The 57671-nt window shown below is 69.7% G+C and carries 42 protein-coding genes; 21 read left to right on the forward strand and 21 right to left on the reverse strand.

Annotated elements, in window-relative coordinates; genetic code table 11:
• The first annotated feature begins 221 nt into the window (after positions 1 to 221).
• The 5 genes from LXT23_RS17880 to LXT23_RS17900 all read left to right on the forward strand — a co-directional run bounded on the left by LXT23_RS17880 (position 222) and on the right by LXT23_RS17900 (position 9295).
• Complete coding sequence (locus LXT23_RS17880; protein ID WP_253981407.1) at positions 222 to 545, forward strand: hypothetical protein; 324 nt, start codon at positions 222 to 224, stop codon at positions 543 to 545.
• 205 nt (positions 546 to 750) lie between these two features.
• Positions 751 to 1937 (forward strand): IS3 family transposase gene (locus LXT23_RS17885; RefSeq protein ID WP_253981408.1). Its coding sequence is split into 2 segments (ribosomal slippage): positions 751 to 1033 and positions 1033 to 1937, totalling 1188 coding nucleotides; the frame shifts between segments, so codons are not numbered across the junction.
• Between the two features lie 98 nt (positions 1938 to 2035).
• Positions 2036 to 7858: an RHS repeat-associated core domain-containing protein gene (locus tag LXT23_RS17890; RefSeq protein WP_253981409.1), complete on the forward strand. Its 5823-nt coding sequence runs from the start codon at positions 2036 to 2038 to the stop codon at positions 7856 to 7858.
• A gap of 22 nt (positions 7859 to 7880) precedes the next feature.
• Complete coding sequence (locus tag LXT23_RS17895; RefSeq protein WP_253981410.1) at positions 7881 to 8180, forward strand: hypothetical protein; 300 nt, start codon at positions 7881 to 7883, stop codon at positions 8178 to 8180.
• A gap of 716 nt (positions 8181 to 8896) precedes the next feature.
• Positions 8897 to 9295: a DUF4259 domain-containing protein gene (locus tag LXT23_RS17900; protein ID WP_253981411.1), complete on the forward strand. Its 399-nt coding sequence runs from the start codon at positions 8897 to 8899 to the stop codon at positions 9293 to 9295.
• 749 nt (positions 9296 to 10044) lie between these two features.
• Here the strand turns inward: LXT23_RS17900 and LXT23_RS17905 are convergent.
• Genes LXT23_RS17905 through LXT23_RS17920 form a run of 4 tightly spaced genes read right to left on the reverse strand, consistent with a single transcriptional unit; the run spans position 10045 to position 12645 of the window.
• A complete protein-coding gene (locus LXT23_RS17905; protein ID WP_253981412.1) occupies positions 10045 to 11106 on the reverse strand; it encodes a radical SAM protein in 1062 nt (353 codons plus the stop codon).
• Entirely contained in the window at positions 11103 to 11414 is a 312-nt protein-coding gene (locus tag LXT23_RS17910) for an anti-sigma factor family protein (RefSeq protein ID WP_253981413.1), read from the reverse strand. Before LXT23_RS17910 ends, LXT23_RS17905 begins: the two co-directional genes overlap by 4 nt.
• On the reverse strand, positions 11411 to 12025 hold the full coding sequence (locus LXT23_RS17915) for an RNA polymerase sigma factor (protein WP_253981414.1): 615 nt from the start codon (positions 12023 to 12025) through the stop codon (positions 11411 to 11413). Before LXT23_RS17915 ends, LXT23_RS17910 begins: the two co-directional genes overlap by 4 nt.
• Positions 12026 to 12060: 35 nt before the next feature.
• On the reverse strand, positions 12061 to 12645 hold the full coding sequence (locus tag LXT23_RS17920; RefSeq protein WP_253981415.1) for a DNA-3-methyladenine glycosylase: 585 nt from the start codon (positions 12643 to 12645) through the stop codon (positions 12061 to 12063).
• A 131-nt stretch (positions 12646 to 12776) separates the two neighbouring features.
• Here LXT23_RS17920 and LXT23_RS17925 point away from each other — a divergent pair, with 131 nt between their 5' ends.
• Positions 12777 to 14327 (forward strand): 4-alpha-glucanotransferase, encoded by a 1551-nt coding sequence (locus LXT23_RS17925; RefSeq protein WP_253981416.1) that lies wholly within the window; start codon positions 12777 to 12779, stop codon positions 14325 to 14327.
• Positions 14328 to 14408: 81 nt separating this feature from the next.
• Here LXT23_RS17925 and LXT23_RS17930 read toward each other — a convergent pair whose 3' ends face one another.
• A complete protein-coding gene (locus tag LXT23_RS17930; protein ID WP_253981417.1) occupies positions 14409 to 14699 on the reverse strand; it encodes a hypothetical protein in 291 nt (96 codons plus the stop codon).
• A gap of 195 nt (positions 14700 to 14894) precedes the next feature.
• Between LXT23_RS17930 and LXT23_RS17935 the strand changes: the two genes are divergently transcribed.
• Positions 14895 to 17042, forward strand: a complete 2148-nt coding sequence (locus LXT23_RS17935; protein ID WP_253981418.1) for a BamA/OMP85 family outer membrane protein — start codon at positions 14895 to 14897, stop codon at positions 17040 to 17042.
• Positions 17039 to 21772, forward strand: coding sequence for a translocation/assembly module TamB (locus tag LXT23_RS17940; RefSeq protein WP_253981419.1), 4734 nt, complete (start codon positions 17039 to 17041; stop codon positions 21770 to 21772). Before LXT23_RS17935 ends, LXT23_RS17940 begins: the two co-directional genes overlap by 4 nt.
• Before the next feature lie 45 nt (positions 21773 to 21817).
• Here the strand turns inward: LXT23_RS17940 and LXT23_RS17945 are convergent, their stop codons facing one another.
• Positions 21818 to 22867: a hypothetical protein gene (locus tag LXT23_RS17945; protein ID WP_253981420.1), complete on the reverse strand. Its 1050-nt coding sequence runs from the start codon at positions 22865 to 22867 to the stop codon at positions 21818 to 21820.
• A 184-nt stretch (positions 22868 to 23051) separates the two neighbouring features.
• Here LXT23_RS17945 and LXT23_RS17950 point away from each other — a divergent pair, with 184 nt between their 5' ends.
• The gene (locus LXT23_RS17950; protein WP_253981421.1) at positions 23052 to 24422 is read left to right on the forward strand and encodes a hypothetical protein; all 1371 of its coding nucleotides are present in this window, start codon (positions 23052 to 23054) and stop codon (positions 24420 to 24422) included.
• Positions 24423 to 24735: 313 nt separating this feature from the next.
• Here LXT23_RS17950 and LXT23_RS17955 read toward each other — a convergent pair whose 3' ends face one another.
• Complete coding sequence (locus LXT23_RS17955) at positions 24736 to 25989, reverse strand: DNA alkylation repair protein (protein WP_253981422.1); 1254 nt, start codon at positions 25987 to 25989, stop codon at positions 24736 to 24738.
• Positions 25990 to 26093: 104 nt separating this feature from the next.
• On the opposite strand from LXT23_RS17955, the gene LXT23_RS17960 reads away from it, so the two are divergent.
• Positions 26094 to 26546, forward strand: a complete 453-nt coding sequence (locus tag LXT23_RS17960) for an NHL repeat-containing protein (RefSeq protein WP_253981423.1) — start codon at positions 26094 to 26096, stop codon at positions 26544 to 26546.
• A gap of 23 nt (positions 26547 to 26569) precedes the next feature.
• Positions 26570 to 27160, forward strand: coding sequence for a peptidyl-alpha-hydroxyglycine alpha-amidating lyase family protein (locus LXT23_RS17965; protein WP_253981424.1), 591 nt, complete (start codon positions 26570 to 26572; stop codon positions 27158 to 27160).
• Positions 27161 to 27168: 8 nt separating this feature from the next.
• On the opposite strand, the gene LXT23_RS17970 is transcribed toward LXT23_RS17965, so the two are convergent.
• The 13 genes from LXT23_RS17970 to LXT23_RS18030 all read right to left on the reverse strand — a co-directional run bounded on the left by LXT23_RS17970 (position 27169) and on the right by LXT23_RS18030 (position 45771).
• A complete protein-coding gene (locus LXT23_RS17970) occupies positions 27169 to 28869 on the reverse strand; it encodes a hypothetical protein (protein ID WP_253981425.1) in 1701 nt (566 codons plus the stop codon).
• 530 nt (positions 28870 to 29399) lie between these two features.
• Positions 29400 to 32156: a VWA domain-containing protein gene (locus LXT23_RS17975; RefSeq protein WP_253981426.1), complete on the reverse strand. Its 2757-nt coding sequence runs from the start codon at positions 32154 to 32156 to the stop codon at positions 29400 to 29402.
• Between the two features lie 12 nt (positions 32157 to 32168).
• The gene (locus LXT23_RS17980) at positions 32169 to 33500 is read right to left on the reverse strand and encodes a hypothetical protein (protein WP_253981427.1); all 1332 of its coding nucleotides are present in this window, start codon (positions 33498 to 33500) and stop codon (positions 32169 to 32171) included.
• Positions 33501 to 33575: 75 nt separating this feature from the next.
• Complete coding sequence (locus LXT23_RS17985; RefSeq protein ID WP_253981428.1) at positions 33576 to 35303, reverse strand: BatA domain-containing protein; 1728 nt, start codon at positions 35301 to 35303, stop codon at positions 33576 to 33578.
• A 103-nt stretch (positions 35304 to 35406) separates the two neighbouring features.
• Entirely contained in the window at positions 35407 to 36255 is an 849-nt protein-coding gene (locus LXT23_RS17990; protein ID WP_253982321.1) for a DUF58 domain-containing protein, read from the reverse strand.
• An 8-nt stretch (positions 36256 to 36263) separates the two neighbouring features.
• The gene (locus tag LXT23_RS17995) at positions 36264 to 37787 is read right to left on the reverse strand and encodes an ABC transporter permease (RefSeq protein WP_253981429.1); all 1524 of its coding nucleotides are present in this window, start codon (positions 37785 to 37787) and stop codon (positions 36264 to 36266) included.
• Positions 37784 to 38767 (reverse strand): ABC transporter ATP-binding protein, encoded by a 984-nt coding sequence (locus LXT23_RS18000; RefSeq protein WP_253981430.1) that lies wholly within the window; start codon positions 38765 to 38767, stop codon positions 37784 to 37786. Before LXT23_RS18000 ends, LXT23_RS17995 begins: the two co-directional genes overlap by 4 nt.
• Positions 38764 to 40509 (reverse strand): hypothetical protein, encoded by a 1746-nt coding sequence (locus tag LXT23_RS18005; RefSeq protein WP_253981431.1) that lies wholly within the window; start codon positions 40507 to 40509, stop codon positions 38764 to 38766. The genes LXT23_RS18000 and LXT23_RS18005 overlap by 4 nt, the downstream gene beginning before the upstream one ends.
• Complete coding sequence (locus tag LXT23_RS18010; RefSeq protein ID WP_253981432.1) at positions 40502 to 41500, reverse strand: AAA family ATPase; 999 nt, start codon at positions 41498 to 41500, stop codon at positions 40502 to 40504. The genes LXT23_RS18005 and LXT23_RS18010 overlap by 8 nt, the downstream gene beginning before the upstream one ends.
• A gap of 33 nt (positions 41501 to 41533) precedes the next feature.
• Entirely contained in the window at positions 41534 to 43078 is a 1545-nt protein-coding gene (locus LXT23_RS18015) for a hypothetical protein (protein ID WP_253981433.1), read from the reverse strand.
• Between the two features lie 107 nt (positions 43079 to 43185).
• Positions 43186 to 43755, reverse strand: coding sequence for an imm11 family protein (locus LXT23_RS18020; RefSeq protein WP_253981434.1), 570 nt, complete (start codon positions 43753 to 43755; stop codon positions 43186 to 43188).
• A 9-nt stretch (positions 43756 to 43764) separates the two neighbouring features.
• The gene (locus tag LXT23_RS18025) at positions 43765 to 45120 is read right to left on the reverse strand and encodes an AHH domain-containing protein (protein WP_253981435.1); all 1356 of its coding nucleotides are present in this window, start codon (positions 45118 to 45120) and stop codon (positions 43765 to 43767) included.
• A gap of 195 nt (positions 45121 to 45315) precedes the next feature.
• On the reverse strand, positions 45316 to 45771 hold the full coding sequence (locus LXT23_RS18030) for a VOC family protein (protein ID WP_253981436.1): 456 nt from the start codon (positions 45769 to 45771) through the stop codon (positions 45316 to 45318).
• 233 nt (positions 45772 to 46004) lie between these two features.
• On the opposite strand from LXT23_RS18030, the gene LXT23_RS18035 reads away from it, so the two are divergent.
• The 9 genes from LXT23_RS18035 to LXT23_RS18075 all read left to right on the forward strand — a co-directional run bounded on the left by LXT23_RS18035 (position 46005) and on the right by LXT23_RS18075 (position 55385).
• The gene (locus LXT23_RS18035) at positions 46005 to 46481 is read left to right on the forward strand and encodes a GNAT family N-acetyltransferase (protein WP_253981437.1); all 477 of its coding nucleotides are present in this window, start codon (positions 46005 to 46007) and stop codon (positions 46479 to 46481) included.
• 1825 nt (positions 46482 to 48306) lie between these two features.
• Entirely contained in the window at positions 48307 to 50274 is a 1968-nt protein-coding gene (locus LXT23_RS18040; protein WP_253981438.1) for an alpha-amylase family glycosyl hydrolase, read from the forward strand.
• A gap of 9 nt (positions 50275 to 50283) precedes the next feature.
• Positions 50284 to 50772, forward strand: coding sequence for a cytochrome c (locus tag LXT23_RS18045; RefSeq protein ID WP_253981439.1), 489 nt, complete (start codon positions 50284 to 50286; stop codon positions 50770 to 50772).
• An 11-nt stretch (positions 50773 to 50783) separates the two neighbouring features.
• The gene (locus LXT23_RS18050; RefSeq protein ID WP_253981440.1) at positions 50784 to 51608 is read left to right on the forward strand and encodes a helix-turn-helix domain-containing protein; all 825 of its coding nucleotides are present in this window, start codon (positions 50784 to 50786) and stop codon (positions 51606 to 51608) included.
• 51 nt (positions 51609 to 51659) lie between these two features.
• A complete protein-coding gene (locus LXT23_RS18055) occupies positions 51660 to 52142 on the forward strand; it encodes a DoxX family protein (protein WP_253981441.1) in 483 nt (160 codons plus the stop codon).
• Between the two features lie 12 nt (positions 52143 to 52154).
• Positions 52155 to 53150 (forward strand): aldo/keto reductase family protein, encoded by a 996-nt coding sequence (locus LXT23_RS18060; protein WP_253981442.1) that lies wholly within the window; start codon positions 52155 to 52157, stop codon positions 53148 to 53150.
• A 263-nt stretch (positions 53151 to 53413) separates the two neighbouring features.
• Positions 53414 to 54124 (forward strand): MotA/TolQ/ExbB proton channel family protein, encoded by a 711-nt coding sequence (locus tag LXT23_RS18065; protein WP_253981443.1) that lies wholly within the window; start codon positions 53414 to 53416, stop codon positions 54122 to 54124.
• Between the two features lie 3 nt (positions 54125 to 54127).
• Positions 54128 to 54565, forward strand: a complete 438-nt coding sequence (locus tag LXT23_RS18070; protein ID WP_253981444.1) for an ExbD/TolR family protein — start codon at positions 54128 to 54130, stop codon at positions 54563 to 54565.
• A gap of 16 nt (positions 54566 to 54581) precedes the next feature.
• Complete coding sequence (locus LXT23_RS18075) at positions 54582 to 55385, forward strand: energy transducer TonB (protein WP_253981445.1); 804 nt, start codon at positions 54582 to 54584, stop codon at positions 55383 to 55385.
• Positions 55386 to 55427: 42 nt separating this feature from the next.
• On the opposite strand, the gene LXT23_RS18080 is transcribed toward LXT23_RS18075, so the two are convergent.
• Positions 55428 to 55919: a MarR family winged helix-turn-helix transcriptional regulator gene (locus LXT23_RS18080; protein WP_253981446.1), complete on the reverse strand. Its 492-nt coding sequence runs from the start codon at positions 55917 to 55919 to the stop codon at positions 55428 to 55430.
• 281 nt (positions 55920 to 56200) lie between these two features.
• On the opposite strand from LXT23_RS18080, the gene LXT23_RS18085 reads away from it, so the two are divergent.
• Complete coding sequence (locus LXT23_RS18085) at positions 56201 to 57628, forward strand: TolC family protein (RefSeq protein ID WP_253981447.1); 1428 nt, start codon at positions 56201 to 56203, stop codon at positions 57626 to 57628.
• The last annotated feature ends 43 nt before the right edge of the window (positions 57629 to 57671 follow it).

The raw sequence follows: 57671 nt of genomic DNA on the forward strand, positions 1-57671 counted from the left end.
GCGGACTCCTCATCCGCTACCTGTTCACTCTCCGCTTCTTCTACGCCGAATCCCCATGCGCTCCTCAGCCGGGGATACGCGTGCCACTCGCTCCACCCTTGCCCCAGGCCGATAAATCGACGGTCTGACTGTCCGACAGGTTTGCGCCATGTTTCGCCGGCAGGGGCCACAGCCTGGTGCTCATCCGCTCAGGATGAGAGCCACACCGTTTCTGAGGAGGGATGATGTCGATCTTCGATTTGCTTGAAGAGGTTCGAAGGCGGCCCGGCATGTATGTCGCGGGCGATGAGTCTCAGGGCGCGTTGCGTCTGCGCAGCCTTGAGCAGCTCATTCATGGGTATTCTCTTGCGCTGCGACAGCACGGCATTCAGGAGTCGGTGGTCGAATTTGCGCGGGACTTTGGTGAATTTCTTTGGGAGACGAGGGGGTGGAGTACGTCATCCGGGTTTGCTGCCGCTGTTCTTGAGGCCGCGGGCAGCGATGGGGCTGCGTGGGAGTTGTTCTGGCGTTTGGTTGAGGAATTCCGTAGAGCACGCGACGGCTGATGGCTGTCCTTCGAGTGGTTGTGCTGGGCGGGGCTCGGGGCAATGTGCTCCCTGCTTGCGCCCTTCAGTTGGCGCGCGGATTCATGGAATGCCGTCACCGGCCAAGGTCTTGTTCCAGTACCCAGGCGCGCGTCAGCGTGCGCCTGGGCACATTGAGGCTGCCCCAGTTCCGTGGACACCCGAGATGTGATGAAGGGGTCCAAGGATGTCCACGGATACAAAGCAGAGAAGGAAGCGCCGCAGCTTCACCGCCGAGTTCAAAGCGGAGGCTGTCCGGCTGGTTCTGGAGGAGGGCAAGACAGTGGGCCAGGTGGCACGAGACCTGGACCTCACCGAGACGGCTCTGCGCACCTGGGTGGAGCGGGCCCGGACGGACCGGGGCCAGGGCAAGCCGGGAGCACTGACGACAGCCGAGCGGGAGGAACTGGCGAGGCTGCGCAAGGAGAACCGCCAGCTGCAGATGGAGCGCGACTTCCTAAAAAAAGCAGCGGCCTTCTTCGCGAAGGAGGGCTCGAAGTGAAGTTCGAGTTCATCGAAGCGCAGAAGGCCCACTTCCCCGTCGAGCTGATGTGTCGGCAGCTGGGCGTCGCCCGCTCGGGATACTACGCGTGGCAGAGCCGACCGGAGTCCGCGCGGCAGAAGGCAGACCGAGCTCTGGCCGTGGAGGTGGCGGCCGTGCACCAGAAGAGCCGCGGCACCTACGGCAGCCCGCGGGTGCACGCGGAGCTGCGAGCTGGGGGCCGGCGCGTCAGCCGCAAGCGCGTCGGGCGCCTCATGGGCCAGCAGGGCCTGGCCGCGCGCAAGAAGCGTCGCTTCGTGCGAACCACGGACTCACGCCACAGTCAGCCGGTGGCGTCCAACGTGCTCGCAAGGGACTTCTCCCCCGACCAGCCCAACTGCACCTGGGTGACGGATATCACCTACGTCTGGACGAGGCAGGGCTGGCTCTACCTGGCCGTGGTGCTCGACCTCTTCTCGCGTCTGGTCGTCGGCTGGGGCATGAGCGAGTTCATCGACCGCCACCTGGTGCTGGGCGCGCTCGACATGGCGCTCAAGGGCCGCCAGCCTCCGCGAGGGCTGCTGCACCACTCGGACAGGGGCAGCCAGTACGCCAGCGAGGACTACCAGCGAGCCCTGGCCTCCCGTGGCATCGAGTGCAGCATGAGCCGCAAGGGCAACTGCTGGGACAACGCAGTGGCTGAGAGCTTCTTCAGCACCTTGAAGATGGAACTCGTCCACGACGCGGACTTCGCCACGCGCGAGCAGGCCCGCTCCGCGCTCTTCGAGTACATCGAGGTCTTCTACAACCGCCAGCGCCGCCACTCCTCGCTGGGCTACGTGAGTCCGGTAGAGTATGAGCGGGCCGCCTTACCGGTGGCGCAGGCAGCATAACCACGCTGTCCACGGAGCCGGGGCAAGCTCACATTGCCCATCAGCCGGATGCCCTGGGACCCACTTGGTTTGAGGTGAGGCTCAAGGACGGGCGTGTGATGTCCTACGGGACGCTGGAGGACGCCACCCAATCGCGACTCGAGGGCCGACGCGTCAACGTGGAGCCGTACGACTGGAACGACCCGAGCGCCAACAACAACTACGACGGCCATGCGCGCCTCGCGTGGGGGCTCTCCGAGGTGGCGGACCGATCTGGCAACCGGATGGTCGTCTACTATGGCGTCTCCGAAGACGTGGCGGATGGCTACGCCTACGAGCAGTGGCCCTTGCAGATTCGCTACACCTTCGGGCCGAAGGGCTCGGCCCTGGCGGAAGCTCGGCGCGCGGTCAGCTTCCACTATCAGTCCCGCTCCGACACGAGCTTCTCCTTCGTTTCCGGGCTCAAGCTCAAGAACTCGCGGCGCCTGTACCGGGTGGAGATGTCGGCGCCGCCCTCGGGCCTGCTGCGCAGCTACAACTTGCTCTACCGGGACGACAGCATCAGCCGGCGCAGCCTCCTTCACGAGGTCCGGGAATGTGATGGGGCGGAGGTCTGCAAGCGACCGACCGTCTTCGACTGGGAGTTGGGAGACCGGGTGTTCACCCGTCACGAAACGGACTTCGCGGAAGGGGTGCGGGCGGGGAGCTTGCGAGTCCTCGACGTGAACGGAGACGGACTGGATGACGTGCTCTACCTCGCGGCGGACGCTTCGCGCTGGTACTACCGCCTCAGCCGCGCGTCCCCCACGCGGGCTCCGGACAAGCCCCTGTTCTCCGAGCGCATCGCCGTGGACCTGCCAGCCGGGGATTACAGCGGCGCTGGCGTGACGTACGTGATGGAGACGACGGACCTCAACCTGGATGGCCGCTCAGACATCGTTCTCGTTCGCTACACAGAATACGTTCCGAGCCAGGTCATTCATGGAGCGACCTTTCCGGCCCAGAAGAAGTATGTGATGACCGTCCATCTGTCGTCTGGGACGTCCTTCGTAGCTACTGGCTCCCCCCGTGAAACTAGGGATTTCGAGCCGTTCCAAATCCCCGCGCTCAAGCTGGCGGACCTCGACGGGGACGTGCGGCCGGAAATCGTTTTCTCGTGGGGAGCGGACCAGAGCTGGTACTACTTGCGCTTCGATGGCACGACGCTCGCCGACTCCGATTTCCTTCCGACGGCGTCGGGACGCTTGGCGATGATGGCCGGTGACATCGACGGGGATGGCACCGTCGAACTGCTGTCGCGCGCGGGGGCCCCGGGGAGCGCTAGCGTCTGGTACCACGGCTACGGACTGACTCCGGACGGTCAGCAGAAGTCCTGGAACATCGCCCTGCTCTCCGCCCAGTACCTGGGGAAGGTGGAGTGGTTCGCGGACCTCAATGGGGATGGCCTGTCGGACCACGTGCTGACCGGCAGAGCCGGTGGAGACTGCATCGTCACGCTCAATACGGGGCGCGGTTTCATCGAAGCGGGGCTGCGGGTGATGCCCAGCGATTTCGGCTTCCCCTCCTCGGTCGTAATTGGCATGCGCACAGACCCCGGCGTCCGGGTCTTCGACTTCGACGCCGACGGCCACCACGACTTCCTCTTCGGTCTTGGCAGCAACTCCTCTAGGGCAACCATGGCCATGCTGCTGGCCCGGGGCACTTCCTTCGAGGCCCAGGTCCCGGTGGATGAGACGGGCACACCGCTTCCCACGTCGCCGACCGTCCAGTTGATAGACGCCAACGGGGATGGCCGGGCGGACATTCTCGGCACTGACACCAGCGGCCACCTGCGGGTGTTCCTGCGCAGGGGCTCCCGGCCGGACGTCCTGAAGCATGTCCGGGATGGACTGAACTACCAGTCGTCCCTGAGCTACGCGCCGCTGTCGGATTCGCGTGTGTACACTGGCGTGTGGGACGGCCCCTGCGCCCACCCCGTGCAATGCGTGCGGAGTGGGGCGTGGGTTGTCTCTCGCGTGGACATGCACTCGTCGCCCTGGGGAAGCGGCGCCCGCTTCGACTACGCCTACGCAGGAGCGCGCAGGGACGTGCGGGGGCGGAGCTGGCTCGGCTTCCGGCAGCGGGTGGTGAAGAACAGCGTCACCGGGACGACGGCCACCACCACCTTCGACAACCTCACCACGCTTCAATCCTTCTACCCGAACTCGCACCGACCCGTGGTGGAGACGCTGGTGGCGCCGCTCGGCGATGGGCGCACCCTGACGGTGGAGCGGCGGACGACCTACACACACGCGGTGCGGCAGGGCTCGACGGGAGGCGAGATTCTCGCGCCGTCCCGAACGGAGACGTTAGACCGAGAGTGGGAGGTTCCTCCCACGAGCGGAGGGGCAATCCTGAGGCAGCGCCAGTCGTCCGCCGTGTTCGATACGCTCCACGGCAACCTCCTCTCGTCGGAGACCACTACGGCGGATGGCGAGAGCTCCACCTGGAATGCGACGTACGAGGACGACCCGGGGGCCTGGCTCCTCGGACGGACGGCCCGGGTCTCCGTGACGGCCAGCGCGCCGTCCGGCGGGTACATGACGCGCGTCACCGACTTCGACTACGTGCCGGGAACCGTGCTCCTGAAACATGAGACGGTGGAGCCGACCGTGACAGGGACAGAGGCCAACGACGTCCGCCTCGTCACCACCTACCACCGCCTGCCCAGCGGACAGGTGGAGCGGGTGGACGAGACGGATGCGTTGGGGCGTACCCGCACCACCACGCTCCAACTTGACGACGAGCAACTCCACCCGGTGACGCTCGCCAACCACCTGGGCCACCGGACGGACTTCGCGTACCACCCGGGCCTGGGAGTCCTGGCCCTCACGGAGGATGCGAATGGGCTGCGGACGCAGTGGAAGTACGACGGCTTCGGACGCCTGCGCATCGAGGACACGCCGGGGGGCGACGACCGCTCTCTCAGCTACGGCCAGGACGAAATCGGGCGGATGACGTTGACTCAACAATCCACCGGTGGGCAGGAACTCTTCTCCGTCCATGACTGGGCAGGCCGGGAAATCTACCGGCGCGCCCGCAACTTCGACGGCAGCTTCAGCGCCGTGGGCATGGAATACGACGAACTGGGCCGACTGAAGGTGGCGGCGGTGCCACACTCCCCGGACTCCACCGCGGAGCGTGCCTTGCGCTCCTTCGAGTACGACGGCCTGGGCCGGCTGCGGAAGCTGACCCAGCCGGATGGCTCCACCATCGAGCATACATACCGGCAGCTTGAGCACTGGACGAAGGACGAGAACGGCCACACCCGTTATGTCGTGGAGAGCCAGTCGGGACGCGTTACCCGAAGCGTCGACGTCCTCTCCACGAGCACCTCTCTGGTGACCCAGTATGAGTATGGCCCCTTCGGCGTCCTCTCGGCTGTCGTCGACGCTCACGGCAACCGCGTGTCCATGCAGTTTGACCGGCTTGGCCGCCCGACGGTGCTGGATGACCCCGACCAAGGCCATATAGAGGCCCGGTACAACGCCTTTGGCGAGATTCGCGAGCAGGCGGACGCCGCGAGCGACGTTACGACCTTCCAGTATGACGGGCTGGGACGTATCGTCTCCGAGACGCGCAAGGACGGCGTGAGCCAGTTCATCTGGGACACGGCGGTGGACGCCAGCGGCGTGCCGAATGCGCTCGGGCTGCTGGCACGCGTCACGAATGCGAGAGACCCGGCTACCTCGCTAGACGATGTCTCCACCGCCTACGTGTATGACAGCTTCGGACGGGTCCGTCAGGAGTTCTGGAGCATCGAGGGCCAGGTCTTCGACGTGGAGCGCACCTTCGACGTCGTGGGCCGCCTGGACATGCTGACGTACCCGGCGGCGGGTGGCCCGTCGCGTCTCAAGGTCCGCTATGGCTACACGCCGTCGAACACACTGCGGCACGTGGAGCAGGTGACGCCCTCCGCGAAGGCGCTCTGGACGGTGCAGGCCCGGGACCTGGAGGGCCACGTGTCGTCCGAGCGGTTCGGCAACAACGTGGTGACGGCCCGCCGCTATGACCCGGAGGGGCAGCTGCGCTTCCTCGATGCACAGGGCCCGCAGGGCGCCGTGCAGCGGCTGGCATACGATTACGAGGCCAACGGAAACCTGCGCCAACGGCACGATTTGCTGGCGAAGGTGAGCGAGGGCTTCACTTACGACGCGCTGGAGCGACTGACTGATTGGACTGTGACGCTCAACTGCCGGAGCGCCAGGACCCACTACGACTACGACGCCATCGGCAACATGACGCTCCGGCGCACGGAGGTGGGCGCCACCGTCAGCGAGGTGCGCCCCAGCTACACGGGCGGCGCCCCGCATGCGGTAAAGACGTTCGGAACGACGACGTACGGCTACGACGTGAAGGGCAACCGCCGGACCTCGGTGGATTCGGCCACCGGGCGGAACACGAGCATCGACTACACGTCGTTCAACCTGCCTACGCGAATCACCCGAGGGACGGACACGCTGACCTTCGCGTATGACGCCGCCTACCGCCGAGTCTCGAAGAAGCGCTCGAATGGGGACTCCACCCTCTACGTGGGGGACTTGTACGAGAAGCGCGTCATTGCCGGGCGGACGCAGCACGTTTTCAACGTGCATGCCGGGGGCCGCATCGTGGCGCAGGTGACCTGGGAGCCGAACGGCAGCGGAGGCAACCGCGAGGCAACACGCTACCTGCACGACGACCACCTGGGCTCAGTAGAGAGCATCACCGACGAGACGGGCAAGGTCGTCGAGCGGCGGAAGCATGAGCCCTTTGGGGAGGCGCGCAGCGCGGTGAACCCTGCCCTGCCGAGGCCGGCGGGCGGCTCCGACGTGACGCGCGGGTTCACTTCTCACGAGGAGGACGCCGAGACGGGCCTCATCAACATGAGGGGGCGCATGTACGACCCGAAGACGGCGCGCTTCCTCACGCCGGACCCCATCGTGCAAGCGCCTCTCCTCGGCCAGTCGTACAACCGCTACGCGTACGTGCTCAACAGCCCGCTCAACCACGTGGACCCGTCGGGCTTCTCTGGGCTTGAGCTGCATTCCCGCGGTGGGGTGGTCTTCCACGATGGTGAGAACGCCTTCGGATACGAGGTTATTGACGTCACTGTCACCGAAGCTGACTGGCTGGGTCTGTCCGGGGGCAGCACGAGCTTCACGGGAAGCATTGTCAATAGCATGGTCTCCGATACGCTCGGGAGCATGTATGCCGGGTTTCAGGTGTACTCCGGCATGCTTGCAGCGCAGCGGAGCATGGTGATGGGGCAGCTCGAGGCCTCAGGGAATCCGGCGCTCGCAACCTTGCAGATGGGGCTGACCGTCTACAAAGCTTACGAGGAGGACGGCGTGCTCGGTGCCGTCAACATCTTCAATCCCGTGTTCCAGTCGCTCACTGCCGGCTACATGGCGATGGAAGCCCATGAAAAGGGCGACTACGAGGGTGTGGGTTACAATGGGTTCAACTCTGGATTGGATGCCGCGTCGGCGGTTATGGGTGCTGCGGGTACTGCGAGGTTCGCAACGAGTGGCTCGCTGACTTCCCTGTTCCGCAGAGGCGGACCGCCCGCAGGGCCGAGACAGGAAATCATAAATGCGCTGCGAGATCGAGCCCGGCAGCTTGCTGGATTCGAGGGTGAAGGAATTCCAGTCATCCTCGATGAGAATCTAGACCGCCGGGGTGCTGCTGAAGCGTTGAGGGCGGCTGGATTCAACGTCCGCTCAGTCCAAGAGATTTTTGGTCGCGGCGACATGACAGATCCTGACATCCTTCGTTTGGCCGAGACCATTGATGCGCGCGTGTTGACGGCGGATCGAGGGCGGCAAGCGGACGGCGGCTTCTTTGAACGAGCAATTCAGGTCGATGCTCGCGCAACAGGAAACGCCAGCCTGATTCGATTACTTGAAGATGCTTTCCGCTAACGCTATGTGAAAGGTGAATACAATGGGAGAGAACGACGATAGCAAGCTTGAGCGAGCCCGGCGCCTGGCAGAGTTCCCTGGACGGGAATGGCGTTTGCTGGCGCACAAAGAATCAGGCGACATTGAGGTAAGAAATGAAGGAGTATTCGATGAACTGGTTGTAGACCATTGGCTCCATATTGAGCAACTTGGAGATAGAGAGTGGTGGATGCGTGTAGGCGATGCACGCGTATTGGTTGCTGTGGAAATTGGAGGCGCCGTGCGCATTGATGTGGAACGTGGATTTTACTCGCCGACCGTTGGAACCACGAGCAGTGAATGATCGCGCTCCCTAGAACTCCTTGTCTGTCCCGCCGTGGCTGGCAGCGCAAGGCCTGCGGAGACCACCCGTGCCCACCCTGAATTCAGTCGCTTCGTGATGCATGCGTCAAGGCAGCGGCAGAACGCGCTTTAGGCCGGTGACAACATGCCCCTAACGGGCCATCGGGCTGTCTCTTGTGCTTGGTAGAGGCCGAGTTCAGCCCGAGGCCTTCTTCACGCCGAAGCAGCCAGCCAATCCGGGCGTCCACCAGTTCCTTGGGTGTGTGGGAGGTCCCTCTGGAGCGGACCTGAACACAGGGTTCAGGTCCGCAGGGTTCAGTCAACCGCAGCCCCGAATAAGCGCAGGTACCAACGGCGCGGATGACAACTGCAATTGGGACCGTGCACGACAGGTCCTCCTGACATTCTATCGCGATGGAGCTGGCGACAACCATGGTGCGGGAGCAGCCCTGGCAGTGGCTGTAGCGTCCCTTCCGGCCAATCTGGCATCAACCAGCACTGCAATGACGGCAACGCCTCAGTGAAGCCTGGCGCGGTGAAGGCATGCGGAGCCGACGCGTGTGCCATGAGCGTTCTTGCCTGCGTCAATGGGGCGAAACAGAGCGTCAGAGATTCGAGAGACCGCATGCAAATGACCGCTATCAAATGTCAGAGGGGGCCTATCGTGCCGCTTGTGGAACCCGGCCAAAGCCAACGCGGTAGAGTGGAGGGACGAAAATGGGTGCATGGGGCTCAGGAAATTTCGAGAACGACGCGGTTTTGGACTGGGTTTCCACTCTGAAAGGATGGCAATCCGTCAAGGCAGTGTTGGAGTACGTGGCGCGTGCCTCTCGGGATGCGTATTTAAGCGCAAATGTTTGCTGCACTTCGCTCGGGGCAGCTGAAATCGTCGCCGCGTGCATTGGGCAGCCCAGCGTGGAGAGCCCCGAAGCGGTGAAGTCCTGGGTCGCTGCGAATCGGAATGGATGCAGCGACGAGCTGCGGTCGCTTGCCACAACTGCCACACGTAGAATTGAAGCAGAGTCCGAACTCCAAGAACTGTTCGACGAGGGGGCGAGAAACGAGGAGTGGCATGCCGTGGTGTCGGACTTGCTGCGCAGGCTCTCTTCTGCGTGAGCATTGCAGGCGCTTGCGGCGAGGGCGTGTTCGTGTCTCGGCTGTGACGGCAACGGGAGCCAACGCGTGATTGGTTGTACGCTTGAGCCAAGCCTGATGCGTTCTCGCGAGGTCGGACTTGAAGAAGGGCCGTCATGTCGCGGGGTTATGCGCGAGAGGGCGTGACCGGGTTCGCACACGCCTCGGCAGGTCCCCAGCGGTTCGCTTCCCTGGTTGGTGGGGCAGGCCAGGACGGACAAGGACCAGGGCAAGCCCGGCGCGCTCACCGCGAGGAGCGGGCAGGCGCAGACAGGGCTCTAGGGGCTCTAAATGTCATACCCATCGATCAAGGTCGCTGCTCAGTGCTCTCGCTGTGGTTCTCCCGGGCAAGAGACCTGCGTGGTGTCGGCAAGCTCGGGGGAGGTCCGCTTTTCAATCTCGTTCAGGTGTGGCGTGTGCGCTCATGCATTCGAGGCTGGGCTGATGACAAGGGCGTACTGGATGACATGAGAGGGCTGTTCTATCAGGCGAATGGCTGTTGGAGATTGATGGTTCTTGGGCTGGGGCCCGACAAGGCCGAAGCAATGCGCGGACTGCGCGCGCGACTCGGCCTGAGCATTGCGGAACTGGGAGACCTGCTACGCAGAGCCCCTGCCGAGGTGGCACAAGGAACAAGAGTAGAGATCGATGCTCTTGGAGATGCCCTCGCGCCACTGGTGTCGTCGCAAAGATCGAACGCTGCTAGCGGGCTCGCGCTGTAGTGAGCCGACCTACGTGCTCGACTCCGGCCGCGGCATCACCGTGCCGCCATACTGCGTGGCCGCCAGCGTGCCGCACGCCGCGCCAATCTCCTTGCCGCCCGAGTACCGCCGCGCCACCGGTGACTTCAAGATCTGCAAGTAGTCCCGGAACGCGCTCAGCTCCTCGGGCGTGGGCGGCAGGTACTTCCCCGTGGGGTCCGTCACGTCGATGAGGTCCACCTTGATGGGGATGCCCTCGAACGCCGTCTTCAGCGCCTCCGCATCCTCGCGCCCCAGGTTGAAGCCGCTGATGGCCACGTAGGCAATCATCGCCCGCTCGCGCCGCACGGTGCTGTACTCGCGGATGGCCTCAATCAGCTCCGGCAGCGGGTGCGTCTTCTCAATCGGCAGCACCTGCGCCCGCTTCTCCGCAATCGCGCTCGTCACGGAGAAGGCCAGCCGGTACGGGTGCCCCTCGCGCGTGTAGCGGCGAATCGCCGGCACGTGGCCCGCCGTGGAGAACGTAATCGCGTCACCGGCAATGGAGAGCCCCGCCGGGTGGCGCAGGATGTCCGCCGCGCGCAGCGTCTCCTTGTAGTTGAGCAGCGGCTCGCCCATGCCCATGAAGACGACGCCGCGCACCGGCCGGTCCGCCTCCGCGCGCACCTGCAGCACCTGGTCCAGGATCTCCCAGGTGTGGAGGTTGCGCTTGAAGCCCAGCTTCCCCGTCATGCAGAAGTCGCACGCCAGCGCGCAGCCCACCTGGCTGGACACGCAGATGACGTACTTCTCCTCGAAGATGGGGATGCGCACCGCCTCCACCCGCCCTCCCAGCGGCGAGTCGAAGAGGTACTTCACGAAGCCGTCGTCCGCCCGGCGCCGCTCCACCACCTCCAGCCGGGGCAGCTCCGCATGCGCCTTCAGGTGGTCCGCGACGCGGCGTGGCACCTGCCGCGCGCCCGCCACCTCCTCCACGGACTGCGCACCGTGGGCAAAGACGGCCGCGAACACCTTGCGCACGGCGGTGGGGGACGGGGTGAGCGGGGCGAGCGCCGCCTCCAGCTCCGGGAGCGACAGTTGCTTCAGGTTCACGACGCCGACTTGATCTTGGAGCGCAGGAACTCCTTCAGCTTCGAGGAGACCTCCTCCGGCATCCGCGCGGCCAGGGCCTTCTTGCACAGCCCCGACGTGGCCCGGTACGTGCGCAAAAACTCCTCGCAGGGGCTGCACCCCGTCAGGTGCTCCTTGAGGTGACGCGCCTCCTCGTCGGACATCTGGCCGTCGAGGTACTCCAGCAGGAGGTTGATTGAGTCTTTACACGTGTACATCCGAACCTCGGCTGGCAGCGGCGCGCCCTCGTCCCTGATCTCGAAGATGCCGAGCCCCCCGTCGCGTTTCACATCCCGCGACTGTCCCGGTTGTAGAAATCATCGATGGCTTCACGGAGCGCGAGCCGGGCACGATGCAGGCGGCTCTTGATGGCGGGGATGGAGTCCCCCGTCACCTCTGAAATCTGTTCGTAACTGAGGCCGTCCACGTCTTTCAAGAGGAAGACTTCCCGGTAACCCTGCGGAAGCAGGTCGGTTGCCTGCTGGATGGCCGTGCCCAGCTCGGCGTCCAGGGCCTTCTCCTCGGCGTCCCGGCTCCAGTCCGTGACGGGGTAGTCAGCCAGCGTACCCCGCTCGGTGAACTCCGGGCCGGTGAGCTCCTGCTCGGCCGCCTGGGCCACCCGGCGGTGCCGCAGGCGCATGAGCGCATGGTTGGCGGCGATGCGGTGCACCCAGGAGCCGAAGGCGGCGTCCCCCCGGAAGTCCCGGAGGTGTTGATAGGCCGACAGAAAGGTGTCCTGGGTGATTTCGGCCGCGTCCGCGTCGGAGCGCGTCATCCGGAGGGCCAGGCCGTACACCTTGTCCCGGTGCGCATCCACCAGGGCCTCGAAGGCGGCGACCTCCCCATCCTGTGCGCGAGCGAGGAGCTGGCGATCCTCTTCCCTGGCGACCTCGTCGGACATGGCGGGGCGCACCCAACCAGCCAGAAGGCCATCCGTCAAGGCTGGTTACGAGCCCCCTTGGACGGCGCCCGACTGACGTGTCGACTATCCCGGACCCACAGCCGGAAGGGTTCTGCCGCCCACGCCCCGGCGTAGTCCACGCCGATGCGGGGCCCCCGCGCCACCTGGGACTCGGGGACGGGCGCTCCCGGCAGCAGGTGCAGCCCCGGGGCGCAGAGGTCCGCCCGGTTGTGCCCCCGGCCAATGCCCAGGGCCTTGCACAGCCGCCCGGGCCCGTCCGTGCGCTCCCCCGGCGCCAGCCCCTCCACCGGCTCCACCGCCCGGATGAGCACCGCGGCGCCCACCCCCTCCTGGTCCGTCACCACGTTGAAGCAGTGGTGCATCCCATAGATGAGGTAGATGTAGGCGCGCCCCGCGGGCCCGAACATGACCTCCGTCCGGGGCGTCACCCCCTTGGAGGCATGGCAGGCCAGGTCGTGCTCCCCGATATAGGCCTCGGTCTCGACGATGCGGCCCACGCGCCGCTGCCCCCCTGCTTCCACCACGAGCAGGGTGCCGAGCAGCTCGCGGGCCACCACCAGGGCGGGACGCTCATAGAAGGATACCGGCAACCAGTTCACCCGGGAATTGTACTGTCAGACACCCACGCGTGCCGCCGCGCCGCCATTCGTCAGGCAGCGGAGCGCCCGTTGCAATCGGCGTGTCGGAGGAGTTCACACCGGCGCGGGGCTGGGGCAGATTGCGACGCACCATGTCCACACCCGGCCGGCTCTCCGGTCTCCTGCTTCCGCTCTTCTCGCTGCGCTCCCAGACGGACTTCGGCATTGGCGACTTCGGCGCCCTCGACGGCCTGTTCACCTGGATGAAGGCCGCGCGCCAGCGCCTGCTGATGGTGCTGCCGCTGCTGCCCACGGCGCCGGGAGACCCGAGCCCCTACTCCACCCGCTCGGCCTTCGGCCTCAACCCGCTCTTCATCGACCTGCAGCAGCTGCCGGAGTTCACCGCCTCCGGAGGCGAGGCCGCCCTCTCCGAGGCGCAGCGCCGGCAGCTCGGCGAGGCCCGCGCCGCCCCGCGCGTGCGCTACGACCTGGTGTTCCCGCTCAAGGACGCCGCCTTCGCGCGCGCCTTCGACACCTTCGAGCAGCAGCACTGGGCCGCGAAGACGGACCGCGCGAAGGCCTTCAGCCAGTGGCGGGACGCCCAGGGCGAGTGGCTGGAGAGCTACGCCCTCTTCACCGCCATCAGCGAGCAGGAGGACCGCCGCGCCTGGTGGGAGTGGCCCGAGGGGCTGCGCACCCGCCAGCCCGAGCCCCTGGCCGCCAAGTCCAAGGAGCTGGAGCGCCGCGTGCGCTACCACGCGTGGCTCCAGTGGGTGGCCGAGCAGCAGTGGGACGCGGCGCGTGAGCAGGCCAAGGCGAAGAGTGTCCTGCTGTGCGGCGACGAGCCCTTCATCATCGGCCAGGACAGCGCGGACTGCTGGGCCCACCCGGACATCCTCCGGCGCGACGCGCGCCTGGGCGTGCCCCCGGACGACTTCTCCGCCACCGGCCAGGACTGGGGCCTGCCCTACTTCGACTTCGCCGCCATGGAGAAGGACGACTACGCGTGGCTGAAGAAGCGCGCGAAGAAGGCGGCCAGCTACTATGACTTGCGCCGCGTGGACCACGCGGTGGGCTACTTCCGCCAGTGGATTCGCGACGAGCAGACGCCCACCGGGCGCTTTGTCCCGCCGGACGAGGAGAGCCACAAGCGCCTGGGCGAGAAGCACTTCCGCCTGCTGTCGGAGGGCGCCGGCATCGTCGCCGAGGACCTGGGCGTGATTCCGCCCTTCGTGCGCCGCATCCTCGCGGACCTGAAGCTGCCCGGCTACCGGGTGATGCGCTGGGAGCGCGACGACAACACCTACCGCGACCCGCACCAGTTCCCCGCCGTGTCGCTCGTCACCACGGGCACCCATGACACGGACACCGTGGCCGAGTGGTGGGAGGGCGCCCGCGACGACGAGCGCCAGGCGGCCGCCCGCGCCTGGCCGGAGATGAACGGCGTGCCCGTCACGCGCGAGTTCACCCCGGAGGTGCACCGGGCCATGCTGGCCTCGTCGCTCAACTCCGGCAGTGATTTGTGCGTGCTGCCCTGGCAGGACATCCTCGGCACCCGGGACCGCATCAACCTGCCCGGCTCCATGAGCGACTCGAACTGGGCGTACCGCATCGCCCAGAACGCGAACGAGCTGCTCACCGACGAGCAGACGCGCGACGCCGCCAACCGGCTGGCCTGGCTCACCGCCTCCGCGCGGCGCTGACGCCTCCCCTGCCCCGCGCCGGGGGCGCCAGGTCCGGGGGCCCCCTGTCTGGAGGCCCCTACCGGAGCGCTGGGTGCGCCGTCAGTCGATGCACTTCACCTGGCCGGGGAAGCCGTCGAACACGGCGCAGATGCGGCCTTCCTTGGCGCAGTCCAGCCGGTCGCAGATGGTGTCGGGGACGCAGAGGGCCGGCGAGCGGCCGAAGTCGAAGAACAGCTCCGCGCAGAACTCCAGCGGGTTCTCGCAGCCGAAGCTGCCGCAGTAATCCGAGCCCTCGAGGGTCTCCCCCTCCTTGAGGACCACGGCCTCGTCTTCATCCACGCCGCACGCGGAGCCGAGCACCGCCAGCGCAGAGAACAGCACGACTCTCATTCGCCAGGACAGGGACATAGGGGCCCAATCTGGCGCACCTCGGCCCGGCTTGCACGTCCAGGTATCTTCCCGGAGGGGACCGGGGCGGAACACCGGACACTGTTGACAGTCTACAGGTCGCGGAATGCGACACTGCCGCGTCTTTCTCCTGGCAAGGAGCGAGTCAGCCGCCGGCCTTCCGGCTATGAACGCCCCGTGGCCGCCGCCCTTCTCCGAACCCTCCGCCTTGCCACCGTCGCCGCGCTCCTGCTGGCCACTGCCTGCGCCACCACGCAGGAGCGGCCTGCCGGCCCCAAGGTCAACGACCTCGAAATCCGGGGCACGGACCAGGTCGACGAGGGCGACATCAAGGAGCGCATCCTCACCTCGGAGTCGCCCTGGTGGGGCTTCTGGCCCTTTGGCGGGCCGCGCTACTTCGACGCCAACGCCTGGCAGGCCGACCTGCGCCGCATCCAGCGCTACTACCAGGCCCAGGGCTACTACGACGCGGCGGTCGTCGCCGCCGAGGTGAAGCCGGAGGGCGACGACGCGGTCGCCATCTCCGTGGAGGTGAAGGAGGGCGAGCCCACCCGCATCGGCGAAATCAAGGACACCGGGCTCAAGGAGGCGCTCCCGCCGGAGTTCGCGAAGGAGCACTACGCGCGGGTGATGGAGAAGCTGCCCCTCAAGGAGGGCGACATCTTCGAGGAAGCCGCCTGGGAGGAGACGAAGACCCTGGTCCTGGAGCGGCTGCGCGAGCTGGGCTACGCCGAGGCGGAGGTGGGCGGCGAGGTGCAGGTGGACCTGGCCAAGGACAAGGACACGGCGGCCACCGTGGAACTGCGCGTCCAGCCGGGCAAGCGCTACCGGTTCGGCAACACCTTCGTGGCCACGGACGCCAACCCCCAGGTGCCGCCGCGCCGCATCATCGAGCAGGTGCAGGGCGCGCTGAGCAAGGGGGACTGGTACAGCGAGACGAAGCTGGCGGAGGCCCAGGCGCGCGTCTTCCGGATGGGGGTGTTCGGCGCGGTGAAGGTGAACCGCGGGGCGCCGGACCGGGAGTCCGGCACGGTGCCGGTGGTGGTGGACGTGCGCGAGTCGCCCTTCCGCTCGGTGCGGCTGGGCGGCGGTGTGGGCGTGGACGCCGCCCGCCAGGAGGTGCGCGTGCTGGGCGAGTGGACCCACCGCAACTTCCGCGGCGGCCTGCGCCGGCTCACCGTACGGGGGCGCGTGGGCTACGCCTTCATCCCCAACGTCCTGGACATCAAGGACAGCGGCCCCGTCTTCGAGGTGACGACGGAGTTCGAGCAGCCGCGCTTCCTCTTCCGGGACCTGCGCCTGCAGACGTCGATTACCGCGGAGCGCGGCCTGGAGCAGGCGTACGGCTTCCTCGGCGGGCGGGCGCTGGCGGGCGTCATCTGGCAGCCCCACCCCAGCTTCTCCGTCTTCCCCTCCTACAACCTCCAGCTCTACCGGCTCACCGGGCAGGTGAGCGCGGACGCGCGGGTGCCGCCCATCGTCCTGGGCTGCGGCACGGGCTCCTCCACCCAGTGCACCGTGGCGCTGAGCTTCCTGGACGTGACCTTCTCGTGGGACCGCCGGGACGACGCCATCGAGCCCCGGGACGGCTACTTCCTGGGCCTGTCGGTGCAGAAGGGCGGCGGCCCCTTCTTCGGCGACTTCACCTACGTGCGCCTGCTGCCGGACCTGCGCTTCTACCGGCCGCTGGACGAGGACAAGCGCTTCGTGGTGGCACTGAAGGTGCGGGCGGGCTCCCTCAACCCGGCGGGCGGCGGGCAGAGCTCCATCGTCACCCGCTTCTTCTCCGGCGGTGGCACCGCCATGCGGGGCTTCAACGGCCAGCGCCTGTCCCCCATGGTGGCCCTGCCCACCCTGGTGGACACGGACGGAGACGGCGTGCCGGAGACGGAGTCGCAGGAGGAGGAGTGGGACACCGTGCCCGTGGGCGGCAACAGCCTGTTGGAGACGTCCCTGGAGCTGCGCTACCAGTTCACCGAGAGCCTGATGCTGGCGGCCTTCTACGACACCGGCCTCGTCGGCATCGAAGACTTCTCCTCGTCCCGGGGGCCCAAGCTGTTCGGTCCTGACCACTACCATGCGGTGGGAATGGGGCTTCGCTACCTGACGGTCGTCGGCCCCATCCGACTGGACATCGCACGACGGTTGAACATCGGCAGGGGATTGCCCGTCTCCACCCCGGGGTACATCTATCCCGACTCCGGGGGCTGCTTCGGGATTGGAAGCAGCCGGAGTCCCAACGGCCCGACGTCTCCCGATGCAGCCTTCGCGGGTGCGCCGGACGGGCTGTGTGCGCTGCACATCTCGATTGGAGAGGCGTTTTGAGCAACCGGACACGCTGGGGACGCCGCCTGCTGTGGGGGCTCGTGGGCCTGGTGGGTCTGGTCGTGCTTGTCGTGGTGGGGGCGCTCGTCTACCTCACCAGCGCCGGGGGCGAGGCGTGGCTGGTGCGCAAGGGCGTGGCGCTGGCGAACGAGCAGCTCTCCGGGCGGCTCGAGCTGGGCGGCCTGGACATTTCCCCGGGCGGCGTCGTCCTCACGGGCCTGAAGCTGTATGACCCGGAGGGCGAGCTGGTGGCGGAAATCGCCCGGGTGGACGCCCGCGCGCGCCTGGGCTCGCTGGCGCGCCAGCACGTGGACCTCACCTCCGTGAAGGTGGAGCGCCCCCGCCTGTACCTCGCGCAGGACGAGCGGGGCCTCAACCTGTCGCGCGCGCTGGAGCCGAAGAACCCCAAGCCCGAGGAGCCCTCGCAGGGCCGGGGCACGCTGCGGGTGGACCTGCGCGACCTGGTGCTCGAGGACGGCTACGTCGACTTCCGGCAGGAGGTGGAGGAGGGCCCGGAGCGGCAGGTGCGCATCGAGGACCTCGACGCCACAGGCAACGCGCACTACGCGGCGGCGACGCAGGGCTTCGGCGCCACGCTGGAGGCCACCAGCGGGCTGACCCGCCCCGTCGCCGGGCCGGTGCGCCTGTCCTTCAAGGGTGGCGGTGAAGAGGGCGCGCTGAAGGCGGACGTGGACCTGGAGGCCGCCGGGCTGGTGCTGGACGCCGACGCCGACGTGACGCTGCCCCCGGAGCCGGCGCCGGGCCAGCCGGAGGGCAAGCTGAAGGCCGCGGTGGTGCTGCGGCGCCTGTCCGCGCCCCCGGAGCTCCTGAAGGGCTTCGTGCCCACCTGGCCGCTGCTCGTGCCCGTGTCGCTGGAGGGCCAGGCGAGCCTGGACGGGGACCTGGCGCGTGTGGACGCGCTGGCGAAGGCGGCGGATGCCACGCTGGACGTGGAGGGCGACCTGGACCTGGAGCGCATGCGCACCAGCGGCTTCACCGCCAAGGCCCGGGACGTGGACCTGTCCAAGCTGGTGGCGGAGGGGCCGAAGACGAACCTGCACGCGGACCTCGTCGCGCGCGGCGGGGGCACCCGCGTGGAGACGCTGGACGGCGAGGTGGACCTCACCGTCTCCCCTTCCGAGTACCAGGGCCAGCCGCTGGGCCCGGTGGAGCTGGAGGCCAGCGCGAAGAACGGCCAGTTCGTGCTGTCCCGCCTTCAAGTCTTGCTGCCGGGCGCGTCGCTGCGGGCCAAGGGCCAGGGCACCACGGAGGCCATGCGCGTGGACGGCGGCCTCACCGCGGGCAACCTGTCGCTGCTGTCGCAGGCGCTGTCGAAGCTGCTGCCGGGCACCGTCCCGGCGATGTCCGGCAGCGGCACCCTGGACTTCGTCGTGGAGGGCCCGCTGCGCACCCCGGGCCTGGAGGCACACGGCGGCTTCGCCTCGTTCGCGTATGGCCCGGACCTGGCGCTGAAGGACCTCACCGTGAGGGTGGAGCTGCCGGACGTCACGCGGCCGCTCGACACGGACGCCACCCTCGTCGTGGCCGAGCTGCGCACCGGCGGGCGCACCTTCAAGGACCTGGCGGCCACCATCACCACGAAGCAGCGCGAGCTGGACGCCACCGTGCGCGTGCACGGCGACGCGCAGCTGGGCCTCGTGCTGGGCGGGACGGTGGACGAGGACGGCCAGGGGCTGGCGGTGCAGGCGCTGACGCTGTCCTGGCCGGAGGCCACCTGGGCGCTGCGCAGCCCCACGCACGTGGGCTTCGGCGGAGGCCGCATCGAAGTCGAGCCCGCGCTGACGCTCGAGTCCGGCGGGCAGACGCTGTCGCTGCTCGGCTCCAAGGAGGGCGAGCGGGTGACGGCGCGCGTGGAGCTGGGCGCGTTCGACTTGACGAAGCTGCCGCGTGCCTTCGTCCCGGAGTCGCTCGGGCTGGGCGGCACGGTGACGGGCCACGTGGCCGCGCGCGGGCGGCTGCCCCGGCCAGAGGCGGAGGCAAAGCTCCGCTGGGACGATGGGCGCGCGAGCGGCTACGAGGGACTCCAGGCGACGCTGGACGGGCGCTACGTGAAGGACCGCGCCACCGGCCAGCTCACCGCCAACCTGCCCGTGGCGCGGCTGGAGGCGGAGTTCAGCGTGCCGGTGCAGGGGGTGCTGAAGCGCCGCAGGGACGAGCTGTCCGTTACGTTGGACCTGAAGAGCCTGGACATCGCCGGGGCCATGAAGCTGGCGAAGCAGCCGCCGGGCCCGAGCGGCCAGCTGTCCGGGACGCTGGTGGTGAAGGGCCCTGCCCGCGAGCCGCGGCTGGACTTCACCCTGAACGGCAAGGACATCCTCTACCAGGTGCCGCCGCCCGGCTTCTCGCTGAAGCAGCCGCTGGCCTTCACGCTGACCGCGAACTCGGACGAGAAGGACCAGACGCTGGACGCGCGCCTGGAGGTGCAGGGCCTGGCCCAGCAGACCTACGTCGCGCTGCGCACGCCCTTCACGCTGGGCGGCCTGCTGGCGAAGCCACCCACGGCCGACGAGGTCTTCTCGACGGCGCTGCAGGTGGAGGCCCGCGTGGCCGAGCTGCCGCTCACCCTGCTCCAGGGCATGAGCGGCGTGGAGAACCCGGGCGGCACGGTGTCCGCGCAGCTCGACTTCAACGGCTCGGTGCTGGTGCCGCAGGCGAAGCTGGGCATGCAGGCGAAGGACGCCACCGCCAACGGGCTGCCGCCCCTGAGCGGGGAGCTCAGCGTCACGGGCGGAGAGAAGGACGTGCGCATCTCGCTGGACGCGCGGCGCCAGCAGGGCCCGCTGGCGAGTCTTGAGGCCACGCTGCTGGCGCCGCTGGGCGCGCTGCAGGACCGTGAAGTCTATGGCCACATCCCCTTCCGCATCCGCGGCCGGCTGATGCCGGTGTCGATACAGGAGCTGCCCGGACTGGCCCGGACCACGCCCACCACGCCGCCGTCCCCCGGCACCGCCCCCCAGGGCTTCCAGGGCGTGCTGGCCATGGAGGTGGCCGCGCGCGGCACGCTGGACACGCCGGAGCTGGACCTCACCGCCGGCATGCAGAAGCTGGGCGTGGGCAACCTGGGGCTGGGCCAGGCGCGCCTGCACTACACCTACAAGGACACGCGCTCCGCCTTCGACGCCATGCTCACCGCGCCCTCGGGCGGCACCTTCCTGGCGACGGGCGGCGTGGACCTGGACGTGTCGCTGCCCGCCCTGCGCAACGGCCTGCAGTACACGCGCGCGCCGCTGAAGGTGACGCTCAAGGCCCGCGACTTCGACCCGTCCTTCCTCTCCGGCGCCACGGAGATGGTGCGCACCCTGGGCGGCCTGGTGCAGGCGGATGCGACGCTCGGCGGCACCCTGGGCGCGCCCACCTTCCAGGGCAACCTGGCGTGGAAGGACGGCAGGCTCGGGCTGATGGGCCTGGGCGAGTACCGCGCCATCCAGCTCGCGCTGGAGGCGAGCCGCGAGTCCATCGCGCTGAAGACGCTGTCGGCGGAAGCCGGCAGCGGCTCGCTGAAGCTGGAGGCGCCGCTGACGGCGGTGCGCACCCGCGACGGCGAGTACGAGCTGTCCAGCCCCGAGGGGAGCAAGAACCCGCTGGTGGCGCAGGACTTCCCCATCATCTTCGACGACCAGCTGATGGCGGTGGTGAGCATGCGCGGGAGGATAGAGGGCACGCTGTCCGAGCGGCTCGTCAACCTGCGCAACGTCTCCATCCCCGAGGCCACCATCGTGCTGCCGGAGTTGAAGCGCAAGGACCTGCAGCCGCTGGAGCGGCCCGAGGATGTCGTCCTCGTCCGCAACGGCGTGCCCGTGGAGCGGCGCCGACGCCGGCAGCAGCAGCAGGAGCAGGCCGCGCCCGGCACGCCCGCGGCTCCGGTGGAGCAGCCCGCGAGCCCCGGCACCGGCACCAGCACCGCCGTGGGTGGCAGCGGCGAGGAGGCGCTCGACGAGGAGGAGCAGGAAGGCGAGCAGGAGGCGCCGCTGCGCACGTACTGGGTGAACGTGAATGCGCCGCGCAACATCTGGGTGAAGGGCTCGGACGTGAACGCGGAGCTCGGGCTGTCCGAGGACTTCCGCGTCGAGTACACGGACGTGGCGCGGATGTTCGGCGAGGTGCGCGTGCTGCGCGGGCGGGTGGACGTGCTGGGCCGCCGCTTCGACATCCAGCGCGACAGCCAGATTCGCTTCACCGGCCCGCCGGTGGTGCCGTACATCAACGTCACCGCCGAGCACCGCAACGACAACGCGAAGGTCACCGTCTACGTCACCATCCGTGGCCAGGGCCGGGACATCACCCTCAAGCCCACCAGCGACCCGCCGCTGCCGGAGTCGGAAATCTACACGCTGCTCGCCACCGGCCGCCGCACGCTGGAGCGCGGCTCCGGTGCGTCCATGACGGCCAGCGCCCAGGCCGCCTCCGTGGTGGGCTCGCTGGTCGCCAACGAGGCGCGCAAGGCGCTCGCCGCGAAGCTGCCGCTGGACGTGCTCTCCATCGAGGCCGGTGACTCGGGGCTCGCCGGCACCAAGCTGGAGGTGGGCACGTACGTGACGGATAAAATCTACGTGGGCTACACCGGCCGCGTGGGCGCCAACCTCCAGCAGGGAGAGAACGCCAACGCCGTGCGCTTCGAGTACCAGTTCGGCCCGCGCTGGAGCCTGGAAGGCCAGTACGGCGACGCGCGCTCGGGCGGCCTGGACCTCATCTGGAGCAAGGAGTATTGACGCCCGGGGCTCCCGTCCTCCTGGGACGGGAGCCGGGGGACGGCGCTACAGCGCGTACAGCTCGAAGCACGTGCCCACGGGGCCCGAGCCGGTGGTGGGCGCGTCGGGAGCGCTCTGCCACGCGCCCTCCACGCCGCACTGGTGCCACTGCGAGTCACCCGAGGACTGCACGCAGGTGCGCGTGGGCACGGAGCGGCCCAGCGTGGCGGAGGAGCACCACGGGTAGGACACCGTGCACGTCGTGGGCTTGGTGGTGGTGCCCGCGGTGAACGCGCCGGACACGCACTGCCGCCAGATGGCGTCGGACGAGCTCTGCACGCAGCCGTTCTCCGGCACCGTGGTGCCCGCCGTCTCGGAGAAGCAGCCAGCCGTGGGGCTGCCCCAGTTGTAGGCCGTCTTGTAGCGGTCGAAGATGACGCGCACGAGCGACGAGCCGCCCACCGTGGTGCGGCCGCACTGGATGGCGTACGCGCCCACCCAGGGCGTGTACGTGTAGAGCGCCGCCGTGGCCTTGTTGACCGGCTTCACCGAGCACGGGTCCGACGTCGACTTCGTCACGCCCACCTTCCACCCGGAGACGGTGGGCCGGCCCGCGTCCAGGTCCGTGAGGTAGCCGCGCAGCTTCTTCGCCGAGCAGTCGATCTGCTTGCCGAAGCCCACGTACTGCGCATCACAGCCGCTGGTGTCCGGACAGCCGCAGCCGGTGGCCTTGCTCAGGTTGTTGGAGGTGCCGCTCTGCACCAGGCTGGACTCCACCTGGATGCGCGCCAGCATGTACAGCGGGCTGATTCCGTACAGCTTGGAACGCTCGACGATGAGCGCGGCGGCCGTCTTGTTGCTGAAGGCCGGGTCCTTGTAGGTGGCCAGGTACGAGCCGTTCTGCTGCAGGAACGCCTGCACCTGCGCCGTGGTGATCCACTGGCCGCCGGTGATGTCCGTGTCCTCCAGCAGTCGGTGCATGTCGTACTTCGTCGTGGCCTCCAGCAGCACCTGGCCGGTCAGCTCGTCGATGACGGGGGCCTCCGTGTCCTCCACGGGACCACAGCCGACCGCCGCCAGCACGGGCACCAGGAGCATCCACAATCGCGTCTTCATTCGTCCTCAGAGGGGGAGAGAGGGGAGCCCCTGCGTCTAGTCGGGGCTTGGCGCAGTTCTCAAGAAATTCTTGATTTTAAAGAATGGCGGATTGTTGAGTCCCGGCTGGACGCGACGTCGCGGGTGCCCGTGGCCCTGCCGGGGTAGCGTTTCGGGTGCCATGTGGACCCCTTCCTCGACTCGGTTGAAGCGACTCCTTCCCCTCACCCTCGGCCTGCTGGTGCTGGCGGGCTGCTCCAGCGCGGACGCCGACACGCCGATGCCCGGTGGCGACGCGGGCGTCGATGCGGGTACGAGCCCGGGGACGGACTCGGGCACGGACGCCGGGACGGGTGGAGGCACCGATGCGGGCACGGACGCCGGGACAGGCGGGGGCACCGATGCGGGCACGGACCCCACGGCCTGCCTGGGCGAGTCCTTCCTGGAGTCGCTGGGCAAGGACCGGCTGCTGGTGGGAGCGCAGATGGAGGACTCCACCGCGGCCAGCGTGCCCTTCGACATCCACTACCTGTACCTGGCGAGCGGCCTCACGGACGCGGCCACTGTCTGCACCGCGTGCAACTCGAGCTGCGTGGCCCAGGGCACCACGTGCGCGAGCGGCGGGTGCCCCTGGTGGGGCTGCTGGCAGGACCTCTCCCAGAGCCCGGGCGACTACGTGCGCGGCTTCGTCACGCGGACCCGCGGGCGCAACCAGCTTCCCTTCATCACCTACTACCAGCAGCTCCTGGGGAGCCAGCGGGGCGAGGGCGCGGAGCAGCTGCAGGCGCTCAATGAAGTGGCCTTCATGCGGCGCTACTTCAATGACTATCGCTTCGCCCTGCAGCAGGTGGGCACGGCGCCGGCGCTGCTCCACCTGGAGCCGGACCTGTGGGGCTACCTGCAGTTCAACTCCAACGGTGACCCGACCCGGGTGGCGGCGCAGGTGGCCTCCGCCAACGCGACGGATTGCGCCGGGCAGGCGAACAACGCCTCGGGCCTGGGCCGCTGCATGATTGCCATGGCGCGCAAGTACGCGCCCAACGCGAAGGTGGGCCTGCATGCCAGCCCGTGGGCCACGCGCATCGACGTGTATGCGAACACGAATGCCTCGTTCGACGTGGCGGGCGAGGCCCGGAAGGTGGCCGACTTCCTGTTGTTCGTGGGGGCGGCAGACTCGGACTTCGTCGTGGTGGAGGCGGCCGACCGCGACGCGGGCTGGTACGAGGTCCGGCGGGGCGAAGACACCTGGTGGGACGCGAGCAACGCCACCCTGCCCCACTTCCGCCAGGCCTTCACCTGGGTGAAGGCCCTCTCCGAGCGGATGAACAAGCCGAGCTTCTGGTGGCAGCTGCCGGTGGGCAACCCGGGCCTGTCGAACTCGGGCCAGAGCTGGCGGGACAACCGCGTGGACTACTTCTTCGCGCACACGGCCGAGCTGGCCGCCGCGCACTCCGTGGGCTTCGCCTTCGGCGCGGGCAATGACGAGACGACCACGCCGGAGACGGACAACGGCAACCTGGCGGCTCGCGTCCGGGCCTACAAGCAGGCCGGTGGTCAGCGGCTGTGCACGCCGTAGCCACGTGAGGCGCGCGGGCCACCAGCGGATGCGGTGGCTCGCGGGGCCGAGGCAGCTTCAGGACGCAGTGGGCCCGACCTGCCCGCCAGATGCGGGTACGGGCACCCGCCAGCTCCCGTGGAAGACCGACCCAGCAGACCAAGGCCGGGCGCCACCTTCGCGCGGAATGAGCGTTCCTTCCAGGCACCAGGGCGGGGGCGGGGGCAGGCCAGGCCCCTGCGCGGAATGAGCGTTCCTTCCAGGCACCAGGGCGGGGGCGGGAGGAGCCTCCGCATGCCGTGCAGCCCCCTCCCGCGTGCCGGAGGAGTCCGGCTCAGGCCCGGGGCCGGGCGCGCCTCTTCGCCGCCGGAGCCGCCCGCTTGGCGGTGACCTTCTTCGCCGCCGGAGCCGTCCGCTTGGCGGTGACCTTCTTCGCCGCAGTCTTCTTCGCAGCGGGAGCCGCCTTCTTCGCAGCGGGGACTGCCTTCTTCGAGGCGGGGGCCGCCTTCTTCGCGGCAACCTTCTTCGTCGCGGCCTTCTTCACCGGAGGAGCCGCCCGCTTCCCGGGGGCCTTCTTCGCCGCGCGAGGCGGGGTCTTCTTCGCGGCCGCCTTCCGGGCGCCGGACGCCGGGGACGCCTTCTTCGCCGCCCCACTCCGCATCACGTTCGCCGGAGCCTTCTTCGTGGCCCGCGTGGCGACGCTCCTCGCACTCTCCGCGGCCTGCCTGGCGACATCCGACACCGCGTTCTGCGCGGTGGTCATCGCATCCCGGGCCCCCGACATCACGTTCTTCGCGCTGGCCACGGCGCTCTTCGCCCCGGACGCCACGCTCTGCGCTCCGGCCGCCGCCTTCGCGGCCATGTCCCTCACGCTGTCCACGGCGTTCTTCGCCAGGGTCACCGCCCTGCCTCCCGCGCCCTCCCTATGGGCGCGGACCTTCTCGATGTACGCGGCGGCGTCGGGCGTCTCGCACGCGGTGTCCCCGTGGTCGACCTCCACCTTTCCGACACGCCGGGCCACCTCGAGCGCCGCCTCCTGGAGCGCCCCGCCCCGTCCCCCAATCGCAATGAGCGCGGAGTTCATCGCCTCGCGCACGCGGTTCTGCGCGGAGTGGATGCCCTGCTCGATGCGCGGCAGCCAGGGTGACAGCTCCTCGTCGGTCAGCTGCGCCGTCTTCGCGGCCAGCGCGGCCAGGAGCTGCCAGCCCGCGCGGCGCTGCATCTCTCCGGACGCCTCCGACCACGTCTCGAGCGCCTTCCGGACGTGCGGCGAGTGGACGACCACGTTGTTGATGAACACGTCCACCAGCGAGTGCCAGTCGAGCGCCCGGGCCCACGCGTCCAGCTGCATCCAGGACATGGCTGCCGCGTCGGCCACCATCGTCGCCAGCATCCGCGCATCCGAGTTGCCGGTGTCCCAGAGCGCCTCCGCGAGCCCGGCATTCGTCTTGATGCGCTTGCGCAGCTTCTCCAGGTCCCCGAACTTCACGCCGAAGAGGGGCTCCGGCGCTCCGTGCCGCAGGAACGTCTTCCGGGTCTGCTCCGAGCCCAACGACTCCAGCTCCCGCATCGTCTCTTGGAGGTCCATGCCCCGGAGTCTGCCACGGTCCACCGGGAGTGAAATCCCGGCGCCAGTAACACTGCGTGGAGCGACCGGTGTTTTACATATCGAAGCACCTCCGCCGAGCCCCCATGCGCCTCCGCCCTCTCGAAAGCCCCCGTGCGCCGCTGTTGGCGGCCATCCTCGTGCTGCTGTCGTGTGGCGGAGGCATGAAGCACCTCGACACCCCGGGGGGCGCGGTCGGCGGCTACCAGGCCGTCGAGGACTGGCCCCAGCTCCCCGACGGGTACGTCCTGGGCGAGGTCACCGGCGTGGCCGTGGACTCGAAGGACCGCGTCTTCATCTTCCACCGCGCAGACAAGCAGTGGGGCAACGACGCGCTCATCTCCCGGCCGACGGTGCTGGTGCTCGACGGGGAGACGGGACGGATGGTGGCCAGCTGGGGAGAGAACCTGTTCAAGGTGCCCCATGGCCTCGCCATCGACGCGGACGACAACGTCTGGTTGACGGACGTGCGGCTCCACCGCGTCTTCAAGTTCTCGCCGGACGGCCAGCTCCTGCTCCAGCTCGGGGAGGGACTGTGAGCCCCCGCGCGGAGACGAGGCGCTTGCGCCCGTGGCTCGGGGGACTGCTGCTGGCGGGGGCGGCTTGCGCCAGCTCGCCGGTGGCGTTCGACAAGCCCACGGACGTGGCCGTCGCGCCGAGCGGGGACTTCTACGTGTCGGACGGCTACGGCAACACGCGGGTGGCCCGCTTCAAGGCCGACGGCACGTACGTGTCGGAGTGGGGCGGCTCGGGGACGAAGCCCGGCGAGCTCGACATCCCGCACGGCATCGCCCTGGGCCCGGATGGCCGCGTCTACGTGGCGGACCGGGGCAACGCGCGCATCCAGGTCTTCGACGCGGACGGCGCCTTCCTCGCGGAGTGGAAGAGCCCCCACCTGGGCCGCCCGTGGGGCATTGCCCTGGGCCGGGATGGATTCCTGTATGTGATTGACGGAGGCGACCAGAACGCCGAGCACCCGCGTGCGCGGGCCCTGAAGCTGGACCTGGAGGGCAACGTCGTCGCCCGCTGGGGCGAGCATGGCCAGGGCCCCGGCCAGTTCGACTGGGGGCACGACATCGCCGTGGACAGCCAGGGGAACGTCTACGTCGTCGACGTGCGAGGCAGGCGCGTGCAGAAGTTCCGCGCCCCATGAGGGCCCGCTCAGAACAGCCGCGAGTACGTGGGCGGCAGGCCGGGCCGGGGCGTCCACCGCCGTCCGTCGCGAGGCAGCCACAGCAGGTGGAAGGCGCCCGCAGGCCCCTCGTAGCGCACCGCATGCGGGCCCTTGGGCAGCGTGAGCTCCGGCTCCGTCACGCGCGTGCCGTCGATGAACAGCGCGCCCCGGGAGAGCACGTCCTCGGGCTCGACGAAGTAGCGGCCGTCGCGCACGGCGAGGAAGCGGCCTTCCAGGGGGCCGGCTCCGGGCGGCTCGTAGCGCTGGCCCCACAGCGAGAGGTCACCATCGAGAGGCTGGTAGTGCTCGGTGAGGAAGCGCCGCAGGGACGGAGGCAGTCCGGAGGTGCGCAGGTCGTCCACGCGCAGCACGCACCCGGTGGCCACCAGCGCCTCTGGAATCTCGCGCGCCAGCCGGGCCGCCTCGGCGCCGCGCAGGTACGCGTCCGTGTAGAAATAGAAGTGTGCATGCGGGCGGCTCACATAGCCCCCGGAGTTGTCATAGACGACGTCCTCCGGCCCGGTGAGCGTGGCGATGCGCGCGAGCACCTCCCGCTGCCGCGCATTGCCGCCTCCCTCCAGCAGCGCCTCCAGTCGCACGGCCTGCACGGCCAGCAATCCCGCCAGGGCCACGGCGCCCGCGACTCGCGCTTTCGGTGTCCGCAGCCATCGGAACACCTCCGCCACGCCGCGCGCCATGAAGGGCGCGAGCACGCCGAGCAGCGGCAGCAGGCTGTAGGGGAACGGCGCGCGCTGGAGCGCGTACGAGCCGAACGTCGCCGGCACCGCGAGCAACAGCAGCGCGTCCGAGTCACTCCAGCGTGCATGGCCGGCCCGCCACCACCGGCGCACCGTGGCGGCGAAGCCCAGCGCCGCGAGGGTGAAGCACCATGGCTGCTCCGCCAGCACGGGCAGCAGGTACTTGCTGGACGAGAAGCCGGGGTAGTGGCGCTGGTGCTCGGAGGCCCAGACGAAGCACCACTGCCACCACGCGCCCCAGGCGTCGCTCACCGTGAGGTACGCCGCCACCGCGGCCAGCACCCCGAAGGCTCCGGCCAGGAAGGCACGAGGCGCGGGGACGAGCGCGGGTGCCCGTCCCCTTCGCACGACGAGGTCCGCCGCCAGCGCGACGCCCACGACGGCCCCGTAGAACAGCACCTTCTGCGAGCCCCACACGGCGGCCACGAACAGCGCCCCGGCCGCGAAGCCCCGCGCCGGCGTGGCGGGACGGAGCGACAGCGCCGCGAGCGCGCCAAGGAAGAGGGCGATGGCCAGCGCATCCGGGCGGACCTCCGTCGCGAAGCGCATGAAGGGAGGCAGGGCCAGCAGCAGTACCGGCGACAGCAGCATGGCGAGCCGCTCCTCGCGCCGGTTGAGCAGCGCCACCGCCACACAGGCCCCCGCGAGCGGCAAGAGCATGGCCCCCCGCAGCGCGAGCACGTTGAGCGGCTCGTCTCCCAGCAGCCGGAAGAGGGGCGCCAGCACCTGGTACACGAGCGGGAAGTGGACCTCGAAGAAGTCCCGGTAGGGCACCTGCCCCCGGGCCACGAGCCACGCGGCGTGGGCGTACTGGAACTCGTCGATGCTGAAGGCCTTGTGCAGGGCCAGCCGCAGCGCCTGGACGCCGAGCCCGCCCAGCACCAGCGCGCCTCCCCACCCCATGACCTTCCCTGGCTGCAGGGTCCTCATTGACCTCTTTCCTGTTGCATTTTTTATTTGGGCTAGGAAATTTCCAATTCAGTTGCGCGGAACACACTTGCCGTGTATCAATTAGTCCACCCTGTGAGACCCACGGGGGCGGGTCACCCTCATCTGTGTTCCCCCTCCGAGTCAGGGAGGACCCGTGCCTCACCGCTGGTTGCCCTTCATCTTTGTTCGGCCCAACGAGTCCTGGGCTACCGGCATTTTTGTAACCGCAGGCCGCCCCTCAGCCGTGACCCACATCCAAGTCGGGGCGGCCTGCACCTTCATCACCCATGCGTCGCCCTCCCACCCTGTTTCACATCCGGATGGGGGCGAACCTGTCGTTTTGCTGGCCGTTCTTCAGCCGTGAATGCACATCCAGAACGGAGCCACTCGCGCACGAGTCACGCGCGAGCCGCTCCTCAGCCGTGATTCCGCACCAGGTCGGAACGACCCGCACCTGCATCACCCGCGAGCTGCCCCACAGCTGTGAACCTCTCCAAGGACGGGGCAGCTCGCACCCTTCGTCTTCCGCCTCACCGGTCCAGTCGTCGGCGTGAGCGGGCGCGCGCGGCCTCCAGCGCCGAGTCCACCCCACCCTCGCGCGGCTTCGGCGCTGGCTCGGGAGGAGTCGCCGCGCCCTGCGTCGCCGTCGCCGCACCCTCGGCGGGCCGCGTTTCAGCACGTGCCGCTGGGGCGCTCCGAGCCACCCCGGGCGTGGTGCGCGGAACAGCCACCGTCGTCGCGCCCGCCTTGCGAACCCGGGGCCCGGAGAGGAAGCGGCGCACGACCACCTCCGCCAGCAGCACGGCCAGGGCCAGGGCCACCAGCCAAGGAGCCAGCGCCCACCGGCCCTGGGACTCGGGCGCCTCCATGAAGAGGCCCGTCATGGACAGGCGCTCCACGCCTCCCCCCACGGCGGCCACCGCGCGCAGCAGTTCCAGGCCTTCCTTCGCGCTGCCCGGCTCGAACTCCGGCGCATACGGCAGCGCCACCGGCGGAGCCCTCAGCACCCGCGAGCCCAGCCGCACCACGGGGTGCCACGTGCCACTGCCCTCCAGCGGGTACTCGGCCACCAGCCGGTCCTCGTCCTCCCAGCGCATGGGCCGCTCCACCGGCGCGGTGCGCCCGTCACCCGGCAGCAGCACCAGCGTGGGCAGCGCCCCCGGCAGCGGCTCGCCCGGAGGCAGGTCCAGCGTCACGCGCAGCAGGTGGCCCTGGCGCTCGGAGCGCACCATCGCCTCGCCCACGGGCGTCGAGCCCGCCAGCGTCCAGCGCACCATCGCCTCCAGCGCCGCGCGCAGAGAGCTCCACTCTCGCAGCTCGCCCGTGAAGGGCCCGTCCACCTCCGCGGTGAAGGCCACCGTGCGCCCCGCGCCGCGAGGCCACATCGCCAGCACCGGCGCTGCGTTCGTGTCCAGCGTGCGCAGCGCCACGCTCGCCTGGGGCTTGAGGTACGTGAGGTTGTAGCCGCCAATCTGGGGCAGGCCCTCCGACGGCAGGCGCCCCAGCAGCGGCAGGTCCGGAGCGCCCTCCAGCGAGGCGGGCTCGTCCACGAAGGTGGCGCGCGCCACCGTGAGCGTCTCCTGGCTGAAGATGCGCGGCAGGCTCATCGCATCCTCGGCGAAGTACATGCGCCCGCCTCCGCGCGAGGCCACCTCCTGCAGGAGCTTCGCGTCCACGTCCTTCGGCGAGCCCAGGCCGATGACGGACACCGTCACGTCCTTCGCACGCAGCTCCGAAAGCGTGCGCTGGTAGTCGGCCGGCTCCTCGGAGTCCGCCGCGTCGGAGAAGAGCAGCACGTGTCGGGTGGCCTTCTCGCTGCGGAGAATCTCCCCCTTGCCCACGCGCAGGGCCTCGCCCACGTAGATGCCACCGCCGCCGCTGAAGCCGCGCGCCACCTCATCCAGCGGCAGGCCGTCCTCCACCGGGCTGAGCGGGAAGATTTCGTGGGCCTCCGTGTCCACCATGTGGACGGAGACCTCGTCCTTCGGATTGAGCAGCGTGAGGGCGGCGACCACGCCCTCGGCGGCCAGCTCCATCTTCGTGCGCCCGTCGGGCACGGTGACGCCCATGGAGCACGAGCAGTCCATCAACACGCTGAGGGCCACCGCCGCGCGGCGCTGCTCCTCGCGCATCTCCAGGGACACCGGCAGCAGCGGCTCCAGCGGTGAGCGCCGGTAGCCGCCCTCGCCGAAGCTGCTCCGCCCGCCCGTCATCACGAGCCCGCCGCCGGCCTGCTCCACATATGCCGCCAGCGCGTTGAGGCCCGGCTCGCCCAGGGTGTTGGCGTCCACGTTCTCCAGCACCACCGAGCCCACGCCATCCAGCGCATCCAGCGTGAGGCGGAAGGGCGCGCGGACGTCCAGCTGCATCCCCGTGGCCCCGAGCGCCTTGGCCAGCGTGCCCCGGGGCTGGTTCGTCAGCAGCAGCACGCGCGGCGGCCCCTCCACGCGCAGCACGGCGAGCCCCTTGTCGTTCTCCGCCACGCCGTCACCGGGCACCTCCACCGTGAGCTGGTAGCGCACGAGGCCCGGCTCCTCCACCAGGTCGCGCAGCGGCAGCACGTTGGCGCCGGGCGTGAAGTCGAAGGGCCCCTGCACCAGCACGCGCCCGTTGCGCTCCAGGCGCACCGTGCCGGTGACGGCGGCGGAGGCCTGCACCACGGCGGAGAACTGGAAGGGCTCGCGCACTGCCACGGAGGCGGGCACGTCGAGCGAGACGACGGCCACGTCCAGCGGAGGCTCGGGCCGGGCCACGTGGCGCCAGTCCACGGCGAGCCCCCGCGCCGCCAGTCGCCGCGCCGCGCCGCGTGCGTCCACGCCCGTGGCCCGCCCGTCGGACAGCACCAGCACCCGGCCCATGCGCGCCTCGGGGATGAGGGCGCCCGCCGCGTCCAGCGCGGCCGACAGGTCCGACGCCTCCGCGTCCACCGGCCGCGTGAAGCCACCGAAGCTTCCGGACGCGGACAGCGACTGCTCCACGCGGGCCTCGCGTCCGAAGGTGACGACGCCCACGCGGTCCCCGGGACGACGCTGGGCCTCCAGCAGGGTGACGAGCTCCTGCGCGGTGCGGTCCACGTCCCGGGGCATGGAGGCGGAGCGGTCCACCACTACCACCACGTCGCTGCCCGCGGTCCCCAGCCGCAGCTCCGGCCCGGACAGCGCGCCCACCGCGAGCACCAGCAGCGCGGCGCGCAGCCACATGGGCGGGCCCGGCCGCCGGCCGTACTTCCAGAGGAAGAGGCCCAGCGGCAGCAGCAGCACCCACGCCTGGGGAAGGGAGAAGCTCATCGCCTCGCGAGCCTACCGCTTTACGGGAGCCGCTTCCGGGCTCCCCTCCGGACGAGGCCACAGGGCGATGACGCGCGCGGCCTCCTGGTGCTGCTGCCAGGACAGCCGGTCCCAGTAGAGCAGGACGTCGTCACGGGACAGCTCCAGGGTGGTGCCGACCCCGAACGCGCACGCCACCTCCGCCGGGCTCCAGAGCAGACTGGAGGCGGAGCCGTAGCCGAACCGGTGGGTCGCCAGCTTGCGCAGCATGGCATCCATCCGCGCTTCGGGCAGGAGCAGGAGCTGGTCCACCAGCAGGCTCAGGGACACGGACACCCGGTCCCTGCGGGCCCAGGCCGGACGCTCCTTGCCGTCCACGGGCTCGGTGATGGTGTCGAGGAGCAGGGCGGCGGAGGCGTTGGGCAGGTAGGCGATGAAGTCGGGCCGCAGCACCATGAGCCCGTCCGGCATCTCATCCTGGCGGTAGTCGCCGGGCTTCGTCCGGAACGCGGGCAGGACGGCCACCGGGCGCCTGAAGTCCTGGGTGGCCGCGGCGCCATGGAACTCCTTGCGGCGGCGGATGGAGAGGAGCGCGGCGAGCTCGCCAGCCCGGGGAACATGTCGCAGCGTGATGGCCGGCCGGCCCACGGTGACGCTGTTCGTGAAGAGGTTGTAGGAGATCTGCCCTTCGCCCAGGGAGGCCAGGCGCACCTCCACGGGGTCGCCCTGGCGCGGCTGCCAGAGGACCCGCTCGTTGGTGAGCCAGTAGCGTCCGGAGCGCAGGAACGTGACGACGAGGGTGAGCGCCAGCAGCAGCACGGCGGCCCAGGGAGTCGCGAAGCGGGCCAGGGCCACGCACAGCGAGACGACGAACAGGGACACGCCGAAGGGAGGCAGCACGGCGGTCCCCTCCAGCAGTCGCTGCTCGTTCTCGCCGGGTGGCAGGGGCAGCGGGCGCAGCGCCACGGCCCTGAGCCGCGCGAGCCGCTGCTCGAGGCTGGCCCCTGCCTCCATCGGGAGCCGCCGGGCGAGGGCCGCTTCGAGCGCGGTGCGCGCCGCCTCGAACGCCCTCGCAATCCCGCTCGCCGTGCCTGTCCCCTCGGGCTCGCGCTCCGCCCGCTTCCGCAGCGGCGCGAGCGCCTCGGGCAGCGAGGACTCGGCCAGGTGCGCCGCCTCCAGGACCGCGGGCTGGAGGCGCAGCTTCGCCTTCCAGCGTCGCTTCTGGAGCGCGGCCGTCAGCACGCGGTAGCGCTCGATGGCGGCCTCCACGACCTCCAGGCCCCCTTCCAACTGCACGCGCAGGTCCCTCAGCTCCGAGACCTCGGACGTGTCCCCGTGAGCCCGCGTTGCTGTCCGCTGAAGCATGACCGGCAGTGTAGCGAAGACGGCCCGGGGAGGCGCCGGAGCCTCCAGTTCAAGGCAGCGCCCAGTCGCGGTGCCTCACACCCGCCGTGTGACGTAGAAGTCCGCGACCAGCGCGGCCAGCAGCAGCACCAGGGGCCAGCGCGCCCTCCCCGGTGCGCTGCCACGCTCGTCCTCTTCACCGGACTCGCGCGCGGGCACATCCACACTGCCGCGTCCGCGCAGGTCGGACTCGCGAGCGTCCAGCGCCAGCACCTCCGCCGCGTCCACCTCCTCGCCCTCGCGCTCCAGCGCGTAGCGCCCGGGACCGGCGGGTGGCGGCAGGCTCACCGCGCCCGCGCCGAACACCGGGCGGCTTCCTCCCGGCCCCACGAGCGTGTAGCGCGCACCGGGCACCGTCACCACGGGCAGGGGCTCGCCGAGCGTGAGCTGCCGCCGGGGAAAGCCCTCCCGCGTGCGCCGGGCCTCGCGCACCAGGTTGCCCAGCAGCACCGGCCAGGCCGCCACGCGCTGCACGTTGGAGCGCGCCAGGTCCACGTTGAGGTGGACGCGTCCGCCCTCCTCCTCGGACACCAGCACCGCCTCGCCCGCAGTCACCAGCGGCCGGCCGGGAGGGTTGTCTCCCGCCGTCCACCGCACGCCCGCGAGCTGCACGTCGTCCAGCAGCGGGTGGCTCTTCTCCGAGAAGAAGGGCCCCACGAAGGTGCGCGGCTTCCCCGGCGCCCCCACCGTCACACGCGCCTCCGTTCCCCGGGGGCCGATGAGCAGCGACTCCACTGCGGCCCCACCCTTCTGGACCTCGGGAGCGACCGCGAGGAAGCGTTCCAGCGACTGACGCTCGGCGGGTCCCAGTCCCTCCGCCAGCCCCACGGCCACGGGGCGCGCGGGAGCAGGCGGCAGGCGCACGCGCCCATCCTCGGGCAGCGCATCGTACGGCAGGAACACCACCACGTCTCCGGCCCCCTGGAAGGTGAGGCGCACCGTGGCGGTGCCCTCGTCGGGAAGGAGCACCCGCTCCACGCGCTCGGTGCCTTCCTTCGCACCGGGACCGGGCAGCGCGAGCACGCGGGCGTCCACCTCCCGAGGTCCGTCGCCGAACCGTGCCACGCGCACCGTCACCGTGGCTGAGGCCCCCTCGTCCCGCCGCTGCGCGGAGACGAGCGCCACGTTGTTGCGCGCCGTCCCCAGGGCCAGCCATCGCACCGAGGCCGGCACGGTGGCGGGAGTCTCGGGAGCCACGTCGGTGAGGAAGACCACGCGCCGGCCGGTGCCGGCCAGCTCCTGCGCCCACGTGAGCGTCGGCACGGGGTCGTGGTCCGCGCCCTGTGACTGGAAGGACTCCAGCGCCGCCAGCGCGCGCGACGGCTCCGCCTCCGGCCCCGCCAGCACGCGAGGGACGAGGCCGCTGGCCAGCACCGTCACCTGCGTCGCGTCCACCTCCTCCACGCGCTTCGCGGCCTCCTGACGAGCCTTCTCCAGCACCGTCACGCCGTCCGGCCCGCGCGCGGACATGGAGAGGCTGCCATCCACCACCAGCACCAGGTGCCGCGTCCGCGCCGCCTCGCCCAGCCGCACGTCCGCCAGGAACAGCGCCGCGGCAATCACCGCCAGGGCCTCCAGCAGCAGCGAGGACTCGCGAGTGAAGCGCTCCCACCGGGGCCCTGCTTCCGCGCGAGGGCGCGGCGTGCGCCACAGGAACAGCGCGCTCACCACCACCGGCTTCTGTCGCCGCCGCAGGAAGTACGCCGCCACCAGCGGCGCCAGTGCACCCAGGGCGAGCAGTCCCCACGGGAAGCCGAAGCTCACGCCTCACCTCCCGCGCGGCTCGCTGCTCGCGGCCCTGACGGGCAGTTCGCACGCCAGCACCTGGCAATGCCCGGCACACGCGCCGCTGACGGAAAGCCGAAGCTCACGCTCCACCGCCCGCGATGAACAGTGGCCGCAGCGGCCCCGCCACCAGCGCCGCCAGCGACTCCGGCGCCGGAGCGGTGAGCAGCGTCCCCCGCGCTCGCAGTGCCGCGGCCCTCAACCCACGCTGGTGCTCGGCGAAGCGGCGCGAGTACGCGGCCAGCACATCCTCCGTCAGCAACTCCTCCAGCGCCGTGTCGCTCTCCGCGTCCACCAGCCGCGCACCCTCTCCGCCCGACGGGTCCAGGTCCTCCGCGTCCAGCACCTGCATCAGGAACAGCCCCGCCGCGCCCCGGGACAGGCGCGAGCACAGCGCCAGCAGGTCCGCCTCGAACAGGAAGTCGCTCACCACCACCCGCAGCCCGCATGGGCGCAGCGGAGGCAGCCGCCCCAGCGAGGCGGACAAATCATCCCGCGCGTCGAACTCCGCCGCGTTCAGCGCCGCACGGCATGCCGTCCCCTGGGCCCGCTCCGGCCGGGAAGCCGCCACCAGCAGCGTGGGCGACAACCCCTGCCGCGCGGCCACCTCCGCGGTGAGCAGCGCCAGCTCCCTCGCGCACGCGGCCTTGCGCGGCGACAGCGCCATGGAGCGCGAGCCGTCCAGCACCACCTCCACACGCGGAGACACCTCGTCCTGCCGTATCCGGAGGATGAGCTCGCCCGTGCGAGCCACCGCGTTCCAGTCCACCTGCCGCAGGTCATCGCCCGGCTGGTACGCGCGGAAGTCATGCAGCTCCAGCGAGCTGCCGGCGGACGTGGCGCGCACCTCACCGACGAGGCCCCGGTGGGGCACGCGCGGCAGCGCCAGCCCCAGCCCTGGCACCAGCCGCGCGACGGCCGCCTCGTCCATCCGCTCGCTCACGAGGAGTGGACCCGCCGCTCGCGCTCGACGAGCACCCGGTCCGCCGCGAAGGCGGCCAGCAGCGCCACGCCCATCACGAAGTACAGCAGCGAAGACGGCATCTTCGTCCCGGCCGGGTACTCGTGCGTGGCGAAGTTCACCAGCCCCACCACGGGGTTGAAGAGGTTGACGAGCCCGTCATCCCCCTCCAGGTCCATCAGCACCGCCACCAGCGGAGGCAGCGCGGAGGCCAGGCCCACCGCCGCCACGAAGAGCAGGCGCACGGCAGCCGGCGAGGCCAGCCGGTCCGAGCGCGCCATCCGCCCCAGCAGCACCGCCAGCGACAGGAAGAGGATGCCGTACGTCGGCGTCGCCGCCATCGCCATCCGCATCGACATGCCCCGCGCCGGAGGGTTCAAGGCAAACACCGCGAGCACCGACCAGACCACCGCCCAGGCCACCAGCAGCAACACCACCAGCCGGAAGCCCCGCACCGCCCCCGGGCGCAGCAGCGACCACGCGCGAGTGGCGGCGCGCAGCGGTCGCGCCTGGCCATCCAGGTCCGTGGCCACGAAGAGCCCCACGCCGATGAGGTGCACCCCTCCGACGATGCCGAAAATCTCAGGCACGGTGTGGTCGCGGCCCTCGAACCACCAGATGCCCGCGCCACACGCCATGGAGAGCAGCACCTGGGCCACCAGCGCGCGCCGGGGGCCCCGGGTGTAGTCCTCGGTGGGGAGCGCCAGCCGGGACGCAGCCGCCTCGAAGAGCAGCCACCCATCGGTGAGCATCACCAGCAGCGCGACGGCCGCCCCATAGACGAAGTCATCGTCGCGAAGAATCCGGTCGCCCGTCTCGGTCAGGGCGTACGTCGCCACCAGCCCCTGCACCAGCGCCATGCCCAGCACGCCCAGCAGGGCGAAGTGGACGAAGCCGCGCCCCAGCCGCCCGTCCGCCAGCGTCGCCGCGCACACCCCCACCACGGTGAGGAACATGAGCCACGCGCCCCCCAGCGCCAGCACGGTGAGGATGTTGGGCAGGGCGATGCCGTTGAGGAAGTAGCTGAACAGGAGGAAGGGCCCCACCGCGGAGGCGTACAGGGCCGCCTGCACCAGATAGGACGTCACCTTCCCGCGGAGGATTCGGCGAGGGCCCAGGCCGGTGAGCACCAGCAGCACCCACGTGTCGTCCTCCCGCTCGCGCGCCAGGGAGCGGTACGCGTTGTAGGGGATGACGAAGAAGTGCACCGCGCCCAGGCAGACGAAGAAGGCGAAGAAGAAGCCCCTGCCGTGGCGCGCGTACGCGGCCTCGCGCGTCTCCACGTAGGCGACGAGCGCCAGCATGACACACGCCAGCAGCATCAACCCGAAGCACGCCCAGAAGATGCGCGTGCGCAGGCCCTGGCGGACCTCCTTCACCACCAGCGGGTTGAGCCGGTCTCCCCAGCGCTCCCACCAGGGCGCCGCGCCCGCCGCCGCGCCTCCGGGAGCCACCGCCGTCTCCGGGGCCGGGCTCGCGGCCGTGTCCACGGGCGTGCTCACGCCACCCTCCCCTTCGTCACCGTCATGAACGCATCCTCGAGGTTCCGCTCCCGCGCGCTGAACGCGCACACCGGCAGGCCCGCGGACACCAGCGCCGCCAGCAGCACCGCCGCCGCCGCGTCCACCTGCGCGGGCCCCATTCCCGCCTCCAGCTCCAGCCGCACGCGCAGCGACTCACCCTCGCGAGCCACCCGCGCCACCCGGGGCTGCTCCAGCAGCAGCCGCTCCGCGCGAGCCCACAGCGCATCGCCCTCCGCGCCCGCGGCCAGCCGCACCGTGAGCTCGGGGGCCATGGCCGGGCCGGTGCCCTGCTGGAGCAGGTCCGCCACCTTGCCCGTGGCCAGCAGGCGGCCCTGCTCGATGATGGCGCACGTGTCGCAGATCTCCGCCAGCTCCGTGAGGATGTGGCTGGAGATGATGACGGCCTTGCCCTGGTCCGCCAGGGCGCGCAGCAGCTCGCGCAGCTCGATTCGCGCGCGAGGGTCCAGCCCGTCCGCCGGCTCGTCCAGCAGCAACAACTGGGGGTCGTGCAGCAGCGTGCGCCCCAGGGCCACGCGCTGGCGCATGCCCTTGGACAGCGCCGTGGTGAGCTTCTGCGCCAGCGGGGTGAGGCCGGTGAAGGCCATCACGGACTCCACGCGCTGCCGGCGCTGGGGGCCCTTCAGGCCATAGGCGCGCGCGAAGAAGTCGAGGAACTCGAAGACGGTGACGTCGTCGTAGGTGCCGTACCGGTCCGGCATGTAGCCGATGAGCGGCCGGGCCCGGTCCGGAGTGTCCACCAGCGAGTGCCCGTCCAGCAGCACCTCGCCGGAGGTGGGCACGTCCAGCGTGGCGAGGATGCGCAGCGTGGTGCTCTTGCCCGCGCCGTTGGGGCCGATGAAGCCCAGGATGCTGCCGGCCTCCAGGCTGAAGGACACCTCGTCCACCGCGCGCAGCGCACCGAAGTCGCGCCGCAGCCCCTTCACCTCGAGCAGGCTCATGGCCGCACCTCCTCCACCTGGCCTCGCACCAGGTGGACTGCCGCCTCCAGCTCCACGGGGATGATGGAGGTGGGCACGGGGCCCGGACCGCCGAGCCGCACGGCGAAGCCGCCCTCGGGCAGGTCCGCGTGGAAGGCCGTGTTCCCGTCCACCAGCCGCTCGTGCAGCTGCGGGCCCATGTGCTGGATGAGCGCGGTCATCGGATGAATCATCTCCGCGTCCTGCTCCGGCGGGCCCAGCTCGGCCTCGGCGCCGTCCTCCAGCGCGGGCAGCTTGTAGTGCGCGCCACTTCGCTTCACGTAGCCCTCCTCCACCCGCGCGCCCAGCGCGTTCTGCACCCGCAGCGCCTTGCCGTCGGTCCGCAGCACCAGCCGCGCGCGCGAGGGCAGCACGGCCACCTCGCCCCACTCGCGGTAGGTGCGCGGTGGCAGGAAGCCGCCCGTCACCGTGAGGCCGTTCGTCCAGTCCAGGTCCGCCAGCGACTCGTCCGCGTTGTCCGGGGCGAGCAGCGCGCTGGAGGCGGGCAGCTTCACCGGCTCCGGCGACAGGTTGGCGTACCAGGCCGCCACGCCGAGCGTCACCGCGCGCGAGCGCTCGCCGTCCAGCCACGTGAGGCTGTAGCGCGCGGAGTGGACGGCGAAGCCATCCACCAGCACCGACCAGGCGATGAGGGCCAGGCACGTGATGACGGACACCACGGGCACCGCCACCAGCACCGCCACGGGGCCCCTGCGGCGCGCGAGCATCAGCCCGCCAGGGCCCACCGCCAGCGCGAAGACGAGGATGAGCAGGAGGAAGCGGCCCACGGGCGCACGGGCACTGTCCAGCAGCGGCAGCACTCCGCCGGTGAGCGCGCTGCTCTGGTCCCAGCGTGGAGGCGGTCCGATGGGATTCACGGGCCCCGTCTCGGAGACGGTCATCAGGGTGTTGCGCAGCTGCGTGCCACAGGGGCTGGACGGACGGCACAGCTGGACCTCGCCGAAGCCGTACAGGGCCTCCGAGGAGGACCCGCCCTTGCGCAGCAGCGGCAGGCGCTGGCCCACGTCGCCCGGCGGGCGGAGGAGGACGAGCTTTCCTCCCGAAGCGGCGTACGCCTCGAGCACGGCCCACACGTCCGAGGGCACGGTGGTGGCCTCCTCGGCGAGGACCACCATGGAATAGCCCACGTAGGCGGACAGCTCGCGCGGAGCCTCCTTCGCGTCGACGAAGCGGGCGGAGAACCAGGGCTCCTGGTCCTCCTCCGACTTCGGCATGCCGGTGCCCGCCTCGAAGTCCTTCCCCGCGCCCAGCACCAGCACGGCTCCATTCGCCCCGTCTTCGAGGTACACGGGCTGGAGCATGCGCTCGAGGCCGGGGGAGTCCACGACGAGGCTGCCGGCCTGGAGCACGGCGGGTACCAGCAGCCAGGTGACGCGCCGCTGGCGAGGCCCCACCTCCACGCTGCGCTCCGTGGTGCGCGAGCCCGTGCCGAAGTGCCCCTGGAAGGACATGCGGGCCTGGAGGGGTACCGGGCCGGTGTTCTGGAACACCACCTCCAGCGGCGTGTAGCCGCGCCGGGGCTTGAGCACGCCAACGCGCACGGAGACGCGAAGGTCGCCCCCTGTCAGGACGTCGGTCGTCCCCGAGGCATCGCGATAGCCCATGCGCGCCTTCTCTTCTTCCGCTATTTCCGGAGAGGTGGCGAAGGCGCGCGGAGCCCCGAGCAGCAGGAGCAGCAGCACGGCGGGCAGGGCCCTACGCACGAGGCACCTCGGGCACGGCCTGCAGGAGGGCGCGCACCACGTCGGAGGCGGTGACCTTCTCCAGCGACGCCTCGTACGCGAGCACCAGGCGGTGGTTGAGGGCGGCGGGCGCGGCGGCCACCACGTCGTCGAACCCCACGTTGGGCCGGCCGTGCAGCAGGGCGAGGGCGCGCCCGGCGGCGGCGAGCGCGAGCGCCGCGCGAGGGCTGGCGCCATAGCGCACGAAGCGGCGCACCGCCTCGGGAGCGGAGGCCTGACGGGGGTCACTGGCCTCCACCAGCCGGCCGATGAAGTCGGCGACGGGGCCGGGGAGGTGGACGCGGTCGGCGGCGGCGAACAGGCGGCGCAGGCCGTCCAGGTCGAGCACGGGGGACAGCTCCGGTGGAGCGCCACGGACGCGGGTGGTGAGCAGGGTGCGCAGCGTCTTCGCGCCCACGGGAGGGACCTGGATTCGGAAGAGGAAGCGGTCGAGCTGGGCCTCGGGGAGCGGGTAGGTGCCCTCCAGCTCGATGGGGTTCTGCGTGGCGAGGACGAAGAAGGGGTCGGGCAGCGAGCGCGTCTGCCCGAGCACCGTCACGCCGCGCTCCTGCATGGCCTCCAGCAGGGCGGACTGTGTCTTGGGGCTGGAGCGGTTGATTTCGTCGGCGAGCACGAGGCTGGCGAAGAGGGGGCCCTCGCGGAAGACGAAGTCGCGGCGGCCCTCGCCCTCGAGCACGTAGGTGCCGGTGATGTCGCCGGGGAGCAGGTCGGGGGTGAACTGGATGCGGCGGAAGGGCAGCGCGAGCAGCTTCGCCAGGGCCTTGCACAGCTCCGTCTTGCCGAGGCCGGGGAGGCCCTCCAGCAGCACGTGCCCGCGAGCGAGCACGGCGACGACGACCTGCTCGACGACGGACTCCTGGTCGAGGAGCACGGTGTTCAGCCCGTCCTTGAGCCGTGACGCCACCTCCGCCGCACCCTGCGCTTCGACGGGACTGAGAAGCTCCGCTGCCACGTGTGTCTCCCCTTCCGAACGACTCGACGACGACTACTCGCCCCCAAAGTACCGCTTCACCAGGTCGCGGTTGCGAGGCAGCAGCGGCGCCGCACCGGGCCCCGCCGTCGCATCGCCCCGGGCGCTGGTGCCCTGTGCTCCCGCCGGCCCCGCCGGGCCCGCGCGCCGCTGCGGGTCCGCGGCCTTGAGGCCCCACAGCTCCTCGGCCTCGTCTCCGCCCTGTCCCTCCGGCAGCGGCTCGAACGCGAGTCGCTCCGGGTCCATCTGCGCCTCGTCACCGAAGACGAGCGGCTGACTCTCGCCGCCGCGTCCGGCGCCCGCGCCCTTCCCGACACCCCGGCTCGCATGTCCGCCCTGGGCGTCCGAGCCCTGCTCACCGGAGCCGGACTCCCCGCGTCCCTGCCCATTCCTGCCCGAGCGGCTGCCGCCCTGACGCTGCTGGGCCTGGGCTTCGGAGCTGTTGCCATCTTGTGGGTCGAAGCGCTTCTCGAGCGACTGACGCCGCCGCTCCAACGACTGACGGAGGTTGGCGATCTGGTCCGGTGAGCCGGAGGACTGGGAGCGCGCGCGGGCCTGGGCGCCTTGTTGCCCTTGCTGACCCTGCGAGCCCTGTTGGCCCTGCTGCCCTTGCTGTCCCTGTTGGCCTTGCTGGCCCTGGGCCTGCTGCTGCCCCTGTTGTTCGGAGGTGCCCTGGCTGTCGCCCTGTTGCTGCTGGCCTTGAGCGCCGGGGTCACCCTGGGCCTGCTCGCCGCTGCCGTCCTCTGGAGCGCTGGAGTCACCCTCGCCCAGCTCCATCAGGGCGCGCTCCAGCTCCTCGCGCTCGCGTGAGGCGGCCTCGGCGCCACCGGCGGCGCCCAGCGCTTCCTCCAATTCGCGAGCAGCCTCGGAGGCACGAGCCAGCTCGGCGGCGGCTTCCGCGGCCTTCTCGGCGAGCCGCTTCTCCAGGGCGTCGGCGGCCTCCCAGTCTCCTGCGTCGAAGCGGCCATCGGCCACCTCCTCGGCGAGGCGGCGCAGCTCGTCCTCGACGGCCTCACCCAGCACCTCCTCCTTGGCGAGTGCCTCGGCCTGGGCCTGTACGGCGGCCACCTTCGCGGCGGCGGCGGCATTCGCGGGGCGTGTCCGCCGCGCGGGCAGCGGCAGGAGGAAGCCCGCGACCAGGAAGAGCAGTGCGCCCGAGAGTGCGCCCACGGGCCGGCGCCACTTCACCTCGGGAGGCTTCACGGCGGCGGCGAGCTGATTGACGGTGAGCTCCCACTCACCGACGGGGCGCTCCAGGCGGGTGAGCAGCAACCCTCCAGCATTGGCCGAGCGGTCGGCGAGCACGGCTGCCTGCTCCAGCGACACGCCCCGGGAGCGGGCACGCCAGAACCACCAGGCGCAGCCAGCGGCCAGGAGGGGCGGAAGGGCCCACACCGCAGCGCCACGGAGGAGCAGCCGGGCCAGCACGCACGCGGTGGCGGTGGCCCAGACGGGAGCGATACCGGCCTCCGCCCAGGCCACGGCATTGAGACGCCGCTGCACGCGCCGCACGGGCGCGAGCACCAGGGCCTGGAAGCGGCGTTCTTCGCTGGCAGCCATGTAGGAGGGACAGTGTCGGACACTCGCCCTCCTCCCACAAGCGACGGAGGGCCGGTGCGTCACGGACCCACCGCGAATGGCTGAACCTGGGACCTGGAAGGGCCGGATTACACCTCCGAGAACCAGGTCCCGGTCACCTTTTCGCGCTCCAGGGCGTTCTTGATGTCCTCGGAGACGATGAGGGCGATCTTCCACCCCCAGGTGCGAAACACCTTGGCGTCGCCCACCTTCGTGCGATCGATCCGCATGCCAGAGACGGAACGATACTGGCCGAACTTGTCCGGCCGCTCGTCTTCGGGCTTCCAGTACAGCACCTCGCTAGAGGCCTCATCATCGATGCAGCGGATGAGCTTCGTGGCCACGAGGATGAAGTACTCCTCCGACCGCCCCTGGACATTCACCGGGATGAACTGCACGTCATTGGGGGCCAGTTCCTCGAAGATGGACGCAACTCGGGCGTGGACGATGGGCGTCACGCCAATCCCCGCCGTGGAGAAGTCCAACCGTCTCCCGCGCCCCTCGATGGGGATGGTCAACAAGCCTTCGACGTGTACGGGGCGGCCCGCCCTGAACATCCACGGGTCCTCAACCTCCTGGCCACGTTCGTCCAAGGGGTCGCCCAGGTCCCAGATGCCCGTCCGGACGTCCATTGAGAGGTCGAAGAATCGCTGCGACATGGCGCGTTTCTAACGCGACTTGCCCCGAGTAAGGAGCATGTTGAGGTCCGACCCTCGGGTCATGGCTTCCCTGGATAGTTTCCGCAGCTCGGCCGTCAGAGCCTGCCGACACGCATCTACGTTCCGGCAACCCTCGGTGGCTTCGTTCAACCGTCTGAAGACCATGTCGTGGTAGGCCCGTGGGTGTGGTCCCTGATGACCGTCGACTGGGACGATGTTCTCGCGGTCCCCAAGCTTCATGCCAGCCTTCTTGAAGATTCTCTTGAACTGCGGAGTCCACGGCCCGCCCTGCGCAGTGGAGATGTTGTTCTTGTCCGTGGCGAGGTGATGGTTGTGGGTTCCTCGACGCTGCTTGCCCTTGACCGCCATTGCCACGGCGTTGGGCGCCAGCGCGATAGTGAAGCCCTCGGCTGTCATCGCTACTGACTCCACGCTTCCGATGGCGGCGTACGAGTAGCCTGCCTGGGACTCCACGGCGAGCGCCGCCTGCGCGGACCCGGGCAGCCTTGACGCCTTCGCTGCCAGCCCCGCGGTGTTCCCGATAGCGGCGGTGGCCAGCATGACGAAGACGCGCGCGGCGCTCTCTCCGAGTACTGCTCCGTATTCCTCACCGGCTTCGCTGAGCTCGTCGAAGGTAGTGACCCGGTCCACCTTTCGGACCAGCGTCACCCACCCGTCCAGGAGGCGCCACACCGTGTCCACTCCCAGGTAGGCGATGGCAGCCGCCGTTATCAGCGCCGCCACGCCCTTCGAGAAAGGCTCGGGTAGTGCCCAAAGCAGCAGATACATGCTGACTGCGGCCGTAACGGAAGCAAGGAGCGCTTGGGGGTCCGCCATGTCCCTCAGTGACTCGGCCGTCTCATCCCAGACCGAGTCCATGGCGATGGCCATTGCCAACGTGTACTTGCCATCACTGGCGAGCAATGGACCTTCATCCAGGAGCCGCAGGCAATCTCCGGGCTGGTCCTTCCGCTCACACCACCGGCCATACGCGCGAGTCAGCGCCTCGTCCGCATACGACTCCAGCAGGCGCGGGCCATCCGGGCGAGCGTCCTCCGCCAGCGGGATGAGCCGCTGGCTGCGCCCCTCGTACCAGTACACCCCACTCCGCTCCGGAATGCCGAAGAGCGCTCGGGCCTCGCGTAAAGGATGGATGAAGGGCCGCACGTCGCGAGCGAGTTCCCCCATCGTCTCCTGGAACTCGTCGTCATCGACTTCGGCCTCCCGCAGTTCAGCACCCTCCTCCTCAAAGGGGATGACGAGGAGAGGGGCCTCGTCGGCTATGTGCAGCCGCACGACTCGGGTGGTTGAGCACCCCGTCCCGACCAGCAGTAGAAGCAGCCCAACAGCCCTACGGAGCGTCATCGAGGTCCCCGGCCTGACGCCCGCACATGGACAGGGCGCGCCCCTGGATTACCAGCGGAGCCTGACAAGCCTGCCCCCAGCCTCATGCTCCCAATCCCCTGCCTCCGAGCGCGCAAGCGCTTCAGAGGACAAGGGTGAGAGCCCGGAGCACAGGTCAGTACGGGGAGCAGCGAACACGCCGCTTCGTCGGGAGACTCAACTCCCCTTGTAGGCGCGCTCGAGGCCGGCGATTTCGATCTTCTGCATGCCGAGCATCGCCTGCACCACCCGCCCGGCCTTCGCCGGATCCTTGTCTCCCATCAGGCGCATCATGGCGGTGGGGATGATCTGCCACGACACCCCGAACCGGTCCTCCAGCCAGCCGCACTGCTTGTGCTTTCCGCCGGCCGAGAGCTGGTCCCACAGCGCGTCCACCTCGGCCTGGGTCTCGCAGCTGACGAACAGCGAGATTCCCTCCGAGAACTTGAACGTCGGCCCGCCGTTGAACGCAAAGAACGGCTGCCCTTCGAGCTCGAAGTTGACCGACATCGCCTGGCCGTTCGGGCCGCGCGTGACGGAGGTGATCTTCGAGCCCTTGAACACCGACGTGTAGAGCTTCGCGGCCTCTTCGGCCTGGTTGTTGAACATCAGGAACGGAGTGATCTTCTGCATGTGAACGTCCTTGATGGATACGGCACCGAAATGACGCCGTCCTTGCCCATAGGTCGGAGCAGCGCGCTTCAGCTCGACATGCTCCTCGTTTTTTCTTCGGAAACGTCGGCCCTCCATATGTAGGTGGCGTCACGACCCCCAAACTACCCCCTGCCTCCGCGCGCACGAGTCACGAAGGAACGACGCGGGGAGCGGGCGGCAGGCAGGGCGGAGCAGAGAGTTAAGGTTGCCGCATGCTCGCCATCGAACCCGCCCAGTTCCCGGTCGACCTGCCGCTCGTGCAGACGCTGTGGCGCGAGTACAGCGAAAGCCTGGGCATCGACTTGAGCTTTCAGGACTTCGAAGCCGAGCTGGCAGGCCTTCCGGGCAAGTACGCGCCGCCGCGCGGGAGGCTGCTGCTCGCGCGGAGGGGAGCGCAGGACCTGGGGTGCGTGGCGCTGCGACCGCTCAGCGTGGACACGTGCGAGATGAAGCGCCTGTATGTCCGGCCCGCCGCACGCGGCGAGCAGCTCGGTCGACGATTGGCAGAGCGAATCTGCGATGAGGCGCGAGCCGCTGGCTATAGGCGCATCTGCCTCGACACCCTGCCCAGCATGGCCGCGGCAGTGGGGCTGTACACCTCGATGGGATTCCGCCCCATCGAGCCCTACGTGTTCAACCCAATCCCGGGCGCGATGTTTCTCGGACGGGAGCTGTCAGCCACACCCTAGAGGAGCCGGTCCATCTCGCGAACGACTCCGATGAACTCACGCACCCGGCGAATGACGAACAGCGTGCCTGCGACGAAGGTCGTCGCCCACGCGCCGGGGATAACGAACCGCTAGCGGGCGGAGCAGACGTGTTCATGTTGGTGACGTCAAGACCCCAAATTACCCCTGCCTCTGAGGGCGCGAGGGCTTCAGAGAAAAGAGGAGCGTGTAGCGGTGCGGTGCGCAAGGGGGGCTACTGAGCGAAGCGGAGGGGAGCAACGGGCTTCGAGAAAGTCTCGCCTAGACAACGGAGATTAAGTGTTTCCCATCAGGGGCTTGGCTCTTCTACGCCGACTGCACGGAACGCGCCTAAGCCCCCAAACGCCCGTTCCGCCTTTTCAAAGCGGAACCTTCGCGAAGTATCCCACCGTCTTGTTCGAAGCCACTGTGCGGCCCGAGTGAACATCACTCGATCAGCGGGATTGAAGTTCCAAGTTGCTACGTCGCCTTCGACGCTCATGCTTCCGAAGGACGTACTTGGGCGAACCGACCCATCTGCCTCCTGGACCATCAGTTCATCGAATGGTCCCGCCCATTGGAACAGCTTAGGGTGTAGTGCACGAGCCTCAAAGTACGTGATCATGACGCAGGGGAGCTTTTCAGAGCAGGCCGGTATGGCACCTCTGGCCTTCGTCTCCGGAGTGAGATTGACGAGCCCATTGGCGAACTTCATGGGTGCGTCCCCTGTATCGATGCCACAACCAAACTGATCGCTGGTCATTACAGGGTGCAGTTCTCCTGGCCCAGCGTCAGGTCTAGAGATGGGGGATGCATACTCGAAGCTAGCTTCTGCGCCAGGAGCAAGGGACGCAATCTGCTTCCATGGCGTTGGGTCACCAGGGGGGGAAGCAAACCCATGTAGCACGGCTTCACAGGCACGGGAGTACTTGAAGCCCTGGGTGCGGAGTTCAACCTGCTCGGCATTCATGGACGAGAGGTTGTGGACCCGAACCGTTCCTGTGGCCGAGACCTGCACGCTCAAACGGATCGTGTCGGTAGCTTGGAGTGTAGCCTCCGTGAGGGCTGAATCCTCCTGCTGACGCTGCAAGGCGGCTTCTGCCACCTGTGCTGAGCGCTCAGAGGCGCGTGCACTGACGACACCGGACCAAGCACCGACCAAGCCACCTACAATGCCAATGGCACCGCCAGCAACCCCGAGCACCTGTGCCCAGCGAGGAGAGGTATCCGGCACGCCGCCACTTGGAGTAACTGGGATTGCTGGTGCTGTCGTAGCTGGGACTGGTGCCAACGTAGCTGAGGCTGATGTAGCCTGAGTGGACTTCGGGTTCTTTCGACGTTTCCTCATCTATTCTTGTCCTTCCTCAGACCATTAAGTGCCTATTTCGGTAGGGAAAAGGCCGCTCCGCCTGCCGCGTTATGCGAGCAGGAGGGCAGGTGCATAGGGTTGGTGAAGAAGGACCACGAATGGAGGATACCAGACGAGTTCTAGGCGAGTTTGGAGCCTCTGCTGCCAGATTGGCCAGCCCACCCGCAGGGCTGCCACAACCCGCTCTGCCCGGTAGCCGACCAAACCGACGCGAGTGACTGAACGTACCTACCACCTGTAGTCGTGGGCAAGCAGGGCATCAAGGACAAGTTCATGTGCGGCCCACCCCAATGCGGCGCTTCTCCCGAGCGACGCTGCACCACCAGACCTCAACCCGGCCCAGCTTCCCCCTCACTGCCCTGAACTGAACGCCCTCGTACCCGCCCCCGGTTGCCCTCACGCCGCCCACGCTGTCGGAATGGCGCTCCACAGTTGAACGGCCTGTTCCAGGGGGGCGACATGTCGACGAAGACGGTGAAGCCGAACGAGGTGCGTCAGCCGCGCAAGGACTTCTTCGAGTCCGTCTGCAAGGCACGCGGCAACGAAGTCCTCCAGCGCAGCCCCAGGGCCCGCGCGGCACCGGACCTCTTCGGCCCCGCGGAACAGCTCCAGGCCCCGTCCAACCTCTCCGCCTACTTCCCCTCGGCCCCTGCCCCCGAGCCCTCCTGGCGCGCCGGCATGGGCGCCATCCCCTACGACGGCGGCACCACCTTCCGCGTCTGGGCCCCCCACGCCCAGCGCGTCCAGGTCGTCGGCGAGTTCAGCCACTGGCACGCGGTGGAGCTCGCCCGCGAGCCCTCGGGCAACTTCTCCCGCGACGTGCAGGGCGCCCGCAACGGCCACCAGTACCAGCTCGTCATCCAGGGCAAGTACGGCGACTGGCGCTGGCGCAATGACCCGCGCGCCTCGGACGTCACCAACTCCACCGGCAACAGCATCATCGTCGACCACCGCGACTTCCTCTGGCGCTACGACCACCACTTCCAGATGCCGGCCTTCAACGAGGTCGTCCTCTACGAGCTGCACATCGGCACCTTCCACGACGCGCCCGGCTGGGGCCCCGGGAACTGGCTGAGCGCCATCGACAAGCTCGACTACCTGCGAGACCTCGGCGTCAACATGGTGGAGCTGATGCCCTCGTCCGAGTTCGCCGGGGACTTCTCCTGGGGCTACAACCCCACCTTCCCCTTCGCACCCGAGAGCTCCTACGGCACGCCGAACGACCTCAAGCGCTTCGTGGACGAGGCCCACCGGCGTGGCATCGGCGTCATCCTCGACGTGGTCTACAACCACCTGGGCCCGAGCGACCTCCCCCACTGGGACTTCGACGGCGAGACGTTCGGCAGGGGCGGCGTCTACTTCTACGCCGACGAGCGCGCGAGCACCCCCTGGGGCAACACCCGTCCCGACTACGGCCGCCACGAGGTGCGCGACTACCTGCGCGACAACGCCCTCATGTGGCTGCGCGAGTACCACATGGACGGCCTGCGCCTGGACGCCACGAAGGAGATTCGCAACGCCAATGGCGCGGACAACCCCGCCGGCTGGGAGCTGCTGCGCTCCATCAACGAGGCCGTGAAGCGCGAGTTCCCCTGGAAGCTCATCATCGCCGAGGACATGGGCGGAGACCCCGCCATCACCCATTCGCAGGGTGCCGGCTTCGCCTCCCAGTGGGACGCGTCCTTCGTCCACCCCGTGCGCGCCGCGCTCACCACCCCGTTCGACGAAGCGCGCGACCTCAACGCCGTCCGCGACGCGCTCTACGCCCGCTACAACGGCCAGGCCACCCAGCGTGTCATCTACACGGAGAGCCACGACGAGGTGGCCAACGGCCGCAGCCGCATCCCCTCCGAGGTGGCACCGCACGACACCGGGGGCAGGCTCGCCAAGAAGAAGTCCCTGCTCGGCGCGGCGCTCACGCTCACCGCCCCCGGCATCCCCATGCTCTTCATGGGCCAGGAGTTCATGCAGGACGGCCACTTCGACGACGGCAGCCCGCTCGACTGGAACCGGGCCGGCTGGTTCAGCGGCATCCGTCAGGCGTACCGCGACCTCATCCGCCTGCGCCGCAACTGGCACGACACCAGCGCGGGCCTGCGCGGCGAGCACCTCAACGTCTTCCACCTCAACCACGCGGACAAGGTGCTGGCCTACCATCGCTGGCAGCACGGCGGCCCGGGAGACGACGTCGTGGTGGTGGTCAACCTCGGCCACCGCGCCTTCTCCTGGTACGAGCTGGGCCTGCCCTCGGACGGCCTGTGGCGCGTGCGCTTCAACAGCGACTGGCAGGGCTACGCGCCTGACTTCGGCAACACGCCCACGCACGACGTCTGGAGCACCTGGGGCGGCCGGGACAGAATGCCCGCGCGCGGAGGACTCGCGCTGGGCAGCTACAGCGCGGTCATCCTCTCCAGGGACCGGTGGTAGAAGGAACCCATGATGAAGCCGCTCCGGCGTACTCTTCCCGTGGTGCTCGTGGGATTCGTGACACTGGGCCTCTTCGCCGAGGCCTCCGAGCCCGCGCGTCCCAAGAAGTCGTCCAAGCCCGCCGCGTCCCTGCCCGCGCCGGACTACCTGTCGGCCGAGGCGCGCGCGGCGCTGCGCAAGAAGATGGCGCGCCATGGTCAGGCCATGACGGACCTGATGCTGGGCGTGACGCTGCTCCAGTATGAGGTCGCGGGCGCCGCGGCCGGCCGCATCGTCAACGAGCCCAGGCTCACGCGCCCGGAGCCCGGAGCCGAGGACGAGCTGAGCACGCTGTTGCCCGAGCGCTTCTTCGCGCTCCAGGACGATGCGCGCTCTCGCGCCCAGGCAGTACAGGCCGCGGCACAGAAGCGTGATGACGCGGCGCTCGCGGAGTCGTTCGGCAAGCTGACGGAGACCTGCGTGAGCTGCCACTCCGCCTACCTGAGCCACCGCAAGTAGTCATTGAGTCCGTGCTCCTCGCCCGCCCTCCAGACCTCGCGCCCCGTGCTCCCTGGCCGGGCATGCCGCTCGTGGTCTGGCCGGCCGCGCTCGCGATGTGGGGCCCGGGGGACCAGTCCTCGAAGCACGCCCACCACGCCATGCACCTGGTGCTCTGCCGCCAGGGCACCCTCACCGTCCGTGCCCAGGGCATGAAGGCCGCCGAGCAGGCGGCCGGCGTCCTGGTTGGCCCCGATGTCTCCCACTCCCTCGACGCGAGAGCGCGCGACGTCCTGCTCCTCTTCGTCGAGCCCGAGAGCCAGGACGGCCTCCGCCTCCAGGCCTCACTCCAGGGTCCCGTGCGCCTCTTCGACGAGGCCCACCGAGATGCCCTCCTCAGCGCACTGCCCTCCACCGGTCCCCTCCCTCATGAGGCCATCGGCCCGTGGATGGAGTCCACCCTGGAGTCCCTCTCAGGCACGCCCGACACACCGCGCACCGTGCACCCGCGCGTGCGAAAGCTCCTCCGCCACCTGCGCTCCGAGCCCGCGCCAGAGGACACCTCCCTCGAAGCGCTCGCCGCCGTCGCCGGCCTGTCCGAAGGCCGCCTGATGCACGCCTTCACGGAGTCGCTGGGCGTCCCCCTGCGCCCCTACCTCCTCTGGCTCCGGCTCCAGCGCGCCGCGGGCGCCGTCGCCGCGGGGCGCACGCTCGGCGAGGCCGCGCACGCCGCCGGCTTCTCGGACTCCGCCCACCTGACGCGCACGTTCCGCCGCATGTTCGGCACCACGCCCTCGTCCCTCCAACGTCGTAGCCAGTTCGTTCAAGCGAAGGCCCGCCCCGGCACCGCATCTTGAGGGCATGAGGCCGGCACACCGCCGGGCCCCGTCCCTTCGAGGAGCGCCGTCATGTCCTTCGCCATCCTGCTGCTCGCCTTCTTCCTCCTGCTGCACCTGCCCCCGCTGCGCCGGCTCCCGGCGCTGGCCACGCCGAAGGACCGCGCCGCCGTGGCCGCGGGCCTCTTCTTCGTCGGGGCCGGGGCCATGCACTTCTTCATGCCCGCGCGCTACGAGGCGATGATTCCCCCGCAGCTGCCCTCCCCGGCCTTCTGGGTCTTCCTCTCCGGCGTGCTGGAGGTCGCGGGCGGACTGGGGCTCCTGCTCCGGCGCACCCGGCGGCTGGCCGCCCTGGGGCTCATCGCCCTGTTGCTGGCCATCCTCCCCGCCAACATCCACGAGGCGGCGGCCAACTCCGCCTCGCACGTGCTGCCCTTCCCGGACTGGTACTTCTGGCTGCGCATCCCCTTCCAGCTCGTCTACGTCGCCTGGGTGGCGTGGGCTGGTGGACTGTGGCGCATCAAGCCCCGTGCGAGCCTGGAGGCTCACGGTTAGTGTCGCGCCACCATGCACTTCCGTCATCTCGGCAAAAGCGGCCTGGTCGTCAGTGAAATCTCCTACGGCAACTGGCTCACCCACGGCTCCCAGGTAGAAGAGGAGGCAGCGCTCGCGTGCGTGCGCGCGGCGCTGGACGTGGGCATCACCACCTTCGACACCGCGGACGTCTACGCCGGCACCAAGGCCGAGGCCGTGCTCGGGCGCGCGCTGAAGGGGCAGCGCCGCGCCGGCTACGAGCTCTTCACCAAGGTCTACTGGCCCACCGGCGCCGGGAAGAATGACCGGGGCCTGTCCCGCAAGCACATCATGGAGTCCATCGACGGCTCACTGAGCCGGCTGCAGACGGACTACGTGGACCTCTACCAGGCCCACCGCTTCGACGTGGAGACGCCGCTGGAGGAGACGATGCTGGCCTTCGCCGACATCGTCCGCCAGGGCAAGGCGCTCTACATCGGCGTCTCCGAGTGGACCGGTGACCAGATTCGCCAGGGCGCGAAGCTGGCGCGCGAGCTGCGCGTGCCATTCATCTCCAGTCAGCCCCAGTACTCCATGCTGTGGCGGGTCATCGAGTCCGAGGTCATCCCCGCCTCGCTCGAGGAAGGGCTGGGGCAGATTGTCTGGTCTCCCATCGCCATGGGCGTGCTCACCGGCAAGTACCTCCCCGGCCAGCCTCCGCCCGCGGGCAGCCGTGCCGCCGACCCGACCGGCTCGCGCTTCATCGCGCGCCTGCTGAAGGACGAGGTGCTCACCCGCGTGCAGGAGCTCAAGCCGCTGGCGAAGGAGGCGGGCCTCACCATGGCCCAGCTCGCCATCGCCTGGGTGCTCCAGAACCAGGGCGTCTCGTCCGCCATCGTCGGCGCCTCCCGCCCGGAGCAGGTGCACGACAACGCGAAGGCCGCTGGCGTGAAGCTCGAGCCCGAGCTCATGCGCCGCATCGACGCCATCCTGGACCCCGTCGTCCAGAGAGACCCCGCGCTCACCGAGGTGCCACCCCGGCGCCCGTAGCCGTCACGAAGCACCGCGGGGCCCTGCGGCGAAAGCTCGCTCGCCGCCGGGCTCGAAGCACGTCTGAGAAGGAGGCAGCCAGGCGCTCGAAATGCCCTCCCGTGGCATTTGCGTCACCCTCCACTCCCGCGCCCGGCAAGCGCGGAGTCTTCAGGATGGGGGTTCCATTTGACTTTCCGCGCCAGGGGAACAAGAGATTGGCGCGCGAGTTGGCAACCGGGTTACGTGCAACCCGTGACCTACCTTCACCCAGGCTTCCCTCCATGACGCCCTATTTCCTTCTGACCCAGACGGGTCAACCCGAGCTTGGCTGGCTCAGCAGCAAGCTGCTCGGCGTGACGCTCACCTCCGCCGAGTGGGTGCTGTGGATTCTCGTCGTCCTCTCGGTGCTCTCCATCGCCATCATGCTGGAGCGGACGGTGTACTTCGCCCGCAACCGGCTGCCGGACTCGGAAGGGCTCGCGGTGCGCCTGGCGCGCGGCGACTTCGACGCGGCCCGCAAGGCGGTGGAAGGCAAGAGCGGCATGGAAGCCGCCGTCGTGCGCGAGGCGCTGGCGTCCACCGAGCAGGGCGCGGACACCGTGGAGCAGGTGATTGCCTCCACCATGGCGCGCGAGCGTCCGCAGTACGAGCGCTTCCTGTCGTTCCTCGGCACCCTGGGCAACAACGCCCCGTTCATCGGCCTGTTCGGCACGGTGCTCGGCATCATCAAGGCCTTCAACGACCTGGGGAAGATGGGCGGCAAGGGCGCGGCGATTCAACAGACGGTCATGGCCGGCATCTCCGAGGCGCTGGTGGCCACGGCCGTGGGCCTCGCCGTCGCGATTCCGGCGGTGGTGGCCTTCAACATCTTCAACCGCCAGCTCAAGACGCTCACCAGCCGCGCCAACGCGCTGGGCTACGCGCTCGTGGGCAGCATGCGCGCCGAGCGCCCCGGCTCCAACGCGGCGTCGCGCGCCGCGGAGGGCCGCTAGGTCATGGCCGGAGGCGCCCAGCAGGACAACGAAGAGGAAATCACCGGCATCAACGTCACGCCGCTGGTGGACATCGTGCTGGTGCTGCTCATCATCTTCATGGTGACGGCCAACTTCATCGTCCGCGAGACGGTGGAGGTGGACCTGCCCCGCGCCGCCAATGGCGGTGAGACGGTGCAGGGCCTCGTCAACGTGGTGATGGACAAGGAGGGCAAGCTCTTCTTCGACGGCACCGAGCTGAGCGAGGCGGACCTGTCCGCGAAGGTGGCCGAGCAGGTGGCGAAGGACAAGGACACCCGCGCCATCATCAGCGCCGACCAGAGCATCGCGTATGGCCGGGTCATGCGGCTCATCGACGTGGTGAAGGGCCAGGGCATCGCGAAGTTCGCCCTCAACATCGAGAAGGACGTGGCCCCCTCGGCCGCGCCCGCCGCGCCCTGAAGCGGGACATCAGCCCATGAGCCAGGCGGTCCTCGACAGCACCCCATTGTCTCCCCGCCGCGACCGCTCCACCGTCGCGGTGGGCCTCTTCCTGCTCGTGTCGCTGGTGGTTCACGGCGGCGGCTTCTGGCTGCTCGACCGCATCGCGGACCGGCCCCGCTCCGTCGCCCAGCGCCCGGTGGAGCTCGTCATGGTGGAGGTGCAGAAGCCGCCCCCGCCGCCTCCGCCCGAGGAGAAGAAGGAGGAGCCCAAGCCGCCTCCTCCCAAGCCCAAGCCGGTGAAGCCGCCGCCCATCAAGGTCGCCGAGGCTCCCAAGCCCCTGCCGCCTCCGCCCGTGGACGCGCCGCCGCCGCCCAACGACACGCCCCCGCCGGAGCCGCAGGCCAGGCCTCCGCCGCTCGTGGTGGGCATGACGATGTCGTCCACCACCAGCGCCGGCACCTTCGCCGCGCCCGTGGGCAACACGGCCTACGGCAGGGTGGACCGCACCGCGAAGGACCCCAAGGAGGTGAAGGGGTACTCCGCGCCCAAGTACACGCCCATCTACCAGGTGGACTCCGAGCCCACCGTGGCCTCCGAGGTGAAGATTCCCTACCCGGAGGAGGCCCGCCGCGCCGGCATCGAAGGCACGGTGACGCTGTCCATCACCATCGACAACGAGGGCAAGGTGGTGGCGGTGAAGGTGCTCAACGGCCCCGGCTACGGCCTCAACGAGGCGGCGCGCGACGCCATCCGCCGCTTCCGCTTCAAGCCCGCCATCAAGGGCGGCGAGGCCGTCTCCACGGAGATGAAGTACTCGTACACCTTCCTGCTGGACTGAAGCGGCCCGCGGCCCTCGAGGACGGGGCCGCTGCTCCATCGCTCACTGCGGGTTGAGCGCCCGGCGCATGATGTCGCGCAGGGCGCGCAGGTCTTCGTCGGGCAGCCTGGCGATGGCCTCCGGCGGCTCGGCCATCCGCTCCAGCAGCCGCTCCCGCAGCGCCGCGCCGTCCTCCGTCAGCACCAGCATCTTCACGCGCCGGTCCTGCTCGGAGCTGCGCCGCTCCACCAGCTTGCGCGCCTCCAGCCGGTCCACCAGCCCCGTCACGTTGGACGCGTCGCAGGACAGGTAGCCGGCCAGGGTGCTCATGGCCAGCGGCGCCTCGCCCAGCTGCCTCAGCACGTGCGCCTGCACCGGTGACAGCTCGAACTCCGCCGCCAGCGCCGGGAAGTTGCGCATGTGCGCATGCATCAGCTCGAAGAGCAGCGTCCACGCCTGCCGGGGCAGGCCGCTCGCCTCCTCTTCCGTGGTGGCTCCCGCCTTCTTGCGCGAGTCCGCCGGCTTCGTCTTCCGCTCCAGATGCTCGCTGCTCATACCCCCATGGTAATTCGCCTCACGCACCTAAACAATTGACTTCATCAACCTTTGAGGGTTACTACATTCCGGAGCTTCCAATTTCGGACGTCATGGCCTATGCGTGGCGCCGGACTGCCTTTCATTAGCGGCGACGCGGTGCGTTCCGCATTTTTCCTGTCGTTTCCGACCCACCCGGGCGAGAAGCCCGGGCGCTCGGAGTGAAGAGACAACCCGTAGCAAGTCCATCTGGACGTCTCGGGCTCGCACCGGTGCGGGCCCCTTGAGGAGGTAGAGGCGGTATGAGCTCACTTCTGGCGCTGACCCTGGCGGCCACCCTGGCCGCGGCACCGCCGCCCGTATTGACCCTGGAGGATGCACTCTCCCGGGCCCGCAAGGAGAACCTGGACCTGAAGGCGGCGCAGGCCCGGCTGCAGCAGGCGGACACGGCGTCGCGCAAGGCATGGGCGGGCTACCTGCCCACCATCACCGCCAGCGGCGCCATCATCCGCAACTCGGACGCGGCCATCATTCCTCCCGGGCTGCTCTCCCCGGTGCCCATCGAAATCCAGCCGCTGATTCAGCGGCAGGCCCAGATTGAGCTGCGCCAGGCCATCATCGCCCCGCAGCTGTGGGCCGCCATCCAGGGCGCCTACAAGTCGGAGCGCGTGGCGGAGCTGAACGTGGAGCAGGCGCGCCGCGAAATCCTCTTCGGCGTGGCGCAGGCGTACTACGGGGCCGCGGCCCAGGCGCAGGCCGTCACGGTGCAGGAGCGGCTGGTGGAGCTCAACCAGGCCCGCGCCAAGGACACCCGGGTGCGCTTCGAGGCGGGCACGGTGACGCGCGTGGCGCTGCTGCGCGCCGAGCAGGACCTGTCCCGCGCGGAGCAGGACCTCATCCGCGCGAAGAACGCGGCGGCCTCCGCCCGGCTGGTGCTCGCCACCCTGCTGGCCTTCGACGAGGCGGACTTCCAGGTGGCCCCGCCGCCGGAGCCGCAGGTCTCCCCGAAGACGGACACGGCCGCGATGATTCAGCGCTCGCTCGAGGCGCGGGCGGACGTGGCCGCTTCGCGCGAGACGGTGGAGCTGGCGCGCATCAACAAGCGCGGCGTCTGGCTCAGCTACCTGCCCACCCTGGGCGTCAGCGGCGCCTGGCGCATCGCCAACTCGGGCGGCTTCACCGGCCAGTCCGACACGTGGGCCATCACCTTCGCGGCGCAGTGGACGCTGTGGGACGGCGGCCTGCGCGAGGCCAACCTCAGCGAGGCCTCCGGCCGCATCGCCGAGAGCGAGGCCAATGCCCGCAAGGCCGAGCTGACCGCGCGCGAGGAAGTGAAGCGCGCCCAGCTGGACCTGGAGAGCGCCCTGGCCAACCGCCTCAAGGCCGAGCAGACGGTGGAGCTGGCGCGCGAGTCCCAGCGCCTCACCGACGTCTCCTTCAAGGCCGGCGTCGCCACCTACCTGGAAGTCGCCGATGCCAACACCGCGCTCACCGGCGCGGAGATTGGCCTCGTCAGCGAGCGGCTCCAGGCGGCCGTCGCCGCGCTGCGCCTGCTGCGCTCCGTGGGCGCCTTCGAGGCCCGCGCGCTGGACTCGGACCTGAAGGACCCGAGCGTGGTGCCGCCCACCCTGCGGCCACTGCCCGGGCAGTCCGAGCAGCCGCAGCTGGCCCCGCAGGAGCAGTCCCAGCCGCAGCCGGAGCAGCAGCCCGCGCCGGCGCCCCAGCAGTAGTCGGAGTCAGGGACCCGGCGCCTTCATTCCCAGGCGCCGGGCC

It is taken from the genome of Pyxidicoccus xibeiensis (assembly GCF_024198175.1).
GTDB lineage: Bacteria > Myxococcota > Myxococcia > Myxococcales > Myxococcaceae > Myxococcus > Myxococcus xibeiensis.

Coding starts and splice junctions, on each gene's coding strand:
- LXT23_RS17880 (WP_253981407.1), top strand. CDS start 222: ATGATGTCGATCTTCGATTTGCTTGAAGAGGTTCGAAGGCGGCCCGGC.
- LXT23_RS17890 (WP_253981409.1), top strand. CDS start 2,036: ATGTCCTACGGGACGCTGGAGGACGCCACCCAATCGCGACTCGAGGGC.
- LXT23_RS17895 (WP_253981410.1), top strand. CDS start 7,881: ATGGGAGAGAACGACGATAGCAAGCTTGAGCGAGCCCGGCGCCTGGCA.
- LXT23_RS17900 (WP_253981411.1), top strand. CDS start 8,897: ATGGGTGCATGGGGCTCAGGAAATTTCGAGAACGACGCGGTTTTGGAC.
- LXT23_RS17915 (WP_253981414.1), bottom strand. CDS start 12,025: ATGTCCGACGAGGTCGCCAGGGAAGAGGATCGCCAGCTCCTCGCTCGC.
- LXT23_RS17925 (WP_253981416.1), top strand. CDS start 12,777: ATGTCCACACCCGGCCGGCTCTCCGGTCTCCTGCTTCCGCTCTTCTCG.
- LXT23_RS17930 (WP_253981417.1), bottom strand. CDS start 14,699: ATGAGAGTCGTGCTGTTCTCTGCGCTGGCGGTGCTCGGCTCCGCGTGC.
- LXT23_RS17945 (WP_253981420.1), bottom strand. CDS start 22,867: ATGAAGACGCGATTGTGGATGCTCCTGGTGCCCGTGCTGGCGGCGGTC.
- LXT23_RS17955 (WP_253981422.1), bottom strand. CDS start 25,989: ATGGACCTCCAAGAGACGATGCGGGAGCTGGAGTCGTTGGGCTCGGAG.
- LXT23_RS17960 (WP_253981423.1), top strand. CDS start 26,094: ATGCGCCTCCGCCCTCTCGAAAGCCCCCGTGCGCCGCTGTTGGCGGCC.
- LXT23_RS17970 (WP_253981425.1), bottom strand. CDS start 28,869: ATGAGGACCCTGCAGCCAGGGAAGGTCATGGGGTGGGGAGGCGCGCTG.
- LXT23_RS17975 (WP_253981426.1), bottom strand. CDS start 32,156: ATGAGCTTCTCCCTTCCCCAGGCGTGGGTGCTGCTGCTGCCGCTGGGC.
- LXT23_RS17980 (WP_253981427.1), bottom strand. CDS start 33,500: ATGCTTCAGCGGACAGCAACGCGGGCTCACGGGGACACGTCCGAGGTC.
- LXT23_RS17990 (WP_253982321.1), bottom strand. CDS start 36,255: ATGGACGAGGCGGCCGTCGCGCGGCTGGTGCCAGGGCTGGGGCTGGCG.
- LXT23_RS18000 (WP_253981430.1), bottom strand. CDS start 38,767: ATGAGCCTGCTCGAGGTGAAGGGGCTGCGGCGCGACTTCGGTGCGCTG.
- LXT23_RS18015 (WP_253981433.1), bottom strand. CDS start 43,078: ATGGCTGCCAGCGAAGAACGCCGCTTCCAGGCCCTGGTGCTCGCGCCC.
- LXT23_RS18020 (WP_253981434.1), bottom strand. CDS start 43,755: ATGTCGCAGCGATTCTTCGACCTCTCAATGGACGTCCGGACGGGCATC.
- LXT23_RS18025 (WP_253981435.1), bottom strand. CDS start 45,120: ATGACGCTCCGTAGGGCTGTTGGGCTGCTTCTACTGCTGGTCGGGACG.
- LXT23_RS18030 (WP_253981436.1), bottom strand. CDS start 45,771: ATGCAGAAGATCACTCCGTTCCTGATGTTCAACAACCAGGCCGAAGAG.
- LXT23_RS18035 (WP_253981437.1), top strand. CDS start 46,005: ATGCTCGCCATCGAACCCGCCCAGTTCCCGGTCGACCTGCCGCTCGTG.
- LXT23_RS18040 (WP_253981438.1), top strand. CDS start 48,307: ATGTCGACGAAGACGGTGAAGCCGAACGAGGTGCGTCAGCCGCGCAAG.
- LXT23_RS18045 (WP_253981439.1), top strand. CDS start 50,284: ATGATGAAGCCGCTCCGGCGTACTCTTCCCGTGGTGCTCGTGGGATTC.
- LXT23_RS18055 (WP_253981441.1), top strand. CDS start 51,660: ATGTCCTTCGCCATCCTGCTGCTCGCCTTCTTCCTCCTGCTGCACCTG.
- LXT23_RS18060 (WP_253981442.1), top strand. CDS start 52,155: ATGCACTTCCGTCATCTCGGCAAAAGCGGCCTGGTCGTCAGTGAAATC.
- LXT23_RS18065 (WP_253981443.1), top strand. CDS start 53,414: ATGACGCCCTATTTCCTTCTGACCCAGACGGGTCAACCCGAGCTTGGC.
- LXT23_RS18070 (WP_253981444.1), top strand. CDS start 54,128: ATGGCCGGAGGCGCCCAGCAGGACAACGAAGAGGAAATCACCGGCATC.
- LXT23_RS18075 (WP_253981445.1), top strand. CDS start 54,582: ATGAGCCAGGCGGTCCTCGACAGCACCCCATTGTCTCCCCGCCGCGAC.
- LXT23_RS18080 (WP_253981446.1), bottom strand. CDS start 55,919: ATGAGCAGCGAGCATCTGGAGCGGAAGACGAAGCCGGCGGACTCGCGC.
- LXT23_RS18085 (WP_253981447.1), top strand. CDS start 56,201: ATGAGCTCACTTCTGGCGCTGACCCTGGCGGCCACCCTGGCCGCGGCA.